Annotated in this window: 59 protein-coding genes (1 of these 59 running past the window's edge); 51 read left to right on the forward strand and 8 right to left on the reverse strand. The window is 40.0% G+C overall.

Annotated features, from left to right (window positions below; translation table 11 throughout):
• Positions 1-185: 185 nt before the first annotated feature.
• The 3 genes from flgN to flgA form a co-directional block, all read right to left on the reverse strand.
• Positions 186-617, reverse strand: coding sequence for a flagellar protein FlgN (gene flgN, locus H5087_RS12835; protein ID WP_182672290.1), 432 nt, complete (start codon positions 615-617; stop codon positions 186-188).
• Positions 610-930 carry a flagellar biosynthesis anti-sigma factor FlgM gene (flgM, locus tag H5087_RS12840; RefSeq protein WP_002959436.1) on the reverse strand — a complete coding sequence of 107 codons (321 nt, stop codon included), beginning with the start codon at positions 928-930 and terminating at the stop codon, positions 610-612. The genes flgN and flgM overlap by 8 nt, the downstream gene beginning before the upstream one ends.
• Positions 931-1,006: 76 nt before the next feature.
• Positions 1,007-1,714, reverse strand: coding sequence for a flagellar basal body P-ring formation chaperone FlgA (flgA, locus tag H5087_RS12845; RefSeq protein ID WP_007581857.1), 708 nt, complete (start codon positions 1,712-1,714; stop codon positions 1,007-1,009).
• Positions 1,715-1,854: 140 nt separating this feature from the next.
• On the opposite strand from flgA, the gene H5087_RS12850 reads away from it, so the two are divergent.
• The 17 genes from H5087_RS12850 (at position 1,855) to fliD (ending at position 20,149) form a co-directional block, all read left to right on the forward strand.
• Entirely contained in the window at positions 1,855-2,787 is a 933-nt protein-coding gene (locus H5087_RS12850; protein ID WP_002959434.1) for a chemotaxis protein CheV, read from the forward strand.
• Between the two features lie 20 nt (positions 2,788-2,807).
• Positions 2,808-3,638 carry a protein-glutamate O-methyltransferase CheR gene (locus tag H5087_RS12855; RefSeq protein WP_039484688.1) on the forward strand — a complete coding sequence of 277 codons (831 nt, stop codon included), beginning with the start codon at positions 2,808-2,810 and terminating at the stop codon, positions 3,636-3,638.
• A 145-nt stretch (positions 3,639-3,783) separates the two neighbouring features.
• Positions 3,784-4,191, forward strand: a complete 408-nt coding sequence (gene flgB, locus H5087_RS12860; RefSeq protein ID WP_182672291.1) for a flagellar basal body rod protein FlgB — start codon at positions 3,784-3,786, stop codon at positions 4,189-4,191.
• Positions 4,192-4,196: 5 nt separating this feature from the next.
• Positions 4,197-4,628: a flagellar basal body rod protein FlgC gene (flgC, locus tag H5087_RS12865; RefSeq protein WP_002959429.1), complete on the forward strand. Its 432-nt coding sequence runs from the start codon at positions 4,197-4,199 to the stop codon at positions 4,626-4,628.
• Between the two features lie 13 nt (positions 4,629-4,641).
• The gene (locus H5087_RS12870) at positions 4,642-5,322 is read left to right on the forward strand and encodes a flagellar hook assembly protein FlgD (protein WP_002959427.1); all 681 of its coding nucleotides are present in this window, start codon (positions 4,642-4,644) and stop codon (positions 5,320-5,322) included.
• Between the two features lie 60 nt (positions 5,323-5,382).
• On the forward strand, positions 5,383-6,750 hold the full coding sequence (gene flgE, locus H5087_RS12875) for a flagellar hook protein FlgE (RefSeq protein WP_182672292.1): 1,368 nt from the start codon (positions 5,383-5,385) through the stop codon (positions 6,748-6,750).
• Positions 6,751-6,907: 157 nt separating this feature from the next.
• Positions 6,908-7,651, forward strand: coding sequence for a flagellar basal body rod protein FlgF (locus H5087_RS12880; protein ID WP_024589964.1), 744 nt, complete (start codon positions 6,908-6,910; stop codon positions 7,649-7,651).
• A 21-nt stretch (positions 7,652-7,672) separates the two neighbouring features.
• Positions 7,673-8,461, forward strand: coding sequence for a flagellar basal-body rod protein FlgG (gene flgG, locus H5087_RS12885; RefSeq protein ID WP_002959420.1), 789 nt, complete (start codon positions 7,673-7,675; stop codon positions 8,459-8,461).
• A gap of 16 nt (positions 8,462-8,477) precedes the next feature.
• A complete protein-coding gene (gene flgH / locus H5087_RS12890) occupies positions 8,478-9,161 on the forward strand; it encodes a flagellar basal body L-ring protein FlgH (RefSeq protein WP_002959418.1) in 684 nt (227 codons plus the stop codon).
• An 11-nt stretch (positions 9,162-9,172) separates the two neighbouring features.
• The gene (locus tag H5087_RS12895) at positions 9,173-10,267 is read left to right on the forward strand and encodes a flagellar basal body P-ring protein FlgI (RefSeq protein WP_182672293.1); all 1,095 of its coding nucleotides are present in this window, start codon (positions 9,173-9,175) and stop codon (positions 10,265-10,267) included.
• A gap of 166 nt (positions 10,268-10,433) precedes the next feature.
• The gene (gene flgJ / locus H5087_RS12900; RefSeq protein ID WP_182672294.1) at positions 10,434-11,450 is read left to right on the forward strand and encodes a flagellar assembly peptidoglycan hydrolase FlgJ; all 1,017 of its coding nucleotides are present in this window, start codon (positions 10,434-10,436) and stop codon (positions 11,448-11,450) included.
• A 1-nt stretch (position 11,451) separates the two neighbouring features.
• The gene (flgK, locus tag H5087_RS12905) at positions 11,452-13,452 is read left to right on the forward strand and encodes a flagellar hook-associated protein FlgK (RefSeq protein ID WP_182672295.1); all 2,001 of its coding nucleotides are present in this window, start codon (positions 11,452-11,454) and stop codon (positions 13,450-13,452) included.
• A 2-nt stretch (positions 13,453-13,454) separates the two neighbouring features.
• The gene (gene flgL / locus H5087_RS12910) at positions 13,455-14,708 is read left to right on the forward strand and encodes a flagellar hook-associated protein FlgL (RefSeq protein WP_182672296.1); all 1,254 of its coding nucleotides are present in this window, start codon (positions 13,455-13,457) and stop codon (positions 14,706-14,708) included.
• Positions 14,709-14,983: 275 nt separating this feature from the next.
• The gene (locus H5087_RS12915; RefSeq protein ID WP_182672297.1) at positions 14,984-16,378 is read left to right on the forward strand and encodes a flagellin; all 1,395 of its coding nucleotides are present in this window, start codon (positions 14,984-14,986) and stop codon (positions 16,376-16,378) included.
• 305 nt (positions 16,379-16,683) lie between these two features.
• Positions 16,684-18,075 carry a flagellin gene (locus H5087_RS12920; protein WP_182672338.1) on the forward strand — a complete coding sequence of 464 codons (1,392 nt, stop codon included), beginning with the start codon at positions 16,684-16,686 and terminating at the stop codon, positions 18,073-18,075.
• A 155-nt stretch (positions 18,076-18,230) separates the two neighbouring features.
• Positions 18,231-18,656: a flagellar protein FlaG gene (locus tag H5087_RS12925; protein ID WP_182672298.1), complete on the forward strand. Its 426-nt coding sequence runs from the start codon at positions 18,231-18,233 to the stop codon at positions 18,654-18,656.
• Positions 18,657-18,715: 59 nt separating this feature from the next.
• Complete coding sequence (gene fliD / locus H5087_RS12930) at positions 18,716-20,149, forward strand: flagellar filament capping protein FliD (RefSeq protein WP_182672299.1); 1,434 nt, start codon at positions 18,716-18,718, stop codon at positions 20,147-20,149.
• 96 nt (positions 20,150-20,245) lie between these two features.
• Here fliD and H5087_RS12935 read toward each other — a convergent pair whose 3' ends face one another.
• Positions 20,246-20,560: a hypothetical protein gene (locus H5087_RS12935; RefSeq protein WP_182672300.1), complete on the reverse strand. Its 315-nt coding sequence runs from the start codon at positions 20,558-20,560 to the stop codon at positions 20,246-20,248.
• A gap of 8 nt (positions 20,561-20,568) precedes the next feature.
• Positions 20,569-20,970 (reverse strand): flagellar export chaperone FliS, encoded by a 402-nt coding sequence (gene fliS / locus H5087_RS12940; protein WP_024592736.1) that lies wholly within the window; start codon positions 20,968-20,970, stop codon positions 20,569-20,571.
• A gap of 422 nt (positions 20,971-21,392) precedes the next feature.
• On the opposite strand from fliS, the gene H5087_RS12945 reads away from it, so the two are divergent.
• On the forward strand, positions 21,393-22,829 hold the full coding sequence (locus tag H5087_RS12945) for a sigma-54-dependent Fis family transcriptional regulator (RefSeq protein ID WP_182672301.1): 1,437 nt from the start codon (positions 21,393-21,395) through the stop codon (positions 22,827-22,829).
• A gap of 307 nt (positions 22,830-23,136) precedes the next feature.
• Here the strand turns inward: H5087_RS12945 and H5087_RS12950 are convergent, their stop codons facing one another.
• Positions 23,137-23,730 carry a DNA-3-methyladenine glycosylase I gene (locus H5087_RS12950; protein WP_182672302.1) on the reverse strand — a complete coding sequence of 198 codons (594 nt, stop codon included), beginning with the start codon at positions 23,728-23,730 and terminating at the stop codon, positions 23,137-23,139.
• A gap of 132 nt (positions 23,731-23,862) precedes the next feature.
• Here H5087_RS12950 and H5087_RS12955 point away from each other — a divergent pair, with 132 nt between their 5' ends.
• The 31 genes from H5087_RS12955 to H5087_RS13105 all read left to right on the forward strand — a co-directional run bounded on the left by H5087_RS12955 (position 23,863) and on the right by H5087_RS13105 (position 54,070).
• On the forward strand, positions 23,863-24,975 hold the full coding sequence (locus tag H5087_RS12955) for a PAS domain-containing sensor histidine kinase (RefSeq protein ID WP_002959347.1): 1,113 nt from the start codon (positions 23,863-23,865) through the stop codon (positions 24,973-24,975).
• A complete protein-coding gene (locus tag H5087_RS12960; protein WP_182672303.1) occupies positions 24,972-26,438 on the forward strand; it encodes a sigma-54 dependent transcriptional regulator in 1,467 nt (488 codons plus the stop codon). The genes H5087_RS12955 and H5087_RS12960 overlap by 4 nt, the downstream gene beginning before the upstream one ends.
• 156 nt (positions 26,439-26,594) lie before the next feature.
• Positions 26,595-26,927 carry a flagellar hook-basal body complex protein FliE gene (gene fliE / locus H5087_RS12965; protein ID WP_039484631.1) on the forward strand — a complete coding sequence of 111 codons (333 nt, stop codon included), beginning with the start codon at positions 26,595-26,597 and terminating at the stop codon, positions 26,925-26,927.
• Positions 26,928-26,947: 20 nt separating this feature from the next.
• Complete coding sequence (gene fliF, locus H5087_RS12970) at positions 26,948-28,663, forward strand: flagellar basal-body MS-ring/collar protein FliF (protein WP_039484629.1); 1,716 nt, start codon at positions 26,948-26,950, stop codon at positions 28,661-28,663.
• On the forward strand, positions 28,656-29,696 hold the full coding sequence (gene fliG / locus H5087_RS12975; RefSeq protein WP_007581881.1) for a flagellar motor switch protein FliG: 1,041 nt from the start codon (positions 28,656-28,658) through the stop codon (positions 29,694-29,696). Before fliF ends, fliG begins: the two co-directional genes overlap by 8 nt.
• Before the next feature lie 3 nt (positions 29,697-29,699).
• Positions 29,700-30,506 (forward strand): flagellar assembly protein FliH, encoded by an 807-nt coding sequence (gene fliH / locus H5087_RS12980; RefSeq protein ID WP_002959339.1) that lies wholly within the window; start codon positions 29,700-29,702, stop codon positions 30,504-30,506.
• 18 nt (positions 30,507-30,524) lie between these two features.
• Positions 30,525-31,859, forward strand: a complete 1,335-nt coding sequence (gene fliI / locus H5087_RS12985; RefSeq protein WP_002959338.1) for a flagellar protein export ATPase FliI — start codon at positions 30,525-30,527, stop codon at positions 31,857-31,859.
• Positions 31,859-32,305, forward strand: coding sequence for a flagellar export protein FliJ (gene fliJ / locus H5087_RS12990; RefSeq protein WP_182672304.1), 447 nt, complete (start codon positions 31,859-31,861; stop codon positions 32,303-32,305). The genes fliI and fliJ overlap by 1 nt, the downstream gene beginning before the upstream one ends.
• An 89-nt stretch (positions 32,306-32,394) precedes the next feature.
• Complete coding sequence (locus tag H5087_RS12995) at positions 32,395-34,425, forward strand: flagellar hook-length control protein FliK (RefSeq protein ID WP_182672305.1); 2,031 nt, start codon at positions 32,395-32,397, stop codon at positions 34,423-34,425.
• 57 nt (positions 34,426-34,482) lie between these two features.
• Entirely contained in the window at positions 34,483-35,007 is a 525-nt protein-coding gene (gene fliL / locus H5087_RS13000) for a flagellar basal body-associated protein FliL (RefSeq protein WP_182672306.1), read from the forward strand.
• Between the two features lie 9 nt (positions 35,008-35,016).
• Positions 35,017-36,108 carry a flagellar motor switch protein FliM gene (gene fliM / locus H5087_RS13005; RefSeq protein WP_002959334.1) on the forward strand — a complete coding sequence of 364 codons (1,092 nt, stop codon included), beginning with the start codon at positions 35,017-35,019 and terminating at the stop codon, positions 36,106-36,108.
• Between the two features lie 20 nt (positions 36,109-36,128).
• Positions 36,129-36,527 carry a flagellar motor switch protein FliN gene (gene fliN / locus H5087_RS13010; protein ID WP_002959332.1) on the forward strand — a complete coding sequence of 133 codons (399 nt, stop codon included), beginning with the start codon at positions 36,129-36,131 and terminating at the stop codon, positions 36,525-36,527.
• A complete protein-coding gene (fliO, locus tag H5087_RS13015; RefSeq protein WP_182672307.1) occupies positions 36,524-36,907 on the forward strand; it encodes a flagellar biosynthetic protein FliO in 384 nt (127 codons plus the stop codon). Before fliN ends, fliO begins: the two co-directional genes overlap by 4 nt.
• A gap of 4 nt (positions 36,908-36,911) precedes the next feature.
• Entirely contained in the window at positions 36,912-37,652 is a 741-nt protein-coding gene (gene fliP, locus H5087_RS13020; RefSeq protein WP_182672308.1) for a flagellar type III secretion system pore protein FliP, read from the forward strand.
• Positions 37,653-37,692: 40 nt separating this feature from the next.
• The gene (gene fliQ / locus H5087_RS13025) at positions 37,693-37,962 is read left to right on the forward strand and encodes a flagellar biosynthesis protein FliQ (protein ID WP_002959325.1); all 270 of its coding nucleotides are present in this window, start codon (positions 37,693-37,695) and stop codon (positions 37,960-37,962) included.
• 2 nt (positions 37,963-37,964) lie between these two features.
• Positions 37,965-38,744, forward strand: a complete 780-nt coding sequence (gene fliR, locus H5087_RS13030) for a flagellar biosynthetic protein FliR (RefSeq protein WP_024596364.1) — start codon at positions 37,965-37,967, stop codon at positions 38,742-38,744.
• A gap of 9 nt (positions 38,745-38,753) precedes the next feature.
• Positions 38,754-39,884: a flagellar biosynthesis protein FlhB gene (gene flhB / locus H5087_RS13035; RefSeq protein WP_024596365.1), complete on the forward strand. Its 1,131-nt coding sequence runs from the start codon at positions 38,754-38,756 to the stop codon at positions 39,882-39,884.
• A gap of 72 nt (positions 39,885-39,956) precedes the next feature.
• Positions 39,957-42,068: a flagellar biosynthesis protein FlhA gene (gene flhA / locus H5087_RS13040; RefSeq protein WP_039484610.1), complete on the forward strand. Its 2,112-nt coding sequence runs from the start codon at positions 39,957-39,959 to the stop codon at positions 42,066-42,068.
• 21 nt (positions 42,069-42,089) lie between these two features.
• On the forward strand, positions 42,090-43,571 hold the full coding sequence (flhF, locus tag H5087_RS13045; protein ID WP_182672309.1) for a flagellar biosynthesis protein FlhF: 1,482 nt from the start codon (positions 42,090-42,092) through the stop codon (positions 43,569-43,571).
• Positions 43,564-44,424 carry a MinD/ParA family protein gene (locus tag H5087_RS13050; RefSeq protein WP_002959312.1) on the forward strand — a complete coding sequence of 287 codons (861 nt, stop codon included), beginning with the start codon at positions 43,564-43,566 and terminating at the stop codon, positions 44,422-44,424. The genes flhF and H5087_RS13050 overlap by 8 nt, the downstream gene beginning before the upstream one ends.
• Positions 44,425-44,450: 26 nt before the next feature.
• On the forward strand, positions 44,451-45,161 hold the full coding sequence (locus tag H5087_RS13055) for an RNA polymerase sigma factor FliA (RefSeq protein WP_002959310.1): 711 nt from the start codon (positions 44,451-44,453) through the stop codon (positions 45,159-45,161).
• 40 nt (positions 45,162-45,201) lie between these two features.
• Positions 45,202-45,585, forward strand: coding sequence for a chemotaxis response regulator CheY (gene cheY, locus H5087_RS13060; RefSeq protein WP_004588308.1), 384 nt, complete (start codon positions 45,202-45,204; stop codon positions 45,583-45,585).
• A gap of 17 nt (positions 45,586-45,602) precedes the next feature.
• Positions 45,603-46,376, forward strand: coding sequence for a protein phosphatase CheZ (locus H5087_RS13065; protein ID WP_149602298.1), 774 nt, complete (start codon positions 45,603-45,605; stop codon positions 46,374-46,376).
• 15 nt (positions 46,377-46,391) lie between these two features.
• On the forward strand, positions 46,392-48,611 hold the full coding sequence (locus tag H5087_RS13070; protein WP_182672310.1) for a chemotaxis protein CheA: 2,220 nt from the start codon (positions 46,392-46,394) through the stop codon (positions 48,609-48,611).
• A gap of 58 nt (positions 48,612-48,669) precedes the next feature.
• On the forward strand, positions 48,670-49,833 hold the full coding sequence (locus H5087_RS13075; protein WP_182672311.1) for a chemotaxis response regulator protein-glutamate methylesterase: 1,164 nt from the start codon (positions 48,670-48,672) through the stop codon (positions 49,831-49,833).
• Entirely contained in the window at positions 49,826-50,590 is a 765-nt protein-coding gene (locus H5087_RS13080; RefSeq protein WP_024606204.1) for a flagellar motor protein, read from the forward strand. Before H5087_RS13075 ends, H5087_RS13080 begins: the two co-directional genes overlap by 8 nt.
• Before the next feature lies 1 nt (position 50,591).
• Positions 50,592-51,551, forward strand: a complete 960-nt coding sequence (locus tag H5087_RS13085) for a flagellar motor protein MotB (RefSeq protein WP_024595392.1) — start codon at positions 50,592-50,594, stop codon at positions 51,549-51,551.
• 12 nt (positions 51,552-51,563) lie between these two features.
• Entirely contained in the window at positions 51,564-52,334 is a 771-nt protein-coding gene (locus H5087_RS13090; protein ID WP_182672312.1) for a ParA family protein, read from the forward strand.
• Positions 52,335-52,337: 3 nt separating this feature from the next.
• On the forward strand, positions 52,338-53,129 hold the full coding sequence (locus H5087_RS13095) for a chemotaxis protein CheW (protein WP_024595393.1): 792 nt from the start codon (positions 52,338-52,340) through the stop codon (positions 53,127-53,129).
• Between the two features lie 24 nt (positions 53,130-53,153).
• On the forward strand, positions 53,154-53,651 hold the full coding sequence (locus tag H5087_RS13100) for a chemotaxis protein CheW (RefSeq protein WP_002959294.1): 498 nt from the start codon (positions 53,154-53,156) through the stop codon (positions 53,649-53,651).
• A gap of 17 nt (positions 53,652-53,668) precedes the next feature.
• On the forward strand, positions 53,669-54,070 hold the full coding sequence (locus tag H5087_RS13105; protein WP_024595394.1) for a DUF2802 domain-containing protein: 402 nt from the start codon (positions 53,669-53,671) through the stop codon (positions 54,068-54,070).
• Between the two features lie 29 nt (positions 54,071-54,099).
• Here H5087_RS13105 and H5087_RS13110 read toward each other — a convergent pair whose 3' ends face one another.
• A complete protein-coding gene (locus H5087_RS13110) occupies positions 54,100-54,408 on the reverse strand; it encodes an EscU/YscU/HrcU family type III secretion system export apparatus switch protein (protein ID WP_182672313.1) in 309 nt (102 codons plus the stop codon).
• Between the two features lie 2 nt (positions 54,409-54,410).
• The gene (locus tag H5087_RS13115) at positions 54,411-56,861 is read right to left on the reverse strand and encodes a flagellar hook-length control protein FliK (RefSeq protein ID WP_182672314.1); all 2,451 of its coding nucleotides are present in this window, start codon (positions 56,859-56,861) and stop codon (positions 54,411-54,413) included.
• 103 nt (positions 56,862-56,964) lie between these two features.
• Here H5087_RS13115 and ccmA point away from each other — a divergent pair, with 103 nt between their 5' ends.
• Positions 56,965-57,585 (forward strand): cytochrome c biogenesis heme-transporting ATPase CcmA, encoded by a 621-nt coding sequence (ccmA, locus tag H5087_RS13120; RefSeq protein WP_182672315.1) that lies wholly within the window; start codon positions 56,965-56,967, stop codon positions 57,583-57,585.
• Positions 57,585-57,671: the start of a heme exporter protein CcmB gene (gene ccmB, locus H5087_RS13125; protein ID WP_002959286.1), read on the forward strand. Its footprint extends 600 nt past the window's final position; only the first 87 of its 687 coding nucleotides appear in the window; its start codon is at positions 57,585-57,587; its stop codon lies beyond the right edge, outside the window. Before ccmA ends, ccmB begins: the two co-directional genes overlap by 1 nt.

Raw genomic sequence — 57,671 nt, forward strand, 5'->3', positions numbered from 1 at the left:
TACAGCGTGAACAACTTGTAATTTAAAGCCTAATGAATAATCTCGTTGTGTTCGTTTGAGCGGTGTATTATTTGACTTGGTCATAATAAATCCTAAATGTGTAAACACATTTCAGGACGAGACAAGGACATTAAAAAAGCCTTATTGATAAATCAATAAGGCTTTTTTAATGTAAAATTTTGGGCTTACGCTTTTAGATTACGAACCAGTTTACTCTCGGTATTTACAGATTTACCGGCTTGGTCGTAGGTCATTGACGTTGGTGCGCCAATTAATATCTCTTTTAATTGTTTAACACTAAGTTGCGCTTGACGGGCAGCATGAGCATTAACATTATTTTGTTTTTGGCATTGTGCAAGTTGAGTTTTAACTTGGCTTATTAGCTCAGATATTTCAGGATTTTGTGTATCGTTACTGGCAATTAACTTACTTAGCTCTTTATCTAGAGTGCTTAGCTTAGTTAAAAAAGACATTTTTTGTTGGGCAATTTCTTTTAAACCAGCACCTCGTCGTGAGGCAATAGCAGTAAGCTCATCGTTTAATAGCGTGTGTAAAGAGTCTAAACAACTTACTTGTTGGTTTAGCTTTACGCTAATTAAACTATTATGATCAGCCATACACGTTAAACTCAAAATCAGCTAAGTTTTTAGCAAGCTTTTCACTGTCCACTTGGTATTTACCTTCAGTTATTGCTTTTTTTAGCTCAGCAACTTTATCGCTGTCAAAGCCAGGCGATTGCTGTGCTTTATCTTGAAGCGTTTTTAATTGCTGCGCTTGCGGCGTTAAACTTACAGAATCACTTGCAGCTTTAGGCGAAGGGGCCTGAGCAGCTTGTGTATTTGCGTTATCTTTTTTTAAATCAACTTGTTGCTGCTTTGCATTTGTTAACGCATTAGCTTGTTGATTACTGCCATTAACTTGATTAACCATAATAATAAACCCGTATATTACCCAACTTATGCCATGTTATCGGCATATACGTAGGATACTTTAGTATAAATCTAAATTAAATATTCACCTGAACAGACTCTACACCATCTACTCGCGCATTTAAAACTTTACCTGATTTTTTGTTTTTTATTTGTATCTGTTCGCCCAAAGTACCGTCTTCTAAAGCAATACCTGTGGTTTTAATTCTAAGACCCCTCAGGTTTGCGTAAATATTAACAGAGTCACCTTTACACACCATGCAAATTTGGTTTAGTAATACTGGCATACCACTTCTAATATTTCGTTTACTTCTACTACCTATTAGCATTGTGGGATCATCTAAGTACTGTATTCGTACAAAGTGAGTTGGTTTCATTTCAATACTTAAATGCGATTTAGTTATTACTTCACCGCGGGTTAAATTAGCAGTGGCAACAACAACTGGGGCCATTTCAACAACTCTTACATGAACGTATTGAGCCCACGTTTGAGCATCATTGCACTTGGCTTGTAAGGTTACTTGGCGGTTAAATGGTGGCTCATCGGATGTTGATAATTCAAGCTCTGTATTACAGACACGATCAGGAATGCGACTGTCTAAAGGCAGAGCACTTAATTGAGTATTAGTATTTTGTAATGTACCAATTTGCTTAGCTATGTAAGCAACGGCCATGTCTTGTAATAAATCTTTACTAAACACTTTAGCTTGCAAAGGGAATACAAAGCACAAGCTAGTAACAAAATAAAAAACACTGTATCTTCTGATTTTTTTTAACAAACTCATAATGTTTCGACTATGCTTATGGTTTCAAACAGGGTATAAATATTTTGCGTCAAAAAGTAGACGCACCCGCGATGTTATGTAGCTTTATAAATAGAAAGCAATTATCGTTCCGTATTATTTGTTTTCTTTAGGAGATTTGAATGGCAGGCATTTTAGACTCAGTAAACCAACGCACACAGTTGGTTGGGCAGAACCGCCTAGAATTACTTTTATTTAAGCTCAGAGGGCGTCAGCGTTTTGGTATTAATGTATTTAAAGTGAGAGAAGTGCTGCAATGCCCTCCACTAACAAGCATGCCAAAATCTAATCCGTATATTCGCGGTGTTGCACACATTCGTGGTCAAACCATTTCGGTTATTGATTTATCAATGGCTGTAGGTGGGCGCCCAATCGACAACATTAAAGACAGCTTTATAATCATTGCTGAATACAATCGCTCTGTGCAAGGGTTTTTAGTGGGCGGAGTTGAACGTATTGTAAATATGAATTGGGAAAAAATAATGCCACCGCCATCAGGCGCCGGACGTTATTCATATTTAACAGCAGTGACCGAAATCGAAAATGAATTAGTCGAGATTCTCGATGTAGAAAAAATTCTCAACGAAATTTGCCCAGTAAACACAGAAGTAAGTGCTGAAGTTGCACAAAGTGGCGATATTCAAAGAGATTTAGGCGAACGTATCGTATTTATTGCAGATGACTCTGCTGTTGCGCGTAATCAAGTTAAACGTGCCCTAGAGCCGTTAGGCGTGCAAACAGAGCTTGCCAAAAATGGTAAGGAAGCTTTAATTAGATTAAAAGAAATAGCAGAGCTTGATTGTAAAAACGATATTACTGAGCGAGTAGCGTTACTTATCTCTGACGTTGAAATGCCAGAAATGGACGGCTATACCTTAACAGCTGAAATAAAAGCAGATCCCAAACTTGCACCTTTGCATGTTATTTTGCATACCTCTTTGAGTGGTGTTTTTAACCAAGCGATGATTGAAAAAGTAGGGGCAGATGACTTTATTGCTAAATTTAACCCAGATGAATTAGCAACAGCGGTTAAAAAGTGGGTTCATTGTGATTAACAAAAATAGGTGCTACTAACTTGAATAATAAAGATTTGCAGCAAAGTGAATACGACCAGTTTCGTTCGTTTTTAGAGCAGCAATGCGGCATTGTTTTAGGTGAAAATAAACAGTATTTAGTTAAAAGCCGACTTGCTCCGTTAATGACTCGATTTAATGTGGGATCTTTATCGGAATTGGTTAGTAAAACTCTCGGGCCTCACGAGCGGCAATTAAGAGCCGCTGTTGTTGATGCAATGACCACCAACGAAACTTTGTGGTTTAGAGATCAATACCCATTTGAGTTGCTCCAAAACAAGCTTTTCCCTGAATTTAAAGATTTAAGAAGACCTTTAAAAATTTGGTCTGCTGCCAGTTCGTCAGGCCAAGAACCTTATTCAATAGCTATGTCGGTTGCTGAATTTAGTGCTAAGCAACCAGGTGTGCTTCGTATGGGGGCACAAATTATTGGTACCGACATATCTAATACCATGCTTGATATGTGTAAAAATGCAGAGTATGACGCGCTGGCACTTGCCAGAGGGTTATCTGCAGAGCGTCGTAAAAAGTTTTTTAAAGACAGCGGCAACGGTATGGCACAAGTAAACGATACAATAAAAAAACAAGTTAGTTTTAGGCATTTAAATCTGCTTGATTCTTACGCGTTAATGGGTAAATTTGATATTATTTTTTGCCGAAATGTACTAATTTACTTTGCGCCTGAAATAAAAGCTAAAATTATTAACCAGTTTGCACAAGCGTTAAATCCAAACGGTTACCTATTTTTAGGCGCGTCAGAGTCCCTAACTGGCCTAAGTACTGAGTTTGATATGGTTAGGTGCAACCCTGGTATTATTTACCAAAAGAAGTAATTAAGCTAACTCCCTTCCCTAAAACGACGCACCTAGCGTCGTTTTTCTTTTTAGATACATAGCCTTATAAAAATATAGCAAGCCCTAATATTAATGGCTTATTTTTTGCTTTATTAATGGGTAAGTCAATTTTTTGGAGAAGGTTATGGCTATCAGTTTTGATAAAGCATTAGGTGTGCATCCGCAAGCCATGTTGATCCGTTCACAGCGAGCAGAATTAATTGCAACTAATATAGCTAACGCTGATACGCCTGGCTATAAAGCAAAAGATATTGATTTTGCCTCTGCATTAAAAGCGGCAAGGTCAACCCAGCAAAGCGGCAATACTATGGTAAGAACTAATGATAAACACATTGGTGGAGGTACTCATAGTATGGGCAATTCAGAATCATTTCGTTTGCCAAATCAATCAGATACAGGTGATGGTAACTCGGTTGATATACAAGTGGAACGAAACTTGTATACACAGAATGCTATGGAGTATCAGGCCAGCTTGCAATTTTTAAGCGGCAAATTTAAAGGCCTGAATAAAGCTCTCGGTAGTCAAGGATAAAAATTATGAGTTTATATAATGTTTTCGATATTGCAGGTTCGGGTATGAGCGCACAAAACGTTCGCTTAAATACTACAGCTAGTAATATTTCTAATGCTAATACCATTAGTTCATCTCAAGACAAAACGTACCGAGCGCGCCAACCTGTATTTGCGGCTGAGCTAACAAAGGCTTCAGCATCAGTAAGTAACCAGCAGGGCTCCGCAGTTGGTGTTAAAGTTTTGGGCATTGTTGAAAGCGATGCACCATTACAAATTGAATATAACCCAAACCATCCAAGTGCGGATGAAAATGGCTATATCTATAAACCCAACGTTAATGTTGTAGAGGAGATGGCAAATATGATTTCTGCCTCTCGTTCTTACCAAACAAACGTGCAAGTTGCTGATGCAGCTAAGCAAATGCTAAGTAAAACACTGTTGCTAGGGCAGCGGTAACCGAGGGTAGGTTATGAGTAACGATATTAGTACATCTTCATCCTATTTAGACTCTATACGCTGGCAAGAGCAACAAGTTGCTACCAGTGATAATGAGAGTGATGCGTTAACACAAGAAGACTTTTTCTCTTTGTTAACTCAGCAATTATCGTATCAGGATCCCAGTAACCCTGCGGATAATGACCAAATGATTGCTCAAATGACTAGCTTTACGATGGCGCAAGGGATTACAGATTTAAATACTAATTTTGAATCTTTAGCCTCTTCAATGACATCTAATTCAGCACTGCAAGCATCTACACTTGTAGGCAAACAAGCTTTACTAGAGTCAAACACCCTGGATTTAAATGAAACAGGTGATGCCAGAGGCTCTGCAGTGGCAGAAGAAGCCGTTGATAACTTAAAAATTAAAGTTACTGATGCATCAGGTCAGCTAGTAAGAACTATTGATATGGGCTCTCAGCCAGCAGGTGCGGTACGTTTTGCGTGGGATGGCAAAAATGAAGCTGGTGAGCGTTTACCTGAAGGTGAATACTCAGTAACCGCCGAAGGAAGTACTGATGGTGAATTTTCAAGCTTACCCATTGCTACGTTCAAGAACATTGAAAGCGTTAATATTAATGGCTCAAGTGGCATTATTATTAACACTAAAGAAGGTGCGGTTAGGCTGACAGACGTCGCAGAAATCGCGTAATAAATTTTAATTATACTTCGCCTGTCAGCAGGCTAAATATTAACAGGTTAGAGGTGAATTATGAGCTTCAATATTGCATTAACTGGCTTAGCTGCCGCACAAAAAGATTTAGACGTAACTGCAAATAACATTGCAAACGTTAATACTACAGGTTTTAAAGAGTCACGCGCTGAGTTTGCCGATGTTTACGCATCGTCAGTATTTAGCTCTGGTAAGACTAAAAATGGTGACGGTGTGCAAACAACCATGGTTGCGCAGCAGTTTCATCAAGGCTCACTACAATTTACAAATAACTCACTTGATTTAGCAATCACTGGTGAAGGTTATTTTGCGATGACAGACGATTTATCTTCGCAAGATTTAACATATACACGTGCAGGTGCATTTAAGCTTAACCAAGATAACTTTATGGTTGACGCAAAAGGTAACTTTTTACAAGCATTCCCTGTTGATTCATCTACAGGTGATACAACGTCGGTAAGTTTGAGCACAACAAACCCAATTCAAATCCCTGATTCGTCTGGTTCACCTCGCGCAACAGAAAATGTATTTTTGTCGTTTAACTTAGATGCAACAGCAGATGCTCCGGGTATTGCTTTTGACCCAACATCTAGTGGTACTTATAACTCATCTACGTCAACAACGGTATATGATTCACTAGGTGAACCACATATTTTACAGTACTTTTTTGCTAAAGAAGATGATGCCGCAGCAGGTGGTACAGATAACAGTTGGGAAGTATACGCAACACTCGATGGCAAAGTAGTTGATGCCACAACTGGTGGAGAACAAACCGCGCCTTATACACCACTTACCACCCTTGGTTTTAACTCAAGTGGTTTACCATCAACAACAGGTGGTGTGGCAAATACAAATACAACTACTTTTGATGAAATACTACTACCAGCGGGTTCTGGTACTGGTTTATCAACATTACTAGACAATGGTGCAACTTTCCCTGGTACTGGTATTGAGCTTAACTGGCGCGATGAAAATAACACAGCTGGACGTATCCCAACTCAGTATTCAAGTGGTTTTGAAGTAAAAGCACTCGATCAAGATGGCTCAACAGTAGGCCGTTTAGCCGGAATTGATATAGGAACAGACGGTAAAATTGTCGCTTCTTACAGTAATGGTGACTCAACATTCCTAGGCCAAGTGGCTATGGTACGTTTCCCAAATTCACAAGGATTATCACAAGTGGGTGATACAAGCTGGAAGCAAAGTATTGATTCAGGTGAACCTGTAGCGGGTGAAGCCGGTTCGGGTACGTTTGGTGGAATTAACTCATCAGCGCTTGAGCAATCAAATACTAACCTTACAAACGAGCTTGTAGACTTAATTACTGCACAGCGTAATTACCAAGCAAACTCACGTGCGCTTGAAGTTAACTCAACTATTCAGCAAAGTATTTTGCAGATTCGATAAGCTAAACCCCATTAAATATATTAGGCTGCATTTTTGCAGCCTTTTTTATAAGTCCTCTTTGTAAGCCCTTCTAAATACCTCTCAATGTTGCGTCAAATTTAATCTGGCACCTATTTTGCATTTATAAGTTCAGAGATTTTTTATGTGAGTCGATACTATGGACAAAATGGTCTACATTGCGGCCTCTGGCGCTAAGCAAAGCCTACAAGGGCTTGCGCTTAAAGCCAATAATTTGGCGAATGCAAATACAACAGGTTTTAAAGCTGACTTTGCGCAAGCACGTTCTATGCAAGCGTTTGGCGAAGGTTTGCCTACACGTGTATTTTCAATGCAAGAGCGTCCGGGTTCAAATATGGTATCGGGTGGCATTGTTCAAACCGGGCGAGACTTAGATATCGCAATGAGCGATAACGCATGGCTTGCTGTGCAAGATGCCTCCGGTAATGAAGCTTACACAAAAGTGGGTACGTTAAACATTACTGCTCAAGGCATGCTCGTAACCAGCCACGGTCGTCAAGTTATTGGCGAAGGGGGACCTGTTATTTTACCCGTTCCAGTCGAAAAAATAGGGTTTAGCCAAGATGGCGCTATTCAAGTTCGACCGCAAGGCGCTCCTGCTAACTTTTTAGAAGAAATCGACACGCTTAGAGTGGTAGAAGCAAATAGCTCACAGCTCGAAAAAGGTAACGACGGTTTATTTAGACCAAAAGCAAATGTAACAGTAGATACCTCTGCCAATGTAAAAGTTTTAAGTGGTTCGCTTGAAATGTCGAATGTGAATCCGGTTCACGAAATGGTCGACATGATAAGCCACCAGCGCCAATTTGAATTACAAGTGAAATTAATGAAAACAGCTGAAGAAATTGACGAGCGTCAAGATCAGTTATTACGCATAGTTTAACTTTAAAGTGAGGACACGATTATGAATCCAGCATTGTGGATCAGTAAAACGGGGCTAGACGCTCAACAAACCGATATATCGGTTATCTCAAATAATTTAGCGAATGCGAGTACCGTAGGTTACAAAAAAAGCCGCGCTATATTTGAAGATTTACTTTATCAAAATATTAATCAACCGGGTGGTCGTTCATCGCAAGATACCGAAATGCCGTCGGGCTTAATGTTAGGTGCGGGTGCTAAAGTTGTAGCTAACCAAAAAGAGTTTACGCAAGGCAACATGTTGACCACCGAAAACTCACTAGATTGGATGATTTCTGGCGAAGGTTTTTTTGAAGTACTGCAACCAGATGGCAATATTGCTTACTCGCGCAATGGTCAGTTTACTACTGATGGCGATGGACGAATTGTGACATCGGGCGCAGGTTATGTGATTCAGCCAGAAATGAATGTACCAGATGACGCGCAATCAATTACGGTTTCGCAAGACGGCGAAGTATCTGTACGTGTTGCAGGCCAAGCCGATAACGTTGTCATTGGTCAGCTGACTATTAGTGACTTTATTAATCCATCGGGTCTTGAGCCAATTGGTCAAAACCTTTATACCGAAACGGCTGTAAGTGGTGCGCCTGTACAAGGTAATCCTGGTGTTGAAGGGTTAGGTAGCATTATTCAAGGCTCACTCGAAACATCTAACGTAAATGTGACTGAAGAGCTGGTAAATCTAATAGAAACTCAGCGTATTTACGAAATGAACTCAAAAGTAATTTCGGCCGTTGACGAAATGATGAGTTATATCAATCAACAGCTTTAATAGAATAGGGGGAATTATGCGTAATATTATTTTATTTGCAGCGGGCACATTATTTTTAAGTGGCTGTATGTCTACGCAAAATAGTGAGGTAGTGCAGGACGACCCTTACTACGCACCTATGTACCCCGAGCCTATTTTAGAGCCGCTGGTAGCCACAGGTTCATTGTTTAATACTCATACATCAAACGACTTATATTCTGATAAAAAAGCGCTACGTACTGGCGATATAATTACGGTTAAATTGCAAGAGTCTACTCAAGCAACAAAAGCCGCTAAAACAGAAACAGACAAAGAAACTGACGCAAGCTTAGATCCCGTTATTGGATTAGGTGGTCTACCTGTAAATATAGGTGGCGATAGTATTCAGTTTGGTATTGGTAGTGATTCGTCGTTTACGGGCGATTCAAAATCAAACCAGTCAAACAGCTTAGTAGGCGATATTTCGGTAAATGTTATGCGTGTTTTACCTAACGGTAATTTAGTTATACGCGGCGAAAAGTGGCTAACGCTTAATACCGGCGAAGAGTTTATTCGTTTAGAAGGGCTAGTACGCCCTCAAGACGTAAGCGCCGATAATACGGTTGAATCAAACCGCATTGCTAATGCACGTATTCAATACTCAGGTAAAGGGCAAACGCAAGAGGCGCAAAGTCCTGGTTGGCTTACACGTTTCTTTAGCAGTTCGCTGTTTCCATTTTAGAGGGTAACAACATGAATAGCCTTAAAGCTTTATGTTTAGTTGTGTTATTAGGTTGGCAGTTTACTGCCAATGCTGAGCGCATAAAAGATGTGTCTATGGTTGAAGGCGTACGCTCTAACCAATTAGTCGGTTATGGCTTAGTGGTTGGTTTACCGGGCACCGGCGAGCAAAACTCATACACACAACAAAGTTTTAGAGGCATGTTGAACAGCTTTGGTATTACGCTACCTTCAACTCAAAGTCCTAAAATTAAAAATGTTGCCGCTGTTGCTGTACATGCAGAATTACCTGCATTTAGAAAGCCCGGGCAAACAATAGATATTACGGTTTCTTCTATTGGTAGTGCTGGCAGCTTACGTGGAGGTACTTTACTACAAACTTTTTTAAAAGGTGTAGATGGTAACGTGTATGCAATTGCACAAGGTAGTTTAATTGTCGGTGGCTTAGGCGCACAAGGCCTTGATGGCAGTAGAGTTGTAATTAACACCCCTACAGTTGGCCGTATACCAAATGGCGCTACAGTTGAACGCACAGTAGAAAGCCCATTTATGCAAGGCGATTACATTACTTTTAATTTAAACCGCCCAGACTTTACAACGGCGAAACGCCTAGAAAAAACAATTAATGACTTAGTTGGCCCAAATAGCGCACAAGCAATTGATTCTGTTTCTATTCGTGTTATAGCACCGCGCGATGCATCCCAGCGTGTATCGTACTTATCAACACTCGAAAACTTAGAATTTAAACCCGCTGACATGGCCGCTAAAATTATAGTTAACTCGCGCACTGGTACAATTGTTATTGGCAAGAACGTTAAGCTTCAGCCTGCGGCTATAACTCATGGTGGCTTAACAGTAACAATTGCAGAACAACAAAACGTGTCACAACCAAATCCGCTAGCAAACGGTGATACAGTTGTCACGCAGCAAAGTATTATTGATGTAAACCAAGATGACTCGCGCGCCTTTGTATTTAACCCTGGTGTAAGCCTTGACGATTTAGTTCGCGCAATTAACGAAGTTGGCGCAGCGCCTGGTGACTTAATGGCTATTTTAGAAGCACTAAAAGAAGCCGGCGCAATTAACGGACAGTTAGTTGTTATTTAAATAACCCAAGCCAATAAATAACGTATTACTTAAGCCCTATATTTTTGAAATTAGGGCTTTTTATTTACAGCAACTTAAGTTTATTATTTTTATCTTCCTCGTTTTATCGGTAGTGGCTCAATTTTTGCATTTTTAACTGCATTATTCATTTTGTGTCAAAAAGCCGATGGAAACTAATCACCTCGATAAACAAAACTTTTTTGATTTAGGCAACTTAGATTCACTTCGTAAAGAAGCCTTAACGAGTGGCGATGCATCAACTGATGCCTCTAAAGCTGCGCTCAAAAAAGCGGCCGCACAATTTGAAGCTATTTTTACGCAAATGTTGCTCAAAGGAATGCGCAAAGCTAACGAAGCATTTGAAGACAAAGACAGCCCATTTAATTCAAGTGGCGTAAAGTTTTTTGAAGAAATGCACGATCAGCAACTTTCAACAGAGCTTTCATCAAATGGCTCGTTAGGCCTTGCCGATTTAATAGTTCAGCAGTTATCGCCTGAGTCTAAAAACTTTATGCCAGGCTCGGTGCTTAGAACAACCAACGATATTTTTAGCGATACGCAAGTCGGTTCCGCTCTTCCTCATGAGCAAAAAAATAAGCAACCCGATCTTATCGTTAAGAGTACTAAAGCCGATATTGCTGAGCCTAAAGTCGATACTGCAGAGTCTAAAGCTGATAGCCCAACATTTAAAAATGCAGAAGAGTTTGTAAGTTCAGTGTGGGAACACGCTAAAACTGCAGCGCAAAAAATTGGTTTAAATCCTGCGGTAATGGTTGCACAAGCGGCACTTGAAACCGGTTGGGGTAAGCACATTATTAATAAAAGTGACGGTGGCAGTTCAAATAACTTATTTAATATTAAGTCAGATAAAAGCTGGGAAGGCGATAAAGCAAGCAAAATAACGCTTGAGTTTGAGCAAGGTACACCCGTTAAAAAACAAGCCAGCTTTAGAGCCTACGATTCAATTAAAGACAGCGTGAACGACTTCGTTGATTTTTTAACGCAAAACCCACGCTACAAAGAAGCATTACAAAATACAGCTAAACCAAACGACTTTTTAGATTCATTACAAAAAGCAGGTTATGCAACCGATCCAAATTATGCCAACAAAATAAAACAAGTGCTCAATAGCAGTCAGCTAAAAGACATTGCGGCAAACGTGATCCGCCAAGGAGTAGAGTAACATGTCGTTTAATTTATTAAATATTGCCAGTTCTGGGGTTAGAGCAAGCTCGGAGCTACTGCAAACGACAAGTAAGAATATCGCCAATGTAAATACCGAAGGCTATGTGCGTGAGCGTACAGAGTTTACTACTATGGTTGACAACCAAGTAGGGCGAGGCGAAACATACCGATTACTAAACGAGTTTGCTCAGTCACAGCTAAATCGTGATACCTCTAATAAATCGTTTTTCGATCAGTTTATTACTGAGGCTAATCGAGTTGATACTATTTTTTCTGAAGAGTCGAATAATCTTTCGACTGGTATTAACTCTTTATTTAATAACGTGCAAGAAGCGCTAAATCAGCCCTCATCTACTGTTGCTCGCTCATTAGTAATGACAGATGCGCAAAGCTTAATTGATCAAATGGATAGGCTTTCGGGCATCGTGCTTGATCAAAAAAGTATAGTCAATGAGCAGCTCGAAATATTTTCAGATGAAGCAAACTCACTCATTCAGAGTATTAGCACGCTAAATCAAAATATTGCAGCCGTTAATGGCACTAATAACGCCGCAGATGCCAGCTCTACCTATAACGAACGCGATAAAGCAATACGCGACTTATCAGAGCTAATAGACATTGAAACGCTTGATGGTCCAAATGGCGAAAAACTCGTTTTTATGGGCACAGGCGAAGCAGTTGTTATGCAAAATGGCGCATTTAACTTATTTTCGATGACAGGGGATCCTGATCCTAATTTTAAAGAATTCACGCTTGACGTTAATGGTGGCAAAGCTGTGCCGCTTGAAGTTGATGTAAGTAAGCTTAAAGGCAAAATTGGCGGTTTACTTGCTTTTAGAGATGACATATTAGTCCCTGCGCAAAACCAAATTGGCCAAATGGGCTTAGCGATAGCCGATGCATTTAACGAACAAAACAAACTCGGTATGGATGCAACAGGTCAGCTAGGGGGTAATATTTTTAATATTCCTACCGTTGGCGCTTATGCGTATCAAGCTAACACAGGTACTGCCGGTATGACTGCAACGGTAGAGCCAGGTAAGGGCAGTGAACTTCCTGCCAGTGACTTTATTATTACTTATACAGCTAATCCCAACGAAGTAAGTATTCAGCCTATAGATAACAAAGGCGACCCGTTAGGTCAGCCTTCACTTGCTGATATATCGACAGGTGTTATTGATTCATCGACTACTACCGGAGAATCATTTGGTCTTCAAGTAAATGTATCTGGGGCTGGTGTTGAGGGTGATCAATTTCAAATAAAGCTTAATTCAGATGCTGCTTCAAGTATTACACTTGCAACAGGGCGCGCAGAAGATTTAGCACTAGCATCGCCAATCCGTACTGCTAACGATTTAAATAATATAGGTACCGCTACTATTTCAGCGGGAGAAGTAACAAGTGTTACCTCCGGTGGATTTACTTCAACACCAAGCTTAACAAACGGTGAAATAACGCTTGTTAAAACAGGTAATGCTAACGAATATCAAATTACTGATAATAGCGGAACGAATACTTTTACTATTACGCCTCCTGCAAAAGGAATGTTATCGCAAGCGGGTGCCCCATTCGATACTTACGGATTCGATTTTGATATAGAAGGTACACCAGCAACAGGCGATACCTTTACACTTGAGTTTAATGAAGGCGGCTTTGACGATAACCGTAATGGTTTAAAATTAGCTGATTTACAAAATGGTGAGTTAGTCCGTTTAAATGTAGAAACAACAGCAACGGCCGACAACCATAAAACGTTCAACCAAGCTTATTCAGGATTAGTGAGTGATGTAGGTGTTGTAACTGGTCAAGCAATCACAAGTGGCGCTGCATTTGACGCTCTAGCACAGCAATCTGAGGCATGGTACGAGTCGTTATCTGGAGTAAATCTTGATGAAGAGGCCGCAAATTTACTGCGTTTTCAACAATCATATTCAGCATCAGCACAAGTTTTAGCAGCAGCTCAAGAAATTTTTGACACCTTATTAAATGCGGCGAGGTAATTATGCGTTTATCAAATAATTTAATGTACCAAAACAACATAAATAAAATACTCGACAACCAACAAGGTGTTGCAAATGCTCAAGAGCGAGTAACAACAGGTGAAAAGTATTTGACCACCTCAGAAGCGCCAGCTGCTATTTCGCAAGCTATGCTGTATTCAAATAAAATACAAACGAATGAGCAATACACTAAAAATATCGATCAGCTAAATGGCCGCCTAGAAACAGAAGAAAGCGTATTACAAAGCATAAATAGTAATATTCAACAAGCGCAAGAGCTCACTATTCAGGCTGGTAATGGTGTTTATACTAAGGACGATTTAAAGACGTTTGCATCAGAACTTAGTGGCATTCAACAAACGCTAGTTAACTTAATGAACACCCGATCAGAAGACGGAAAATTCATATTTTCAGGATATCAAGACAGCACGCAGCCATATCAGTTTGATTCTGCAGCGGGTGAGTACACCTATAATGGCGACCAAGGCCAGCACCAAATAACTATAGCTGAAGGTGTATCAATTAAGGCGAGTGATAACGGCTTTGATACGTTTGAAAAAACTAACGCGCGATTAAATGTAGAATCTAACACGGCAAGTGTTTCAGGCTCTATTACAGCGGCAAGTGTATATGTTGACGGCCAAGCTGAGTTTGATAAGTTTCATCAAGCAAATTACAACGCAGACCCAACAGCTCCAGCAACTGCAAATACATATAGTGTATTAGTAAGCCCTGGTGCTACAGCAACAGACCCACAAACCTACGAAATATACCGAGACGGCGCAGCACTAACCCCTGCAGTAACAGGTGAAGTTACTGATGAGCCTATCGATTTTGCAGGTATGAAAATTGAATTTGAAGGCACAGCACCAGGTCAACTCGATTTTAGCCTTGAAAAACCAGGCAAAGAAAACGTACTTAATACGTTGCAAGCACTTATTACCGGCCTTAACGATGGCACACTTGAAGGTGATGACTTTCAGCAAGTACTTGCTGATGGCTTAGTGCAATTACAAAACGCCAGTGAGCAAGTCGTGTTTACCCAAGCAAGTTTAGGCGGGCGTATGAACGCGCTTGAAAGAGTAAGTGATTCAAACTTAGCACTCGATATTCAAAATAAAAGTAATCGCTCTAACTTAGTTGAAGTTGATATGGCAGAAGCTATTAGCGAACTGACTAAGCAAGAAACGGCACTGCAAGCATCGCAAGCAACTTTTGGCCGTTTAACTAACCTTTCATTATTCGATTACTTATAAGCAGAAATACCTTGCCGCTTTACCTACTTTAAAGCGGCAATACTTTGCGGCAAAAATTGGCTACAAACCGCGGCAAAAAAATGTCACTCCCTTCTAAACCACTTCACTATTTATTTATAATTTAATAAGCGTCATATTTATCAATAAAAACAGCATCTTAAAAATAAATTAAAGTTGGCACAGTAAATGCTTTTCTTATTATAAGAAATTATCGAACAGTGGTTCCTGTTAAATCGTGTTGAACCACACTCTGTTTAAACCTAGGAGATGGTAAAATGGCATTAACAGTAAATACTAATGTGTCGTCACTGAACGCACAACGTAACCTTAATAAATCAGGTGAAGGCTTAGCTACTTCGATGGAGCGTTTATCATCAGGTATGCGTATCAATAGCGCAAAAGATGATGCCGCAGGTCTACAAATTTCAAACAGATTAACATCGCAAATAAATGGCCTAGCCGTTGCTCAACGAAATGCTAATGATGGTATTTCAATGGCTCAAACAGCTGAAGGTGCTATGCAAGAGTCAACGAGTATTTTACAGCGTATGCGTGAGTTAGCACTGCAGTCTGCCAATGGCTCTAATTCTGATTCCGATAGAGCTGCCCTACAAAAAGAAGTAACTGCATTACAAACTGAGTTGACACGTATAGCAGATACAACTTCATTTGGCGGTCAACAGCTACTTGATGGGTCTTATGGCACGAAAAAATTCCAAGTTGGTGCTAATGCTAATGAAACTATTTCAATGACTCTAGGTAATGTTGGAGCTGACTCGATAGGTTCTAACGAAGTTAAAGGTGCATCAGTCGGTTATGGTGTATCAGCAAACTCTACTTTAGCTGCTAGCCTTGGAACAAATGTTGCTGGGGGGACCCTTAAGGCTGTAGGCTTTTCGAATACCTTAACTATTGGTGCAGCATCAACTCCAACCACAACAGCTGAACAAATCAACTCTTCTGGTTGGAGTGTTGAAGCTGAAGCATCTGTCACAACTACGCTGTCAGCTTTTGATACTGCTTCGGGCGGTGTATTAACTATAGGCGATAACGACTTTGATTTAGCTGCATTTAACGGTGATATTGATAAGTTAGCGGAAGCAATGAATAAAGTTGGTATTGAAGCAATTGTCGATAGTAGTTCTCAACTTACATTTACTGCAAAAGATGTGGATGGAGCTGAGCTTGCTGCATTTGCTACGGGTACCGCCGTACTTGGTACTGGTACTGCAGCAGGTGTTCAAAGTGTTACTTCTCAATTAAGGTTAACATCTGGAGAGGACTTTGTACTAACTGGCACTAATGTTGATGATATTTTAAACCTAGCAGCTACAGGTGGGTCATCTACCCTTACTGCGGTAAGCGATGTTAAAATTGGTACGCAGTCAGGTGCTCAAGACGCAATAGCAGCCATTGACGGGGCAATTAACTTTATTGACAGTCAGAGGGCGGATTTAGGTGCTATTCAGAATCGATTTGGCCACACAATAAGTAACTTGGCTAACGTTGCTGAAAATGTATCTTCTTCCAGAAGTCGAATTCAAGATACTGATTTCGCAACCGAAACAGCACAAATGACAAAAAATCAAATCCTACAACAAGCTGGTACAACAATCTTGTCTCAAGCAAATCAGATACCACAGGCTGCAATTAGCTTATTAGGTGGTTAATTATTAGTATAACTAATAACAGGCTTTATAAACGCACTTCAAATTAAGTGCGTTTTTTGTTTTTAGGTTATTTAAATCAACTAAAAGCATAATATTCAAACTGTATTTTAAACTCATTTAAAATAACTAATCTTTTAAAACAGTCGGTTAGCTTTTTTAAGTAAATAAAATAATTTATTTCTAAAATACTTCTAAAGATAACTTATCTCCTGCCGTTAACTTAATCAGTACGGAGCTGAGCATACATTTGTGACAGCTCTTGGTTAAATTAAAATAGCAACATTACGAAAGTAATCAGGAGTTTTATTATGATTTCAGTAAACACAAATGTATCTTCATTAAATGCTCAACGTAACTTGTCTCAATCAGGTTCAGACCTTGCAACATCAATGGAACGTTTATCATCAGGCATGCGTATTAACAGCGCAAAAGATGATGCGGCAGGTCTGCAAATTTCAAACCGTTTAACATCACAAGTAAATGGTTTGGCTGTAGCGCAACGTAATGCTAACGACGGTATTTCAATGGCACAGACTGCTGAAGGTGCTATGCAAGAGTCGACTAGTATTTTACAACGTATGCGTGAATTAGCATTGCAATCAGCGAATGGTTCAAACTCAGATTCAGATCGTTCAGCTCTTCAAAAAGAAGTATCTGCATTACAAACAGAACTTACACGAATCGCGGACACAACATCATTCGGTGGTCAACAGCTTTTAGACGGCGATTTTGGAACTAAGAAGTTTCAAATTGGTTCTAATGCTAATGAGACTATATCAATGACTCTTGGTAATGTAGGTGCTGACTCTATAGGTTCTAACGAAGTTAAAGGTGCTTCTGCTGGTTATGGTGTCGCGGCTGACTCTACTTTAGCTGCTAGCCTTACAGCAAATGTTGCTGCCGGAACGTTACAGGCAGTAGGTTTTTCAAACACTTTAACTGTTGGAGCAGCAGCTACTACAACGACAACAGCTGAACAAATAAATTCCGCAGGGTGGGGCATTGAAGCAGAGGCATCTGTAACAACTACTTTGACCTCATTTGATACATCATCGGGTGGTGTGTTGAGTATAGGCGACAACGATTTTGACTTAGCGGCTTTTAATGGTGATATTGACAAGCTAGCAGAAGAAATGAATAAGGTAGGTATTGAGGCAACAGTAGATAGTACTTCGTCACTTACATTTACAGCTAAAAATGTAGATGGTGCTGAACTAGCCGCATTTGCTACGGGTACAGCTCAACTTGGTGGTGGTACTGCTGCAGGTGTTCAAAGTGTTACTTCTGAATTGAAGTTGACATCAGGAGAGGATTTTGTATTAACAGGTACTAACGTTGATGATATTTTGAATCTAGCTGCTACTGGCGGTTCATCTTCACTTTCTGCGATAAGTGATGTTAAAATAGGCACTCAACAAGGGGCTCAAGATGCATTGGCAGCTATTGATGGCGCTATTGCTGCAATAGATAGTCAAAGAGCTGATTTGGGTGCGTTACAGAATCGTTTTGACCACACTATTAGTAACCTTTCTAACATTTCGGAAAACGTATCTGCATCACGAAGCCGTATTCAAGACACCGACTTTGCAACTGAAACAGCTGAAATGACGAAAAACCAAATCTTGCAACAAGCAGGTACGTCAATTTTATCGCAAGCGAACCAGTTGCCACAAACAGCACTTAGCTTACTAGGTTAATAAGTTAAAGGTAATAGCTTAATGGTTAGCTAACTAATACATAAAGTCAGTATTAGTATTTTAAAAAAGGAGGTGGCTTTAGCTACCTCCTTTTGTGGTTTAAGAATATAAACTAAGCTATTGTTGGTTTAATTAAGTACAAATAGGAATCTGTTATGAATACAATTACTTCAAACGCAGAAATTACAACATTACCGACTCCCATTGCTGGTGATGATAAGCAAACAGGGCAAGCTGCTCACTCTTTGACTGAGCGAGCGGTTGATGATGTAAAGCAAACGGAAGTGCTCAATCAACAAAAGTTACAACAAAAACAGTACAAAAATAATAATCAAGATGAAAAAGATCAGCCCTTAGAGCGCGAACAGCTAGAACAAATGGCGCAACAATTGCAGGATTTTATGGGTGAAATGAACCGAAGCTTGCAATTTAAAGTGGATGAAGATTCAGGACGTGATGTCATTAAAGTGCTCGATAAAAACAGCGGCGAAGTAATTAAACAATATCCTTCTGAGGAAGTATTAAGCCTAGTTTCTAAACTGTCTGAATCTGCCGGTATTTTGATCGACCAAACAGTTTAGTAAGTGATTAATATTGCTATTTTAAGTTAGTTTATTTTTAAGTATTCAAGAGGTGAAGCATGGCTATTTCGTTTACAGGGTTAGGTTCTGGGTTAGCAGTTTCGGATATTGTTGATGCACTCGTTAATGCTGAACAAGCACCTGCTGAATCTCGCTTAAATACTACTGAAAGTAAATTAACTACGGATATTTCAGCTGTTGGGGCATTAAAATCTGCACTTGAAAAAGTACAAACCTCAATGGAAGCATTGGGCGATAGTGATAACTACCAAAAGCGAACTGCATCTGGCAATGATGATTTTATATCTATTAGCTCAGATAAAGATGCTCAGCCAGGCAGCTACAATGTAAAAGTAGACGCATTAGCACAGGCTCATAAGTTATCTTCCCCTGCATTTGCCGCTGACGAGGCAATTGGTGCTGGCGTAATTACAATTGGCTCTGGTGCAAATAGTTTCTCTACTGTTTTATCGGCTACAAATACGTTAGAAGATTTACGAGACCAAATTAATAACGGCCCTTTTACTGGCAGTGATAGTAATGATTCTGTTGTTGCGACTATAATAACCAGTGATACCGGTCAGCATTTAGTACTTACAAGTAAAGAAACTGGCGAAGACAACGCAATAACAATTACCGTACAAGACGATGACGGTAATAATACTGATACAGGCGGGTTATCTCGATTGGCTTATGATGTATCAGACGCAGACCCTGCTAATCATACAACTAACCTGACTGAAGTAAATGCTGCACAAAATGCACAAATAACGATTGATGGCACGTTGACAGTATCAAGCAATACTAATGAATTTAGTAACGTGATTGATGGCGTGGATATTACTGCTAAAAAGTTGCATGCCACTGACGACGACTTAAGTGATATATCGGTTACCGAAAACAACACTAATATTAAAACAGGTTTAAATGGGTTTATTGCTAGTTACAATGAATTGTTAGAGCTGAGCAATAATTTAGGTGCATCAGGTGAAGGCGGTGTTGGAGTAATGGCTGGTGACTCATTACTTCGTGGTGTTATGTCAAAGCTTCGAAGTGAAATAACGGAATCAGTTGATTTAGGCGATGGTAATTCGTTATCACTTTCGCAATTAGGTGTCGAAACAGATCGCTACGGTGTTTTAACGCTAAATACAGAAACACTCGATGAGCAAATAGATGCAGATGTAAATTTAGTGCAGCAGTTTTTTGTAGGTGATGACGATGATGGTTTTGCGCAGTCTTTTGATGAGCTAATGAGCTTTTATACAGATTCCGATGGTATTATTCAAAACCGAATTGATAGTAAAACAAATCAACTCGATGACATAGATGATCAGCGCGTGAGCCTTGCTAGTAAAATGGAATCACTATCCTCTCGATTATACGCTCAGTATAATGCGATGGATTTACTTGTCGCGAGCCTCAATAACACCAGCAGTTATGTTCAAGCTCAATTAGAGAATATGCCAGGCGTAGTACGAGATAACTCTTAGTAGATAAGTATGATACTAAATTAATAGCTAAATTAAGAAAACACAAAAAAACCGTTATTTAAAACGGTTTTTTTGTGTTTTCTATTTGAGTAGATTTTAGCGACTTGCTTTATAAGCTTTAATCGCCTTACCTGATTTTTTATGTTTAATAATAGCTTTAGATGATTCGTTTTTTGCACCATTCGCTTTTACTAAAATAGTATTGATACGAAGCTGAATTAATTCTAATTCCTCCGCACTTGGGCCGTCGCTGCTTTCGCACCATTGCTTTAGTTCAACATTTAAAGTGTCTAAAAGAGGCTGAGCTTCATCTGCATTATCATCATTTACTAAGACTTCAATTTTACTAAGCAACGTTTGTATGAGCTCAGAGCTGTTTATTAGTTGCTCTGAAGATGTTGGCGAGTCCATAATTGAAATTAAACCGCAGGGCTGCGTTGATCTAGCGGGATGTTATCCCAACCTTCTTTAATTTCTTTAACAATACTTGATACTTCCACAATTGCTTCAATATCGTTGTTTATGTTCGCTTGCGTTAAACGGCGTTGGCAGTAATCGTAAAGTGCCAATAAATTGTTCGAAATACTAGGGTCTTGCTCTACTTCTAAATTAAGTGCGTCTTGCAGTGCACCAAATAATAAAACACAGGCTGAAATGTTTTCACCTTTTTTTTGTATTTCTTTGCGCTCAATAAACCCTTTTGTTGCTGCTAAGCGACCGATAATATTACTGAATATAAGGTTTATTTGTTCGTAAGGGGCCATTTCGGCAATGCTGCTAGCACGAACTTGACCGTATTTTTTTACTGAGACATGAGCCATGGGATGATCCTAAAATTTAAAACAATAAAATTATGTGAAAGTTGATGTAAAAACTTACATAAAAATTTAATAAAGCTTTTATACTTTTACAAGAACAAAGCAATATTAATGCCAAGCATTTTCACTTATTTATATATCGGCATTAGTAACTTCAACTTAAATTTATAATTGAGTTTATTTACTAACAATAGCATTTTTATAGCCGAGTAAATTAATTTTTAGAGCTAAGTTATAGCTAGGTAATAACTAAGTTAAAACTATAACCCATACTTAATGATTAACTATTAAGTATGATTGACTTAACTAGCCCGCCTGTTTTTTGGCGTTTATGTCAAAAAACTGCCGCTATCACTTGCATCCATGCTGAACTGGCTTACAATTTAACTAATTATACAAATTAGTGAAAGTACGGCTCGCTAAATATGATCTTGATTTTAGATAATAATAACAACCGCGCAATAGGATTAAATGCTTCACTTGGCTTTATTGGTGAAGCTGTACAACTATTAAGCGAAGACTGCTTTGAACAAGAATGCAAAAAATATCAGCAGCAAGAATGCATGATTATTTTAGGAGCGTTGCAATCACTTGACCACGAAAGCTTAATTAAACGCTATCCAACATTACCGTTTTTATTAATTGGCGAAACGCTAAAACCACTATTAAGTATAGCTAATGTGGTGGGGCTTATTTGCGAGCCATTTAATCACGAAGTGACAACGCAGTTACTTCACGATTGCCAGCAGTATCAGCGCATGTTGCCAAATGAGCATAAGCATTCTAAACCACATAAAACTTTTGACGGACTTGTTGGTGAAACAGAGGCCGTAAAAGATGTTCGCTTTTTAATTGAACAAGTGGCAAAAACCGATGCTAATGTTTTAATTTTAGGCGAGTCAGGCACAGGTAAAGAAGTGGTTGCCCGTAATGTACACCTGCTTTCAAAGCGCATTAATGGACCGTTTGTACCTGTAAACTGTGGTGCTATTCCGGCAGAGCTGCTCGAAAGTGAACTATTTGGCCACGAAAAAGGCGCGTTTACTGGTGCTATATCGGCTCGTAAAGGGCGCTTTGAACTAGCTCAAGGCGGGACGCTATTTTTAGATGAAATAGGCGATATGCCACTGCAAATGCAAGTTAAGTTGCTGCGAGTATTGCAAGAACGCAGCTACGAACGTGTTGGTGGTACAAAGGCAATCCAAGCTGATGTACGCGTTATTGCGGCCACGCATCGTAATCTTGAAACAATGATTGAAGAGGGTAGTTTTAGGGAAGATTTATATTACCGTTTAAATGTATTCCCTATCGAAAACCCATCGCTGAGTGAACGAGCTGATGATATTCCGCTGCTTTTAAAAGAGTTAATGCGCCGTGTTAACGACCAGACTGGTTCTACCGCTAAGTTTACAGAGCGCGCAGTTGAGAGCTTAAAAGAACATGCTTGGCCTGGTAATATTCGTGAGCTTGCTAATTTGGTGGAGCGTATGGTTATTATGTTCCCTGACAAAGTGGTTGATATTCCTGATTTACCTAACAAATATCGTTACATTGAAGTTGAAGCCTACGAGCCAGAATACCCTGAAGAGTTAATGGAAAAAGATGCCTTTAACGACATATTTAGCACCGGTTTTAGCGATTACGAAAGTGAGCCTGACGCTGAGTTTAGCCAAACGGGTAGTGGGCTATTGCCTGATGATGGTATTGAACTTAAAGATTATTTAGCAGAACTTGAAATAGGCTTAATAACCCAAGCGTTAGAGCGCTATGATTACGTTGTAGCGCGTGCTGCGGAGATATTAGGGGTTCGCAGAACAACACTCGTTGAGAAAATGAAAAAGTATAATCTTTCAAGAGATTAGAAATACGAAAATGGTGAAATACTTTTCGTTATTTATTATTCATTTGTGATCAATCACTTTACGGGCTTTGCCCGTCACGCAAGCAAGCTTGGCGTCTACAAGATAAACACAAACTTAAACCTCGGCGGTAGACGCTGAGCTTGCTCGTGTGAAAAGCGAAGCTTTTAATCACTTAAATAAAACGTTATTTCACAAAGAGAAAAACGAAGGTAAATGAGAAACCATAGTCAACTTACGCTTTACTTCTCTAAAGCGCAGCGTCTCTTAACCTCTTTGTGAACTAATCACTTTTATGGTTATAAATCACTTACTCACTAAAAGTCTTAATAATTTCTTCTTTTCTAAAACAATCATTACTGTGATCGTTAACCATACCGCAGGCCTGCATATGAGCGTAAACCGTTGTAGGGCCTAAAAACTTAAAACCCCGTTTTTTTAAATCTTTAGCAAATGCTGTTGATGCCTCTGTAATTGCTGGGTAGTCCTCAGCGTTATTTAAATTACTTATAATCGGTTTATTATCGACAAACTGCCATTGGTAGTTACTAAAACTTCCAAATTCTTTTTGTATTTCTACAAAGCACTTTGCGTTGTTAACAGTTGCCGCAATTTTTAAGCGATTGCGCACAACCCCTTCATCAAGCATTAGTCTCTCAACGTCATCTTGTGTGAATTGTGCCACTTTATCTACATCAAAATTAGCAAATGCTTTTTTGTAACCGCTACGCTTTTTTAAAATTGTGTACCAGCTTAAGCCGGCTTGCGCTGATTCAAGAGTGATAAATTCAAACAGCTTTGTATCATCATAAAGAGGGACGCCCCATTCTTCATCATGGTAAATAACGTAGTCGGGTTTAGTGGTGTCGAGCCACGGGCAACGGCACTTTTTTTGCTCACTCATTATTATTCCTTTTTGTGTGCGTCATTTTTATGTCGCTCAAATTATTGATGTAACTTAATGATAAGTATGTAAATAAATTTTGGTATAAATCGTGCATTTAGACATGTATCTACATCAATTCGAGATTTGATTATGGCCCTTGCTAGCGTGCTAAAACCACAGTTTTTTTCTGCAAATCAGTATAACCCATGTTTACTTCAAGAGGAGTACATTGGTGAATTAAGCGATCTGCGCAAGCAAGCAAGTTGGCTTTCGCATTTGGTTGATACCATGCCAGCAGGCGTGGTTGTACTTGATGGCAAAGGGTTGATTGCAAAAGCGAATCAAATAGCGATTGATATGCTTGGCGAGCCACTTGAAGGCGAACGCTGGTTTAATGTTATTCAGCGCTCTTTTAGGCCACATCAAGATGATGGCCATGAAGTGTCATTAAAGGACGGGCGTCTAATAAAGCTTGATATTACCGCTTTAGCACCAGAGCCTGGGCAACTTATTTTGATGACGGATTTAACCGAAACCCGCCGCTTACAAAAACGTGTTGCACATATGCAGCGATTAAGCGCGCTGGGCAAAATGGTTGCATCATTAGCGCATCAAGTACGCACACCGCTGTCAGCCGCTATGCTGTACGCTGCTAATTTAGGATCAAAGCGCTTACCCGAAGCATCTCGTGATAATTTTCAAACAAAGTTAATGTCGCGTTTAAAAGATTTAGAAACTCAAGTAAACGACATGCTGTTATTTGCTAAAAGTGGCGATCAGCAAGTTGTTGAGCAAGTTTCAATGCAGCAGCTTTTAACCGAAGTTAAAGCAGGTGCTGATGCGATGGTCGCACTTAATGAAAGTGAACTGGATGTAAGCTTACCAGAGCCAGATATACAAATAGTTGGTAATAAAACGGCATTGGCCAGTGCTATTCAAAATCTAGTGCACAATAGTATTCAAGTTATTGGCAGCGGCGCAAAAGTAAAAATTAGCGCACAAAGAGATTTAAAAGATTTAGATATGGTTCGTATTAGTGTGAGTGACAATGGCCCAGGTGTTGATTTAAGCCAAAGCGATAAAATTTTTGAACCATTTTTTACTACAAAAAGTCAGGGCACAGGTTTAGGGCTTGCTGTAGTGAGTTCGGTGGCTAGTGCGCACCAAGGCCGTGTTGATGTGACTAATAATACGCAGGGTGGTGCCTGCTTTAGCTTGTTACTGCCTATTAAGGCAACATCTAAATTAGAGGGGTCATTATGAGTAACACTATTTTAGTTGTCGAAGATGACGCAGGGCTTCGTGAAGCCTTAATAGATACCCTTGAAATGTCGGGTATTGAATGTGTTGCAGCGAGCAGTGCTGAGCAAGCAATGTTACTGCTTAAAAAAGATCAATTTTCGCTTGTTGTAAGCGACGTGCAAATGGGCGCAATGAGTGGGCTGGATTTACTACGCAGTATTAAATTAAACCACCCTGATTTACCTGTATTGATGATGACGGCCTATGCCACAATTGACGATGCGGTAGAGGCCATGCGCCTAGGTGCAATTGACTACATGGCAAAACCATTTGCACCTGAAGTGCTGTTAAATATGGTGAGCCGTTATTTGCCTGAAAAAGCAAAAGAAACCGACGGCCCCGTTGTTGCTGATCCAACTAGTATTCAATTATTGGAGCTTGCAAGTAAAGTAGCACGCTCTGATGCAAGTGTAATGGTACTTGGTCCAAGTGGTTCAGGTAAGGAAGTACTTGCGCGTTATATTCATGATAAGTCGAGCCGATGTAATGAGCCATTTGTAGCGATTAACTGCGCGGCTATTCCTGAAAATATGCTCGAAGCCACGTTATTTGGTTACGAAAAAGGGGCTTTTACGGGGGCGATTCAAGCATGTCCGGGTAAGTTTGAGCAAGCACAAGGCGGTACTATTTTACTTGATGAAATTACTGAAATGGATTTAGGGCTACAAGCTAAACTTTTACGCGTACTGCAAGAACGTGAAGTAGAGCGTTTAGGGGGGCGTAAAACAATTCAGCTCGATGTACGTATTTTGGCAACCAGTAATCGTGATTTAAAAGAAGCTGTGGTAGATAATCAGTTTAGAGAAGATTTATATTACAGGCTTAATGTTTTTCCACTTATGTGGCGACCATTGTGCCAACGCCCTGGCGATATTATTGTATTGGCTAAGCATTTAATTGAACGCCATATAAGTAAAAGCAAAGAGCCCATGGCATATTTAGATAAAGCTGCTGAGCAAAAGTTACTGGCTCACGCGTGGCCTGGTAATGTACGTGAGCTTGATAACGTTATACAGCGTGCGCTTATACTGCGAAGTGGCGATACAATAAACGAGCATGCTATTTTTATCGAAAACTTAGTATCTAATAACTTTGTTATGGAGCCTTCATTGGTACCGGCGCAAACCGTATCGCAAACAGAAGTGACTCACGCAGATAAAGGCGTTGATAAAAGCACGTTAAGCTCTGCATATTATGATGAAAAATCGCATGCTGAGGATGAGCCTAAACAAGGTTTGCTAGCGGCAGATACCGGTAGCTATAAAGATGAGCTTAAAGACAAAGAGCATCGCATTATTTTAGAAACCCTTGCTCGTTGCCAAGGTAAGCGTAAAGACGTTGCTGAAACGTTGGGTATAAGCCCGCGCACTTTACGTTATAAACTAGCGCAAATGCGCGATTTAGGTATTTCACTTCCTGCATAACCTCCTATAAACCCTAAGTTTGCGCTGCGAACTTAGGGTTGTCAAAACTCTGACTCACACAAATTAAAGTTAACCCATTGTATTTTAATGATTAATTATTTGGCATGCTTTGTGCTTTATTACTTATAAGAGTTCACTGCGTGTCAGAGATAAATTATGAAAATTCAAAACAGTGCTGTATTTCAAGAAATGCAATCAATGGCTTTAGAAGCCGGCCGTAATAATCAAACTAATAAACTGCCAACTCAGGTGCAGTCTACTTCTACAGCACAATTTGGCGACATGCTAAGTGATGCAATAAATTCAGTGCACGGATTACAACAAGATGCCGCGCAAAAAGTAACAGCAGTTGAGATGGGGGATCGAAGTGTATCCCTTGCTGAGGCGATGATTGCTTCTCAAAAATCGTCAGTTGCTTTTGAGGCTACAGTACAGGTTCGTAATAAACTTGTTGAAGCTTATAAAGAAATCATGAACATGCCTGTTTAATTAGGTAGTGGAGAATTATTGTGGCGCAATCTAACCAATCTACAGACCTAGCACTTGCTGGTGGCGGTATTGACCAAAGTGGTGGTGATGATCAACAAGAACAAAAGTCAGGCTACTTAAGTGCTTTAAATGGTGTTGATGTATTGCGCCAAGTAACATTGGTTATAGCATTGGCTATTTGTTTAGCTATCGCGATTTTTATTATTATTTGGGCTCGTCAGCCAGATATGCGCCCGTTAGGCAAAATGCAAACAGAAGAGCTTATTCAAACATTAGACTTTTTAGATGCGCAAAAAATTGAATACCAACTAGATGGCAATGTTGTATCGGTTGATGAAAGCGAATACCAAAACATTAAATTGCTAATGACCCGCGAAGGGTTAGAGCAAGGCCCTGCATCTGGCTCTGACATAATTATGCAAGATATGGGCTTTGGTGTAAGCCAACGCTTGGAGCGCGAACGCCTTAAACATGGCCGCGAGCAACAACTTGCCCGCACCATTGAAGAGCTAAATAACATTACTCGCGCCAAAGTATTGTTAGCCATCCCTAAAGAAAACGTATTTGCCCGCAGAGAGAAAAAACCATCCGCTACTGTTGTATTAACACTTAAACGTGGCCGCTCACTTGACCGTGAAGAAGTAGACTCTGTTGTTGATATGATTGCTTCTGCAGTACAAGGCTTAGAGCCTGCACGTGTTACGGTTACTGACCAAAATGGTCGATTATTAAATTCAGGTTCGCAAAGCTCATTAGCAGCACGCTCTCGTAAAGAATACGATTTAGAACGTAAGCGCGAACAAGAGTATCTTGAAAAAATAGACAGTATTTTAATACCGGTTGTTGGGCTTGCAAACTATACAGCTCAAGTTGATCTGAGCATGGACTTTAGCTCAGTTGAGGAAACTCAAAAGCGTTATAACCCAGACCTACCAGCGGTTAGAAGCGAAACCACATTTGAAGAAAATAACATTGGTGGTTTAGCTGTTGGTATTCCTGGTGCGCTTACAAATCAACCACCGCTAAACTCAAACATCCCTGAAGTTGCAGGACAAGGCGGCGCAGGTACTGCTACGTCACCAACACGTAGCCACAAAGAAGCAACACGTAATTATGAACTCGATACAACAATTTCTCACAAGCGCCAGCAAAGTGGTGTAATACGCAGAATAAGTGTGTCAGTTGCTGTTGACTACGTCCCTAAAGTGGGAGAAAACGGCGAAACAACTATGGCCCCGCGCTCGGTAGAGGCATTGTCAAATATTCGTCGCTTACTACAAGGTGGTGTAGGTTTTGATATGCAACGTGGTGATGCACTTGAAGTAGTAACAGTGCCGTTTGTACGTGAAGCAACAAATTTAGCAATAGAAGTGCCACTGTGGGAACAAGACTGGTTTATGAAAATAGCCCGCCTTGTACTAGGCGCCTTAGTTATCATTGTATTGATAATGGCAGTAGTAAAACCAATGCTTAAGCGCTTAATTTACCCAGACGATACACTAGAAGAATACGACGAAGATGCATTAAGTTCAGGCGTAGATATTGGCGACAATACACTTGATATGCTAAATAAAGACTTTGATTCTGCTTCGGTTGGTTTCTCAAGTGATGGTACACTGCAGTTGCCGGATTTACATGGCGACGAAGATTTACTCAAAGCAATTCGTGCCCTTGTAGCTAACGAACCAGAACTATCATCACAAGTAGTGAAAGCGTGGTTAACAGAAGATGACTGATCAAGAACAAAAACAACTCCCGCCAGCCTTTGATGTTGATAAGCTAGATGGGGTAGATAAAGCCGCTATATTACTTTTGAGTTTATCAGAAGAAGATGCCGCGCAAATCCTTAAACACTTAGAACCTAAACAGGTGCAAAAAGTGGGTATGGCAATGGCTGGGCTACAGGATTTATCTCAAGCTAAAATTAGCGCTGTACACAACTTGTTTATAGAACAAATTCAAAGCTTTAGTACCATTGGTTTTCAGTCAGAAGACTTTATTAAAAAAGCGCTTACAGCAGCACTTGGTGAAGACAAAGCCGCTAGTCTTATTGACCAAATTGTTATGGGCTCAGGTGCTAAAGGCTTGGATTCATTAAAATGGATGGACTCTAAGCAGGTAGCAAACATTATTCGTAATGAGCATCCGCAAATTCAAACCATTGTATTATCGTATTTAGAGCCAGAACAGTCAGCTGAGATTATTGCTCAGTTCCCTGAAAAAGTGCGTTTAGATTTAACAATGCGTATTGCAAACCTTGAAGAAGTTCAGCCAGCAGCACTGCAAGAGCTAAACGAAATTATGGAAAAACAATTTGCCGGCCAAGCAGGTGCACAAGCTGCTAAAATGGGTGGCTTAAAAGCAGCTGCAGATATAATGAACTACCTAGATACCAATGTAGAAGGGCAGTTAATGGACTCTATTCGTGAGCATGACGAAGAGATGTCGCAGCAAATTCAAGACTTAATGTTTGTGTTTGAAAACTTAATGGATGTTGAAGACCGTGGTATTCAAGCAATCCTACGAGAAGTACAACAAGACGTATTAATGAAAGCAATTAAAGGCACCGACGATGCCCTTAAAGATAAAATACTGGGCAATATGTCTAAGCGTGCAGCCGAAATGCTTGCTGATGATTTAGAAGCTATGGCACCTGTTCGTATAAGTGAAGTAGAAGCAGCGCAAAAAGAGATTTTATCAACAGCGCGTCGTTTATCTGACTCAGGTGAAATTCAGCTGGGCGGCGGCGGTGGCGAGGAGTTTTTGTAAACCATGAGCAAACTCAAAGGGCGCACACTTCGGGCTGATGAAGCAGATGAATTATTAAAAAACTGGGCTATTCCAGATGTAGCACCAGATGAGAGCAGCTTTGGCAATCGCTCTACAGCTTACGGTACACCGCTTAGTGATCTGTATAAAAAAGAATTAGCTGAAGAAATGCCAATTGATGAGCCACAAGAACCAGAATTGCCTGCGCTTACTATGGTTGAGCTTGAACGCATTAGGCAAGATGCCTACGAAGAAGGCCTCAAGCAAGGTCATGAGCAAGGCTACATAGACGGTTTTGAAAAAGGCGTTGGCGAAGGCAAAGAGGCTGGCTACAAAGAAGGCTTAGAGCAAGGTAAAACAAAAGGCCTTGATGACGTAAAACCATTAATTGAAGAGCAGTTAACAAGTTTAAAAACTATTTTAGAGGGACTTACTGCACCGCTAGATAAAGTAGATGAACAAGCTGAAAAGCAATTAGTACAACTTGCTAGTATGTTAGCGGAAGCTGTTATTTATCAAGAAGTAAAAACATCGCCAGATGTGATCTTACATACGTTAAAGCAAAGTATAGATTCTCTTAATGCCGAGCAAGAAAAAGTACGAATTCATTTAAACCCCGAAGATTTAGAGCTCATAAAAGAGAGTTACGGTGAACAAACCATTATTGATAATAACTGGCAATTAATGGCAGAGCCCACTCTTGAGCGCGGTGGCTGTGAAGTTAAAACAGCGCAATCATCACTCGATATGACCCTTAAAACACGTGTCAAAGAAACGTTGGATAGTTTTTTGCATAATAGTGGTATCTAACTATTTTATCGGCGTGTTATGTCAACTCAACGTGCACCTTTAAGCGAACGCTTATCTCAATATCAACAACATATTAAAACCCCAGCGCCTGCTGTGGCAGGTATTTTAACGCGTGTTGTTGGCCTTACCCTTGAGGCTAGAGGTTTACGTGCTCCCGTTGGTAGCCAATGTAAAATAGAAACTATGAACGGCTTTGTAGACGCCGAAATAGTCGGTTTTAACGATCAAACTTTGTATTTAATGCCTAATGATCATATCTCTGGTGTACTTCCAGGTGCGCGTGTAATTCCTCAAGTTAATAACTTAGGTTTACCTGTAGGGATGAGTTTACTAGGGCGCGTGGTTGATGGCTTAGGGCGACCGCTAGATGGCCTAGGTAAAATTAATGCTGAGCATCATTTAAAGTTTGCACAAAATACTATAAACCCGCTTTCAAGAAGACCAATCACTAAGCCTATGGATGTAGGTGTGCGTGCTATTAACTCGGTTATTACAGTAGGGCAAGGCCAGCGCATGGGCTTGTTTGCAGGCTCCGGTGTGGGTAAATCAGTACTTCTCGGTATGATGACCCGAGGTAGCGAAGCCGATGTCATTGTTGTTGGCTTAGTGGGGGAGCGTGGCCGCGAAGTAAAAGAATTTATTGAAGAAATACTTGGTGTAGAAGGGCGCAAACGTTCAGTTGTTGTCGCAGCGCCCGCTGATTCATCACCGCTTATGCGTTTAAAAGGCTGTGAGAGCGCCGTAACTATTGCAGAGTATTTTAGAGATCAGGGTTTAAACGTATTATTGTTACTCGATTCGGTAACGCGTTATGCAATGGCGCAACGTGAAATTGCACTTGCTGTAGGCGAGCCGCCTGCTACAAAGGGTTATCCGCCTTCGGTGTTTGCTAAATTACCTGCGCTGGTGGAACGTGCTGGTAATGGCGGTGAAGGACAGGGTTCAATTACCGCCTTTTTTACGGTGTTGAGTGAAGGCGATGATATGCAAGACCCTATTGCTGATGCAGCGCGAGCTATTTTAGATGGCCACATTGTATTATCGCGTGATTTAGCCGACAGCGGGCACTATCCCGCTATAGATATAGAAAAATCGATTTCGCGTGTTATGCCTCAAGTCGTTTCTGAACCACACATGCAACAAGCCCGTGTACTTAAGCAAGTTTATTCAATGTATCAACAAAACAAAGATATGATTACTTTAGGTGCTTATCAAAAAGGGACCGATCAAATGCTCGACCAAGCCATAAATATGATGCCAAGAGTAAATGCATTTTTACAACAAGGTATGCGAGATGTCATTAGTTACGATGATGGTCTGCAAGGTCTTGCTCAGTTACTAGGACAAGCATAATGGCTAAAAATAAACTCGATTTATTGCTCAAAATTGAAAATGATAAAGAAGAAAGTTTGCGCATGAGTTACTTACAAGCCAATCAAAATTTGCAAGCAAATCAACAAAAGCTGCAAGGTTTAAATAACTTTAGACTTGAATATTCTCAACAGTTACACCTAAAAGGTAAGTCGGGTTTATCTAGTGCAGGGTTTGGTCAGTACCATGCTTTTATAGCTAAAATTGAAGAGGCAATTCGCCAACAAGCAAGTACAGTAAATACAGCTAAGCAAGTTGTTACTCAACGTAAAACGCTATGGCTTAAGCAGCAAATTAAAGCTAAAGCAGTTGCCAAATTAATCGAGAATCAAAAACTCAAAGCAAATGCGTTAATGGCTAAAAACGAGCAAAAAATGTTAGATGAGTTTTCAGCTAATCAGTTTTTTCAACGTCGGAAAGCTTTGTAATTCAGGCACGTTAATTGCTTTGTTACTTAGTGGTATTTAACTTTTGGCGGTATGCGGTGGCATATTGCCGTAATGGTATTAGGTGATTTATGGCGATGAATAACATTTCGTTTTTAGTTTCTTCTGAAAAAGATTCACTGTTAGCTTTTAAAGACAATAGCTTAGCTAATGGCGAAGGAAATTTAGGCGAGGAATTTTTAAGCCAGCTAAACGAAGCACATAACTCTATGAGGCCTTTGCTTAAGGGCAATAAAAATCCCGATGCCGAAAACTCGATTGCCATACCTAAGCATAAACAGCCAGAAGAAAATGAAAATCTGAGCGTAAAGCTAGATGAAATAACAACAGACGAAGTTACTTTTGTATCTGTTGAGATGCTTGATCAAATTAATTCAGCACAAGCAATGAGCACCTCGATTAATAAGCCGTTCGATGCAACTAACAGTTTAGAATCAGAAAATGCAGAGTTAGAAACCACCTCAGTAATTTTATCTGCTAATACAAGTGATGAAGTAACGACTGAAGAAGCGAATATAGCCAGTGTAGTGCAAAATCCAATTGCCACTAATGTAGACTCTAAAACGGCTAAATTAATTGATTCAAAAAGCGATAACTTAAGCTCACGACCTTTGAACTCTTTACCATTAAATGAAGGCAAGCATCGAAAAAGTGATGTTGCTGAAGCTATTGAAGGGCCATTAAATTCTATAAATAAAAAGCCCGATGACAGCCCTGGCTCTACATTAGAAAAACCTGAATTTGCATCAATGGGTTCTAAAGAGCAGCTAGGACAAAATAAGTCTGCTGATAAAAATAATATAGTTTTGCCAACACCCGCCGACAAAGCGAGCGTTACTCAGTCTCCTTTAGCCACAACTGAAGGTGATAATAATGCAGCAATAAATACGTTAATGACTAAAGATGCGAGCTTAATTAAAGCTAATAGCGTTATTGCTAGTTTAACGCTTGAGCAGCGCTCACAACTTAACGCGCAAGTTAAGGTATTAGAGAATACTGATTCAACAAATAGCGCAACTAGTAACACTTCAAATCTTAAGCAAATGCTTGCACAATTTATTACTGATAACGAAAAAGCGCAAAGCACGGTAACAAAACACTCTTTTAGCGCAGAAATAAATTCACTTAATACAGCTGAAAAACAAAGTTTATTAACGCAATTAAACGCATATATTAAAACAGAGCAGCCTAAAGGCGAGCAGTTGTCAGTGCTTAAGCAAACAGTTAATGAGTTAAAAGCTTCTATTGAAATAGGGCTTGCTGATACCGCTAAATCAGACTCAAAAATGTTTGTGGCCTCAGAGACTACTAATGCAGTAAATGCAGTATATGATCCACAAAAGTTAAGCTTAAAGGCATCTACAAACGAAGGCGCGGATATTAATAAAGCTGTAGCAACCTCAGCTAAACGTGATGATTTATTAAAATCACTTGAAGAGTTACAAAAAGATGGGCTTAGAAAAACAACGGCAGAACAAACGCCTGCACGCGTAGCACAAGTATTTACGCAAATTACAGCCGCTTTAAATACTCAGCAAACGAGCACATTAAGCCAATACGACTCATTAAGTTACGAGCAGAGCTTACTTGATACCCAAATAATACAAACTCAACAATTACAAAGTACATCACAAGTTAAGCAAGTAAGTATTGATCCAGGTGTAATGCAGGCAATTAATATTGTTAAAAGTGATGCAGCTAAATTACTGCAAGACCGCGTTAGCTCAATGTTGAGCATTAATAATAAAGAAGCAGAAATTCGCCTCGATCCTCCAGAAATGGGTAGCATGCAAATACGTATTCGTAGCGATGCAGAACAAGCACATATAAATTTTGTTGTACAAAACCAGCAAGCCAAAGAAGCACTTGAGCAATCAATGCCGCGCTTACGTGAAATGTTAGCGCAACAAGGACTAGAGCTTGGTGAAAGCACAATTTCTTATGGGCAATCTGGTGGTGAAACAGCTGAGCAAAGTGAGAGTGGAGCCCAAGGTAATTTGGCTAATAATAAGTCAGTTAATGATGAAAACGACGAGCAAGCAAATAACACTGCACAAAGTTCTCGACAACAAACTTCATCATCAATAGATTACTATGCCTAAGTACTGCTATTATAATAGTTAAAACAAGCAAGTACCTTTGCGATTAAAGGAATCATGATGGCTGAAGAAGCAAGTTTAGAAATCGAAGAAACCGGTAAAAGTAAAAAGAAACTAATAATAATCATAGTAGCTGTACTACTTATCGCAGGTGGTGCTGCGGGTTACTTTTTTATGTCAGGTTCGGATGCGCCAGTTGAAACCTTAGATGAAGAGACTGCGATGTCAACAGATGCAGTTGAGCCTACTGATTCAGCTGAAATTGGTAGTGCTTTATATGTTGCTATGCCACGCCCATTTGTATTTAACGTGCCTGGCTCAAGTCGCGATAGAATTGTACAAATTAAAGTACAATTATTAGTACGTGGCGAAGTAAATGAAGAAACAGCCAAAAAACATATTCCACTAATAGAAGGGACGCTATTAAGCGTGTTTTCTACTACAACAGCTGATGAATTAAGTACGAGCTCTGGTAAAGAAACACTTCGTTTTTCTGCACTTGAAAAGGTACAAAAAGCCTTAATGGATGTTGAAGGCAGTAAAGTAATTGAGCGGGTATTGTTTACCGGCTTTGTGATGCAATAAGGGGTTAGCGTGAGCGATTTATTATCCCAAGACGAAATTGATGCGCTATTACATGGCGTTGATGACGTTGAAGAGGAAGATATACACGAAGGTGAAGATGGCGGGGGAAGTACGCTTCAGTACGATTTTTCTTCGCAAGATCGGATCGTACGTGGTCGTATGCCGACGCTGGAAATTGTTAACGAACGCTTTGCTCGTCATATGCGAATTAGCCTATTTAATATGATGCGTCGCACCGCAGAGGTGTCTATTAACGGCGTGCAAATGATTAAGTTTGGCGAGTATATTCATACTTTATTTGTCCCAACCAGCTTAAATATGGTCCGTTTTAGGCCTTTAAAAGGCACAGGCCTGATTACCATGGAAGCACGACTTGTGTTTATTTTGGTAGATAACTTTTTTGGTGGTGACGGGCGTTATCATGCAAAAATAGAGGGCCGAGAATTTACCCCAACAGAGCGCCGGATTGTACAAATGCTCCTTAAAATAATCTTTGAAGATTATAAAGAAGCATGGGCACCGGTTATGGATGTATCGTTTGAATATCTCGATTCAGAAGTAAACCCAGCTATGGCGAATATTGTAAGTCCAACAGAGGTTGTGGTTATTAGCTCTTTTCATATTGAGCTTGATGGCGGTGGCGGCGATTTTCATATTGCACTTCCGTATTCGATGCTTGAGCCAATCCGAGAGCTTTTAGATGCGGGTGTTCAATCTGATACAGAGGATACCGACTTACGTTGGAGCAAAGCACTTCGCGATGAAATAATGGATGTTGAGGTTGATATGTCGACTCAGTTACTTGAAGTTGATTTGACCTTAAAGCAAATTATGGAATTAAAAGCAGGTGATATTATTCCGGTTGAAATGCCTGAGCATATAACCGTATTTGTTGAGGAACTCCCTACATTTAGAGCCAAGATGGGTCGCTCTCGCGATAATGTTGCGCTTCAAATTAGTGAAAAAATTAAACGACCTGATTCAGTTAAATCTGAGCTGCATGTATTTACCAAAGGCGGCAAGAAAATTGACTCAGATGCAGAATTAGCAGAACTAGAAGATGATTTACACCTCTCTGACGGTGTAGACTTAGACTGGTAATTGATTAAAAGGTTAAAAGTATGAGCGATGATCAAGACACAATGGATGAATGGGCAGCAGCATTAGCAGAAGCCGAAGGTCCAGATGATAGTGGCGAAGCACATGTTGCAGAGCTTGATGAGTTAAGTGATTCAAAACACGAAATGAGTGGTGATGAAAAACGAAAACTCGACACTATTTTAGATATTCCCGTTACTATTTCAATGGAAGTAGGGCGCTCTAAAATCAACATTCGTAACTTACTGCAACTTAATCAAGGCTCTGTTGTTGAGCTTGACCGTGTTGCGGGTGAGCCGCTAGACGTGCTAGTTAATGGTACTTTAATCGCTCATGGTGAAGTAGTTGTAGTAAACGACAAATTTGGTATTCGCTTAACTGACGTGATAAGCCAAGTAGAGCGGATCAAAAAATTACGATGAGCTTATTAGTTGCTTTAACGAGTACCGTTTTTTCAAAAGCAGATGTGGCAACACCAACTGGGGATATACTCTCTATGGTGCTGTCGCTTGTAATGGTGCTAGTACTGATTATTGTACTGGCATTTTTTGTTAAAAAGCTTAACCCTAATTTAGCAAATAGTGATGAGTTTAAAGTAGTTAGAAGTTTACCTTTAGGTTCTCGCGAGCGTTTAATGGTTGTTGAGATAGATAATGCTCAGCATTTGCTTGGTGTAACTCCCCACAGTATTAATTATTTACACAAGTTAGAAACCCCATTAAGTGAAAAAGAACTGCCTGAACTCGCTAAACGATTTGGTAAACTTTTAAACCCGCAATCAAAACAAAATAAAAAGAATTAAACCTATGACAAAGTGGCTGCTTATTATTTTTGCCATAGTGTTTGTACCAAATGTAAGTGCAGAAGGAATTGATGCCCTTACCATTACAACAAACGCTGATGGCACACAAGATTACTCAGTAACGTTACAAGTTTTAGCAATTATGACGGCGCTGAGTTTTATACCGGCCGCCATAATTATGATGACCTCTTTTACACGAATTATTGTTGTACTCGCCATTTTGCGCCAAGCAATTGGCTTACAGCAAACACCGTCAAACCAAGTGTTATTAGGTATGTCACTTTTTTTAAGTATTTTTATAATGGCGCCTATTTATCAGCAGGTAAACGAGCGAGCTATAGAGCCTTACTTAAATGAGCAGGTTACATCAGTAGAGGCTTTAGAGCTTGCTAAAGAGCCAATGAAAGCATTTATGCTTTCACAGGTGCGTTTAAAAGATTTAGAAACGTTTGCTAAAATTGCTGGTTACGATCAGTTAAATTCGCCACAAGATACGCCATTAATAGTGTTAATACCGGCCTTTGTAACCAGCGAACTGCAAACGGCATTTATAATTGGGTTTATGTTTTTTATCCCATTTTTAATTGTTGATTTAGTGGTCGCTTCGGTCTTAATGGCGATGGGTATGATGATGCTTTCTCCCATGATAGTGTCCTTACCGTTTAAAATTATGCTGTTTGTACTTGTTGATGGTTGGAGCTTAGTGATGGGGACTCTAGCTAAAAGCTTTGGTTTAGGGACTTAGTATGCAAAGCATTAACATGACCCAACGATAGGAGTACAACATGGAACCGGAAATTTTTGTTGATATTCTGAGTGACGCGCTGTTTTTAGTTATTAAATTGGTGTCTGCAATTGTAGTCCCAGGCCTAATTATTGGTTTAGTGGTTGCTGTATTTCAGGCGGCAACATCAATCAATGAACAAACGTTGAGCTTTTTACCTCGTTTATTAATTACCATTAGTGCGCTAATTGTAGGTGGGCACTGGCTTACTCAAGAACTGATGGATTTTTTTACTCGCCTAGTATTGCTTATTCCTGAAATTGCAGGTTAAACGTGGAATACCCCTTTGCAGTTGTTATTCAATGGTTGAGCGATTTTTTGCTGCCCCTGGTACGCATTAGCTCAATGATTATGATTATGGCTGGTTTAGGTGCTAAAAATGTCCCTACGCGTATAAAAATGGGGTTATCAGTTGTTGTAACTTTTCTTGTCGTTCCTGTTCTGCCGCCCGCTACATTCACTAATTTATTTTCGTTTGAGATGATTTTAGTCGTTATTCAACAAATGCTGATTGGTGTTGCTATTGGTTTTGCATCTATACTTTTATTAAATACTTTTGTGTTAGCAGGGCAAATACTTGCGATGCAAACCGGTTTAGGTTTTGCTTCGGTTATTGACCCCTCTAATGGCGCAAGCGTCCCAGCGGTTGGCCAGTTTTTCCTTATTTTGGCCACCTTGCTATTTTTTGCTTTTAACGGTCATTTAATGATGATTCAAATGGTGGTGCATAGCTTTCAAGTGCTACCCATTGATGGCACATGGTGGTCTGTAGATCATTACTGGGACATAGTGACTTGGGGCGGCTGGATGTTTACTACAGCACTTGTGCTCTCACTTGCACCGCTTACCGCAATGCTCGTTATTAATATGTCGTTTGGGATTATGACACGTGCAGCGCCGCAATTAAATATTTTCTCTATTGGTTTTCCGTTTACCTTGGTAGCTGGACTTATTATTATTTGGGCAACACTAGGTAACTTTGTTACTCAGTTTGAGTTTCAATGGTTAAAAATGGTTGAGCTAATGTGTACTTTAGTTGGTTGCTCACCTTAGGAGAAAGTCATGTCTGAAGACTCAGGACAAGAAAAAACAGAAGAACCCACATCCAAAAAGCTTGAAGAATCTAAAAAGAAAGGCCAAATAGCACGCTCAAAAGAGTTAGGTACCATGTTTGTACTTATTTTTTCGGCTATATCGCTTTTGATGTATGGTCCTGAAATTGGTAAAGGTTTATACAATGTAATGGGCCGAACCCTTAGCTTAAACCGCAACGAAGCCTTTGATACCACTAAAATGTTTGCCGTGTGGGGAGAGGTTGCAGACGCGTTGATGTTTCCTATGGCTATGTTTGTGTTAATTATCGTTTTGGCTGCATTTATTGGTAATACGTTACTCGGTGGTTTTAACTTTAGCTGGGAAGCTGCTGCACCTAAAGCAAGTAAAATGTCGCCAATGAAGGGCTTTAAGCGGATGTTTGGCCCACAAGCGGCTATTGAGCTTGTAAAGTCACTTTTAAAATTTGGTTTAGTTGCAAGTTTTGCTGTGTTTTTAATTAATACTTATTTTGATGAAATACTGCATTTAAGTTTAGAAAGTGCACCGGGTAATATTATTCATGCCTTAGAGATTTTAGGGTGGATGTTTTTAGGCCTTTCGTGCACTTTAATTGTTATTGCCGCCATTGATGCGCCATTTCAAAGTTACAACCATAACAAACAACTTAAAATGACAATGCAAGAAATTAAAGATGAGTATAAAAATTCTGAAGGTGACCCACAAATAAAAGCGCGCATTAGGCAAACACAAAGGCAAATGTCGCAAAACCGCATGATGCAAGATGTTCCTGACGCTGATGTTATTGTTACCAACCCAACTCACTACTCTGTAGCATTAAAATACGACACGGAGCGCGCAGGTGCGCCTATAGTGCTTGCTAAAGGCATTGATGAAATGGCGATGCAAATCCGAAAAGTAGCAATAGGGAATGAAGTACCTATATTAGAATCCCCCATGTTGACCAGAGCGCTTTATCATACGGCTGAAGTAGGAGAGCAAATACCCGATCAGCTATTTACCGCAGTAGCGCAAGTTTTAGCGTATGTATTTCAGCTTAAGCGCTTTAATAAAGGGCGCGGAAAACGTCCAACTAAACTCAATAAAAAGCTGCCAATCCCCGATGCCTACAAGTATTAAACCGTTAACTGAGTAACTTGGAATAGTTATTGCAAATTCTACGTAGTGTCAATTTTTTGAAATTGTAGAATTATGAGTTTTAAAGCGGTATTACAACAACTTAACAGAGACAAAAAAGACTATGCCAAAGGGGTAGGTACACCTTTGCTTGTGCTTGCTGCCTTGGGAATGGTGATTTTACCACTACCGCCATTTTTACTCGATATCCTTTTCTCGTTTAATATTGCTCTAGCATTAGTGGTTTTACTTGTAACTGTTTACACGATGAAGCCAGTTGAATTTGGTATTTTCCCCTCTGTATTACTAATCGCTACAATTATGCGCTTAGCACTTAACGTTGCCAGTACTCGAGTTGTATTACTTGAAGGCCATAATGGTGGTGATTCTGCCGGTAAAGTAATTGAAGCGTTTGGCTCAGTTGTTATTGGTGGTAACTACGCTGTTGGTTTGGTTGTATTTTTAATCCTGATCATTATTAACTTTGTAGTAATTACTAAAGGTGCTGGTCGTATTTCTGAGGTATCTGCGCGTTTCACCCTTGATGCAATGCCGGGTAAACAAATGGCAATTGACGCCGATTTGAACGCAGGCTTTATCAGCGCAGAACAAGCGCGTGACCGCCGTGAGGAAGTAACTCGCGAAGCTGATTTTTACGGCTCAATGGATGGTGCGAGTAAATTTGTAAAAGGTGATGCGATTGCAGGTATTGTTATACTAATCATCAATATTGTTGGTGGTTTATTTGTAGGTATGATCCAGCACAATTTGAGTTTTGGCAATGCAATGGAAGTATATACATTACTTACCATTGGCGATGGCTTAGTTGCTCAACTCCCTTCTTTACTGCTTTCAATTGGTACCGCGATTGTTGTAACACGCCAAAATGAGTCGCTCAATATGGGGGACCAATTTAAGAAACAACTAGGCAACGAAAAGTCACTCTTTATTGCATCTGGTATTTTGATCATCATGGGCTTAGTGCCTGGTATGCCGCATATTGCTTTTTTAAGTTTAGGTGCGTTACTGGGTTACTTAGCTTACTACACACAGCAAAGTAAATTAAAAGCTGCTGCGGCAGAAGCTGAAGAGGCCGCTAATGGCGGAAGCGTTGCAACGGGTGTTGCTAATAAACAAGAACAAAAAGAACTAGGCTGGGATGATGTTCAGCAGGTTGATGTAATTGGCTTAGAAGTCGGTTATAGATTAATTCCGTTAGTAGACCAATCACAAGGTGGTGAGCTACTTAATCGTATTAAGGGGGTGCGTAAAAAGCTTTCTCAAGAGCTTGGTTTTTTAGTACCGCCGGTACATATACGCGACAATTTAGAGCTTGACCCTAACGCTTACAGAATAACATTAATGGGGGTTTCAACCGGTGAAAGCGAGCTTAAGCATGGCGACGAGCTAGCGATTAACCCAGGACAAGTATTTGGTCCAATTAAAGGGGTTGAAACAAAAGATCCTGCGTTTGGCCTTGATGCCGTATGGATCAAGCCTGATCAAAAAGATGAAGCACAATCACTAGGTTATACCGTTGTAGATTCAGCCACGGTAGTTGCCACTCATATTAGCCAGTTATTAACTAACAGTGCAGCGTTATTACTAGGGCATGAAGAAGTTCAAAACCTACTTGATATGCTTGCTAAAAGCCATCCTCGCTTAGTGGAAGGACTAGTACCTGATGTATTGCCATTAACTGCTATTGTAAAAGTACTACAAAATTTATTAAATGAAGGCGTGGCTATTCGCGACATGCGCTCAATTGTTCAAACCCTTGTTGAGTATGGCCCACGTAGTCAAGACCCTGATGTATTAACGGCTGCAGTGCGTATTTCACTGCGTAGATTAATTGTTCAAGATGCGGTGGGAATGTCATCAGAAATCCCTGTCATAACCTTGGCGCCTGAGTTGGAACAGATGTTGCATCAGTCATTACAAAATGCAGGCGATGAAGGTGCCGGTATTGAGCCAGGACTTGCAGAGCGACTTCAAGTGTCATTGACACAAGCGCATCAAAATCAAGAAATGGCCGGCGAACCTTCTATATTGCTAACGTCAGGAATGTTACGCACTGTGTTATCTCGTTTTGTTAAGTACACCATTCCAGGATTGAGAGTGATGTCTTATCAAGAGGTACCAGATGAAAGACAGATCAAAATTGTAAGCTCGGTAGGCCAACAATAAGATTTTAACAGGGGTTGAATCATGAAAATTAAACGTTTTTTTGCTAAAGATATGCGCACAGCACTTAAAGAAGTTAAAGATGAGTTAGGTGTTGATGCGGTTATTATGTCAAATAAAAAACTGGCTAACGGTGTAGAAATTGTAGCGGCAGTTGATTATGACAAAGCAGCCCCTAAAGTAGCAGCGCAACCACAACGCCCTGCAGAGCCGCGTACTCAGGCGCCACAACAAAGCATCCATAATTTTGTAAAACCAGAGCCACAGCGTGCCAAGCCTGAGCCTCAAGCAAAAGTTGCTGACAGCCTACAAGCATTATTAGAGCGTCAATCACCGCGTCCTCGTTCTCCTGAGCTTGCATCAATGTTTTCACAATCGGGTATTGATACTACTGATAACTATCAAGAACCTAATATGGGGCAGCGTACTAAAAATATGTTTGCTCCTGAAGCTTCTGCGCCAGTTCGTCCACAAACTCAAGCGGATAGCTTAGGTTTTGATGATTTAGACCGCGACTTTGATGATTTAGATAGCCCAGTAACCACTCGCCAACAAGCACCTAATAATGAAAGCGAAGAAATGACAACAATGCGTGAAGAAATGAACGCAATTCGTCAATTACTTGAGCACCAAGTATCAGGCTTGATGCAGCAAGATATGGCGCGTCGCGATCCAACACGCGCTTGTATGGTTGACCGTTTAGTCGGTATGGGTATCGATAAAGAAGTAGCACAGCAAATGGCATGTTTTGTACCTGATGATGTGTCTCGTAAGCAAGGTTGGAAAGCATTGTTAACTATGGTCGAAGATCAAATGCAAACAACCAATAATGAAATACTTCGCCAAGGTGGTGTATATGCGTTAGTGGGTCCAACAGGTGTGGGTAAAACAACGACTGTTGCTAAGCTTGCAGCTCTAGGCGCACAAAAATATGGTGCCGATAAAGTGGCGTTAATAACCACTGATACATACAGAATTGGTGCTTATGAACAACTTGCAACATATGGTCGTATTATTGGTTGTGGTGTTAAGCAAGTTAAAGATGCTAATGAATTAGCTGAAGTTTTATATCATTTACGAAATAAACGTCTAGTATTAATTGACACAGCAGGTATGAGCCAGCGAGATTTACGTTTAACTGAGCAATTAAACACGTTAATGCGTAACCAACGTGTAGATATTCGCAGCTACTTAGTACTTAGCGCGACAGCACAAATTAATGTATTGCAAGAAACTGTACGTCACTTTAAAAAAGTACAGTTAAGTGGCTGTATTTTCACTAAGTTAGACGAATCATTAAGTTTGGGTGAGATTATTAGTATTGCGATTCAAAATCGCCTTCCAATAGGGTATCTTACTAATGGTCAACGAGTGCCAGAGGATATTCGTGTTGCAAATGCTGAGAAACTAGTTAAAAAGGCTGAGCAATTATATTTAAAAAGAACAAAAGAACAACATTCAAGGCACCAAGCAGTGGCGCCAAGCACAGTAGGGATGTATGATTAACACAGTATTAGATCAAGCAAGCGGCCTGCGCAAAATGAGTCAAAACAATAACAACGGCGTAAAAGTTATCGCTGTAACCGGTGGTAAAGGTGGAGTAGGGAAAACAAATGTTTCTCTAAATACAGCTATTGCGCTTGGGCAGCAAGGTAATCGAGTATTAGTGCTGGATGCTGACTTGGGTTTAGCAAACTGTGATGTGATGCTTGGTTTACGTGTAGAGCGTAACTTGTCACATGTCTTATCTGGTGAATGTGAGCTTGATGAAATTTTAGTTGAAGGCCCTGCAGGAATTAAAATTGTACCCGCTACATCGGGTTCGCAAAGTATGGTTGAATTATCACCATCTGAGCATGCTGGGCTAATTCGTGCGTTTAGCGAATTGAATACCGAATTTGATATTTTAATTGTAGATACAGCTGCTGGTATTTCAGACATGGTACTGAGCTTCTCGCGTGCAGCGCAAGATGTAATGGTTGTTGTATGCGATGAGCCGACATCAATAACCGACGCTTACGCACTTATTAAAGTATTAAGTCGTGAGCACGGCGTTTATAAATTTAAAATTGTTGCCAATATGGTGCGCAGTATGCGTGAAGGCACTGAATTGTTTGCAAAGCTATCTAAAGTTACCGACCGCTTTTTAGATGTATCAATGGAGCTAGTAGCAACGGTTCCTTATGATGAAAATATGCGCAAAGCAACACGTCGTCAAAAAGTAATAGTAGAGCTCTTTCCAAATTCGCCAGCCGCTCTTGCGTTTAAAACGCTGGCAACAAAAGCAGTTAAATGGCCAATACCCAACCAACCATCTGGGCATTTAGAGTTTTTCATTGAGAAACTAGTAAACGGTTAATTATGACAACACTGGTGAATAGAGCTATGGGATATCAATCAACACAAAATTTAAATGTGATTGTTGAGAAGCATGCATCACTTGTTAAAAAAGTGGCATGTCATCTAATTGCTCGATTACCACCTAGCGTTCAACTTGATGATTTAATTCAATCAGGAATGATAGGCTTAATAGAAGCTTCGAAAAACTTTGATGCAACAAAAGGCGCAAGCTTTGAAACTTTTGCAGGTATTCGTATTCGCGGTGCTATGCTTGATGAAATGCGCCGTGGTGATTGGGCTCCTCGTTCAGTTCACCGTAAAAACAGGCAAGTTGCAGAAGCAATTACTGAGCTCGAAAGTAGTCTGAACCGCGAACCAACGGACATAGAAGTTGCTGAAAAACTTGAAATTTCGCTCAATGAGTACCATCATATTTTAAATGATGCGAATACGAGTAAAATATTAGGCATTGAAGACCTTGGTGTAGATGAGGATGTTATTACTCCTGTAGGCCAAGATTTAGCACAAGATAAACCTTTTAATAATGTTAAAAATGATAGGTTTAATGAGTCTTTGCTAAGTGCAATTAAGTCATTACCAGAGCGTGATGCAATGGTGCTTTCTTTGTACTACAACGATGAAATGAATTTAAAAGAAATAGGACATATACTCGATGTAAGTGAATCGCGTGTAAGTCAGATACATGGTCAGGCGATGATTAAGCTTAAAGCTAAAATCAATGACTGGATAAATTAGTAGTAAGTAAACAAAGGTTAATACCTCACTGGGGGATGTTTTGGATAAAAACATGAAAATTCTTGTAGTTGATGATTTTTCAACGATGAGACGCATTATAAAAAACCTGTTACGTGACTTAGGTTTCACTAACGTTCAAGAAGCTGATGATGGGTCTACAGCTTTGCCTATGTTGCAAAATCAAGTGTTTGATTTTGTAGTTACGGATTGGAATATGCCTGGAATGCAGGGTATTGATCTTTTAAGAGCAATACGTGCAGACGAGAAGTTAAAACATATCCCTGTATTAATGGTAACGGCAGAAGCTAAAAAAGAACAAATAATAGCTGCGGCGCAAGCTGGCGTGAATGGTTATATTGTTAAGCCATTTACGGCTGGAACATTAAAAACTAAATTAGAAAAAGTATTTGAACGCTTAGGCTAATGATGGGGGAGAGGCTTATGCCAGCACCAGCTGCGCCTCAAATAACGTTAGAACAAGCTCGTCAGCTCGTTGTTTTTTTAGAAAATGATGAGCAAGACAAAGCAAATCAGTTGATTTTAGAGGCTGCTTCTAAAGAGCAATCTGAATTATTTGCTGAAGTTGGAAAGTTGACTCGTCAACTGCACGAAGCCCTTAAAAGTTTTGAGCTTGATACTCGCTTAACTGATATAACGACAGATGCGATTCCAGATGCTAAAAAGCGGCTTAATTATGTTATAGAAATGACAGAAAATGCGGCTAATAAAACAATGGATGCAGTGGAAGCGAGTCTTCCTATAGCCCAACAGTTAGCGGACGAAATATCTCATATCAAACCGACATGGGATCGTTTAATGAGCCGCGAGATTGAGCTTGGTGAGTTTAAGCAACTTTGCCATAGCATCGATAAGTTTATGAACAACTCTCATCATAAGACTGATGAGCTTCAAAGCTTAATGACAAATGTACTAATGGCTCAAGACTATCAAGACTTAACAGGTCAAGTTATTCGCCGTGTTATTGAACTTGTTAGGGAAGTAGAAGAAAGTTTACTGCATCTTTTAACTGCGTTTGCTGAACAAGACGACACTAACAGCACCGCGAATAAAGTAGAACAACAAAAAATAAAAGAACCAGTTGCCACACAAACTTTAGCAGGTCCTGAAGGCCCTATTATTGATAAAGAATCGCGTAATGATGTTGTATCTGATCAAGATGAAGTTGATGATCTTTTATCAAGTTTGGGCTTCTAAGAGGAGAGTAACTGCATGTTTGAAGTCGATGAAGATATTTTACAAGACTTTCTTGTAGAGGCTGGAGAAATCCTAGAGCTTTTATCTGAACAGTTAGTTGAGCTGGAAAATAATCCAGAAGATACCGAGTTACTAAACGCTATATTTAGAGGTTTTCACACTGTAAAAGGTGGTGCAGGCTTTTTAGCTATGACAGAACTTGTTGATGCTTGTCACGGTGCTGAAAACGTATTTGATTTACTACGTCAAGGCGTGCGAACAGTCAACTCAGAGTTAATGGATGTTATTTTACAAGCACTAGACACCATTAATGAGATGTTTGCGACTATCCAAAACAGAGACAAGCCTGAACCTGCAGATCCTGAATTACTTCATACTCTTCATATCTTAGGTCTACCTCCAACAGAAGCCGAAGCCACTGAAGCCTCTTCACAAACAGAGGTTGAACAACCTCATAATGAAGTGGTGGATACACCGGTAGCTGATGATGAAGATCCGTTTGCATTTGATGAACTATTTAGCGGAGCGCCTTCGGTTAGCGATGCTGAAATAGATGAAATAACTGAAGACGAATTTGAAAGCTTACTTGATGAGCTACACGGTAAAGGACAAGGTCCTGCAGTTGAAAAACCAGTAGCAAGTAGTAGTGATTTTAGTGGTGATATTACTGATGATGAATTTGACAGCTTATTAGACGAGTTACATGGTGTTGGCAGTTTTGGTGAAGTTACGAGCAAACCTGAACAAAATGATGCCAATAAAACACCTGTAGAACCAGCTACACCAGCGGCAAATACAGTTAATTCATCAGATGATGAAATTAGTGATGACGAATTTGAAGCGCTTCTTGATGAACTTCATGGTAAAGGCACTGCTCCTAAATCGATAGAAAGTGCGCCAGCTGCAAAACAACCTGAACTTGTTTCACCGCCAGTTAAACAAGTGAGTGAACCAGTAAAAAAAGCTGCGCCAGCTAAAGCTCCTACTCCAAAACCAGTTGAAAAAGCGCCAGAGAAGCCAGCAGCTAAAGCACCACCAGCAGCAGCTCCAAAAAAATCAGCGCCACCAGCTGCAGAAACCACCGTTCGCGTAGATACAAAACGACTCGATCAAATTATGAATATGGTTGGTGAGTTAGTTCTTGTACGAAATCGTTTGGTTAGTTTAGCGACTAACTCAGACAGTGAAGCGATGGGTAAAGCAATCTCTAACTTAGATGTAGTGACTGCGGATATTCAAGGTGCGGTTATGCAAACGCGAATGCAACCAATTAAGAAAGTATTTGGTCGCTTCCCTCGCGTTGTACGCGACTTAGCACGTAGCTTAAATAAAGATATTGATTTAAAGCTTATTGGTGAAGAAACCGATCTAGATAAAAACTTAGTTGAAGCACTTGCCGATCCGCTTGTGCATTTAGTTAGAAACTCAGTTGACCATGGTATTGAAATGCCCGCTGTCCGTGAAGCTGCAGGTAAGTCTAGAACAGGTAATGTTACTTTATCAGCGTCTCAAGAGGGCGACCATATTTTGCTAACCATCAAAGATGATGGTGCAGGTATGGATGCTGAAAAACTGAAAAAAATTGCAATTAGTAAAGGCGTACTCGATCATGACCAGGCGAGTCGACTTTCTGACACCGAAGCATATAACCTGATTTTTGCACCTGGCTTTTCTACAAAAGAAGAAATATCTGATATTTCAGGCCGTGGTGTAGGGATGGACGTAGTTAAAACTAAGATCACGCAACTTAATGGCTCAGTAAGCATTCAGTCTGAACTTGGTGTCGGTACTATTTTAGAAATAAAAGTACCACTTACCTTGGCTATATTACCGACATTAATGGTCATTGTTGGCGCACAAACATTTGCGTTACCACTGGCTGGTGTTAGTGAGATATTCAATTTGGATTTAACGAAGACGAATGTAGTTGATGGGCAATTAACAATTATTGTGCGTAAAAAGGCGATACCGTTATTTTACCTTGAGCATTGGTTAGTAAAAGGCTCAGATCGTTCTCAGCGAAAATCTAAAGGTCACGTCGTTATTGTACAAATTGGTACGCAACAAATTGGTTTTGTTGTTGATTCATTAATTGGCCAAGAAGAAGTAGTGATTAAGCCGCTTGATGCGTTACTTCAAGGAACGCCAGGTATGGCAGGCGCTACAATAACTTCGGATGGCGGCATTGCACTGATTTTAGACGTTCCAAACATGTTAAAACATTACGCAGGCTAATAATAAAGTAGGTATATATTTAATATATACCTACGCATAAATTTAATAAGAGAGCTAAATGGCCGTTAAAGTTTTAGTTGTTGATGATTCAAGCTTTTTTCGCCGTAGAGTAAGCGAAATCCTTGAGCAAGATAGCGATATACAAGTTATAGGCTTTGCTGTTAATGGCAGAGAGGCTGTTGAGAAAGCAGCTCAATTGCGTCCTGACATGATCACCATGGATGTCGAAATGCCAGTGCTTGATGGTATTAGCGCAGTTAAAGAGATAATGGCGAGTAACCCAACTCCTATCTTAATGTTTTCATCACTTACACGTGATGGTGCAACAGCAACGTTTGATGCGTTAGATGCTGGCGCAATGGATTTTTTACCGAAAAAATTTGAAGATATTGCGCGCAATAATGAAGATGCAATTAAGCTTTTGCAAAGTAAAGTAAAAGATATAGGGCGAAGACGTTTACCGCGAACATTTAGAGCGGCAACACCAGCTAAACCAGTCATTTCAACTAAACCAACAAGTTCACTTTCGCAAAGAGCAAGCACGTCAACAACTCAAATCAAGCAGCCTGATAGAAGCTTTCAAAGAGCTGCGCCTGCTGCATCGACAAGTTCAAATGTTGCCTCAATGCGAGCAAGTGGAAAACAATATCAACTTTTAGCTATTGGTACTTCTACAGGTGGTCCTGTTGCTCTGCAAACTATATTGACTCAATTGCCTGCTAATTTTCCTCACCCTATTTTACTTATTCAGCACATGCCCGCTGCATTTACACCTGCGTTTGCAGCGCGCTTAAACGGTTTGTGCCAAATAAAAGTGAAAGAAGCACAACAAGGCGATCGCTTACAACCAGGAACTGCTTATTTAGCGCCTGGCGGACAGCAGATGATGGTAGAGGGGCGTGGAGCAAATAGAACGCTGCGCGTATTTGAAGATCATAGCGAGAGAATAAGTTATAAACCAAGCGTAGATGTAACGTTTGCTAGTGCAGCTAAAACGTACCAAGGTGATGTACTTGCTATTGTTTTAACAGGCATGGGCGCTGATGGTCGTGATGGTGCAAGAATGTTAAAACAAACGGGGGCAACTATTTGGGCACAGGATGAGAAAAGCTGTGTCGTTTATGGAATGCCCCAAGCAATTGCTAATGCGGGGCTTTCAAGTGAAAGCTTAGCATTGAGCGATGTTGCAGCACGTATAATGAGAGAGGTAGGTTGTGGATAAACTCTCAATATTTGGACTATTGGTAGCACTTAGTGCAATAGGTTTAGGTTATTCTTTAGAAGGCGGTGTTGTTTCAGCTTTATTTAATGGCCCTGCGCTTATTATTGTACTTGGTGGCACGCTTGGCGCTGTTATGTTGCAAACCTCTGCTAGCACATTCAAAAAAATGCTAAATATGAGCTCGTGGGTTTTTGTTGCACCACAATACGATATTGAAGACGCAATAGAGCAAGTTAAACGATGGTCTCATAAAGCACGTCAAGAAGGTTACTTAGCGCTTGAGAATGAAGCCTTAGCTCACCCAGATGCGTATGCAGCAAAAGGTTTAAGCTTACTTGTCGATGGCTGCTCAGAGCAAAAACTACGTGACACGCTTGAAATTGATTTACTGCTAGAGCGCGATCGTTTGCTTGAAGCCGCGCGTGTTTATGAAGCAATGGGGGGTTACAGCCCTACCATTGGTATTTTAGGTGCGGTGCTGGGCTTAATACAGGCAATGTCGTTTATTACCGATCCACAAATGCTTGGCGCCGGCGTTGCTACGGCATTTATTGCGACCATTTATGGTGTTGGTTTAGCTAATTTATTGTTTTTACCTATGGCAAATAAGTTAAAACAGCGTGTAGAGCAAAAAATGCTTTACCATGAAATGCTTGCTGAAGGCGTTATTGCAATAAGCATAGGTGAAAGCCCAGTAAATATAGAATTAAAGCTTGAAGCCTATCGTGTAGAGCGCCCTAATTTAGTGGACGAATAACATGTTACGCCGACGACTTCGTCACTCTGCTGCTAAAAGTCAACATACCGAACGTTGGCTTGTATCGTATGCCGATTACATGACTATTATGTTTGCTTTTTTTGTGGTTCTGTATGCGATAGCGATTAATAAAGAAGAACAATTCCAAATATTGTCAGATTCCCTTGAACAGGTTTTTGATAAGTCAGCTCGCCAATACTCCCAGCAAGGTGAAGGTGTCAACGGTAATGGAATATTGACAGATAGAGTGACACCTGAACAAGAAGTTCTTTATGGCGAAAGTATATTAAAAGAAGAGCAAGGTCCTGAGCTACTCGACGGCCAAAGTGATACAAGCAACATCCAGCAAAAGTATTTAGGCAAACCTCTTGATAGTTTATTAATTAAATTACAGTCAGCGCTTATTGATGAAATCCGTGATGGAGAAGCCAGTTTAGAGCTTAACCAAGATTGGCTGATTATAGAGCTAAGCTCAGGTATGTTATTTTCAAGTGGTAGTTCAGTTGCACACTCTCGAGCAAAACAGGTCGTCAAGATTGTTAAAGATATTATTGCACCAGTAGATAACTATGTAAGAGTACGAGGTTATACTGATGATGAAAGTATTCGCAATGAAATATTTCGCTCAAATTGGGAACTGTCGGTAGCTAGAGCCACGTCAATTTTAGTAGAGCTGGAAGCATTAGGCATTAATTCAGCTAGAATGGCGATAGAAGGTTATGGCCAATATTCACCTTTTGCAAGTAACGATACAGAACAAGGGCGCGCAGAAAATCGTAAAGTTGTTATCGCACTTTCTAAGTATGGATTACCGCCAAAACAAGAGGTTAAAAGTGACGGGCAAGCTGATGAGCCTGCAGTGATTGAACCTGAAATTGAACTTCCTTCAGATGACGATACAATAAAAATAATTCGTTTGCCTCATGGTGGTATTCGCATAACAACGCGCAATGAACAGTAATTAGGATGTAATGTGAAGATTTGGACTGTCGCTAATCAAAAAGGAGGGGTTGGTAAAACAACAACCGCAGTGAGCCTTGCCGGTATTTTGGCATTACAAGGTAAACGTGTGTTGCTTATAGATACAGACCCTCATGCGTCACTCACTTATTACTTTGGCATTGACTCAGAGGATTTAGAAGTCAGTGTGTACGATATCTTTGCCCGTGGTACAAGTATGCAAAGTGAAGAGATACTCCAAGCTTTGTGTCCATCAACACTTCAAAACCTGGATATTTTACCTGCGACTATGGCAATAGCTACGCTTGACCGAAGTATGGGTAATAAAACAGGGATGGGGTTAATACTAAAAAAAGCGCTTGCAAAAATTAGCGAACATTACGATTATGCCATTTTAGATTGCCCTCCAGTTTTAGGGGTGTTAATGGTCAATGCGCTTGCAGCAGGTGAGCGAATTTTAGTGCCAGTGCAAACGGAGTTTTTAGCACTCAAAGGGCTTGATAGAATGATGCGTACTATGGATTTGATGCAATCCTCTCAAGCAAAAGATTATCAATATACTATAATTCCTACCATGTACGACAAACGTACCAAAGCATCGTTAGAAGCATACAAAACATTGCAAAGTACATATGGTGATAAAGTTTGGCCAGGTGTGATACCGGTGGATACCAAATTTAGAGATGCAAGCTTTGCACAAAAAGTACCTGTAGAGTATTGTCCTCGCTCGCGCGGTGTATACGCATATAAAGCACTGCTAGAATATTTAATTGAACAAGGTTAATGAATGAGTAAGCAATTGTTTGCTAATGAAAAAGTAATGAAACAATACCTCGGGGCTTTGTTATGTGAAGATGAGCCTGTAGATAACCTTGAGCCAGTTGCAAAATTACTTGAGCAAATCCCAGATGATTCACAACAGCATATTCATTCAAAACCTAAAGAACAATTAAAAGCAGCAGAGAGTACATTTGATAATGACTTGCTCAATGTTGAAATTGAGCCAATAGCTGAGCCAGCGTTTGAAACTGAAAAAGTTAATGAAGTGGTTGACGAGGAAGTAATAGCACCTGCAATTACTACTATAGAAAAGCCAGAGCTGGAGATTGTAACTACTAGCCAATCAGACTATTTTGATGGTGAATTTCAGGCACTGTTTTTTGAAGTTGCTGGCTTGACCTTGGCTGTGCCATTAAAAGCACTTGGTGGAATACATCAATTAGGTGAAGTAAATCATTTGTTTGGTAAGCCGAAATGGTTTAAAGGCGTTATGCTCAACAGAGAAGAAAAGCTCAATGTTGTTGATACTGCGCGTTGGGTTATGCCAGAAAAATATGATGATAAATTAGAGGCATCTTTAGATTATCAATATTTGATTACACTAGGTGATAGCCAGTGGGGTTTATTAGCTGAAAAGTTGATAAATAACATTACATTGAGTAAAGAAGATGTAAAATGGCGTACAAATAAAAGCAAGCGCCCATGGCTTGCTGGCGTTATAAAAGAAAAAATGTGTGCTTTGATAGACGTAGATAATTTAAATATATTATTAGAGAAAGGCTTAGATAGCCGTCAGTAGTAATGACCATTACGGGGTAATAGCATGAATCAAGATAAATTACTGTCAGCAAATAAAAACGCGGATAATAACGATGAAATTTTACAGTGGGTTACGTTTAAGCTAGAGGAAGAAACCTACGGCGTAAATGTAATGCAAGTACAAGAAATACTTCGTTATACAGAGATAGCTCCTGTACCAGGTGCACCTTCATATGTGATTGGTATTATTAACTTGCGCGGCAACGTTGTTACCGTTATTGATACTCGCGCACGTTTTGGTTTGCTAGCTGCTGATGCAACTGACAACTCTCGCATCTTAATTATTGAAGCAGAAGAGCAAGTTATTGGTATTTTAGCCGACAGCGTATCGGAAGTGGTTTACTTGCGCAGCTCTGAAATCGACAGTGCGCCAAATGTTGGTACTGAAGAAAGCGCTAAGTTTATTCAAGGTGTTTGTAACCGCGATAATGAATTACTGATTTTGGTTGATTTAAATAAGTTACTCAGTGATGACGAATGGGATGAGTTAAGCGATATATAAGCTTTACCAAATAAATTATGGTGTTACTTAGTATAGCTATATCAGCGTTAGCGGTAGGACTTATATCGCTGGCGTTAATTATTGCATTAAAAAATAAACACGCGAATGAAATTAATGCTGTATCGCAGCAGCTTAAAGATAGCTCTGAGCAGACTCATATTTTGCGCAGTGAAATTTCGGAGATTAGAACCGGGCTCTTAAGTATTGGTAAGCGAGTGCTTGAAGTTGAACAACAAAACCAAGATTTAATGCAACAGCAAGCGGCGCAAAAATACGATGACCCTGATGCTAAAATTTACTCTCGTGCTGTAAAAATGGTTGAGTTAGGTGCAGACCTTGATGAAGTAATACGCGAGTGCGAACTACCACGAGCAGAAGCCGAATTGCTATTTTCATTACATAAACAAAAAGGTGCTTAGCGCCTTTTTTTATGTGCGGATAAACTGGCTCAAGCCTTAATATTTAACTTACCTTGAAAATCCTGCCAACCTGGCGGAAATTGACCCCTTAATACATACGAAAACGCAATAAGCTCTGCAATAACATAATAAAGCTCTTTAGGAATTTCTTCTCCTAACTCTAAATGCGACAACGTTTTAGCAAGTGCTGCATCTTCGTGGATCATAATTCCTTTTAGTTTAGCCGCTGCAATTATTTCATCAGCTAATTCACCAAACCCCTTAACACTTACTGTGGGTGTGTTACCAGCTTCGTACAAAAGCCCAATGGCTGATTTATTAATCGATGTTTCACTCATAGCTAAACCTTAATATTAATAATTGCGTGAGATTTATAGAATGCCTGATTGTTGGCATCGCCTCGCTTTAAGTTTAGCTCGCCAACTTGTAAGCCATGTTTAGCTAGTTTTGATCTCAAATTATCTAAGTGGGGGTGAGCAATTGCACTTACTTCTTGGCTCGAGGCTAATAGCTGACAATCGAGTGCTTTATCCATTAACTCTGCAGTAATTTGTAGCTGCCCAAGTTGGGCATAATCAAAGTTTAATCTGACAAACCATACATTTTTATCTTCTAATTTACCGGCGCTTGGCTTTTTATACTGTCCAAGTGTTATTTCTGTTTGGGCTGCTTCTGGAGGTAATCTCATCGGTAATAAAAATTGTGCAAGCGGGTTTGTGTCTGGCTGTTGATTTGGTGTTGAGACACTTACTTGGGTAAGTGTGTTTTTAACGTGTACGATTTCGCTGGCCAAAGCTTGTACTTGAACTTGTTGAAGCTGTTCAAGCATTTTTGCTCCCGTGTTACACATTTTAAAAGTAGGTATAAGTACTTGTAAGAGAGCATCTAAACCAGTTTGATTATTAAAACTGATAGGCGTTACTGATTGGCTAATCAGAGGCGCAGCTAAAATACTCACAGCCACCTGTTCAAGCCCTTTAGTGAAACTACTTTGCAGCATATCACCCGCTAGTTGAGTGGGCTGTAAAGTAGCAAGTATCTCACGCTGTATGGTTGCAGGGTTTATGTTATTACTAGAAACCATACGGTTAAATGCTTGATTAATTAAGCGAGTTAAATCAGGGGTGTCTTTTGTTGCCTTATTTGTAATATCAGTAATTTGACTGCTTAAAAGCTGTTTATTGTAAGCCAGCCTATCTGTAGGGGTTGTGGCATCAGGAAGCTTTAATAATGTACTTAATAGTTTTGCTTCTATTGGTTGTAGCATTTGACTACGAGAGGGCGCATTAGATAACGGCTCAGTTAACAAGGTAATGCTTTTAGTGTTCACTGTGCTAGTGTTGTTTTGATTATTATCGTTTATTGCAAGCTGTGCTGAGGAGGTGGTAAGTCCCTTAGTGACTACTTCATTGGTAGGGTTAAGCAAGGTGTTCGATTTACTGTTTTCACTAGTAATAAGGGAGCTTAATTGGCTTACTTTTAAATCACTTGGCTTAGCGCTCGCCACTTCACCTGGAGTAGAGTTATTTGTTATTGGCGTGTACGTTGCTGTGTTTGTAGGTGTTTGCCAAACACTAACACTTCCTTTTACTAGTTGCGTTAATTGTACAATAGGCGGGAGCCTTGAAAAATGCTCTGGCAAAATATTACTCGTATTGTTATTTAACGCAGTACTTACACTTTGAGTAATGTTAACTCTATTTAGCGGTGATTCACTCAGTTGTATAGCTAAAGACGTTTTTTGTTGCGCGGGCGAAGTTGATAGCTGCGTTAGCTCAGATTTACTTGTTGTAGCAAAAGGTTTATTTTCAAAATATTTAACCGCATCATTAATTCGCGTTTTTAAATCACTAAAACTATTTTGTAGCCACGATTTTATTGGGCTATTTAGGGTTAATAATGGATTTACTTTAATATTACTCGCAGAAACGGCTACTTCAGGTGCATTGCTTTTTTGCGCTAAAAGTAACTCGTTAAATGGTTTAGAGAATGAGTTGTTAAGCGTTACTTTTATATTGTTTGTATCGGTTTTAATAAATAATTTATCTGCCTGGTTTACTAAATTTACTTTAATAGGTGTATTAGGTAGTTCGGCAAGTTGTTGATTGGTAATAGGTGTTGTAAATGAACCTGACTTTTGAGGATGAGTTAAAATAGCCAGTTTTGGTGTTACTTGAAGCTGCGCACTGGGTAATAAGGCCGCGAGTAAATTAGTAAGTTTAGTTTGGCTAAGTGGTTGCGAGTGAACCGTATCAGCAAAGCGGTTAATAATATTAATCTGTGCGCCTTTATTAGTCGTACTAACAACTACTTTTAAAGGCTGTTCTGTTGTAAGTAACTGGGCTACGTCTTTATTTATGGCAATACTTGCGTTGAGTTTATCAATAACTAACTTGGGAGAAGGGGATACAGCAACTTGTACATCCATTGGTTGGCTTTGTACCTCAGTGCCCGTGCTTACATAATTTAACAAGCGCTGCAATTGTACTGGCTGATTTAAAGTAAGGGTTGTACTGTTTGGCGAGATGTTGAGCTGCTTACCATCAGGGCTGATTTGTATGTTAGCACTGACTATTTTTTGCAGGTTTTGTGGTGCGCTTGTAGTGCCAAGCCTTAATGTTTGCCAATGCTTATCAATAAATACATCAAGCGTAATCGAGTCTTTCGAAAATTGGATGTTTTTAGCCGCAAGTACCTCACTAGGTAACTGTGGTAACTCATTGGTCTGGCTGTGAGCAGATTGATTGATAACCAATGAGTTAGATAATGTTATTTGCGTTGGTGTATTCATTATTTTAAATCAAGTTTTTGTTAATCGATTATAAAGCAATATTCGTATTACCCTATCATTATGGTAGACTAACGCCTAATTTTTGGCAGAGAGAATCGTCATCTTGTTACACATTAAGTCCGTCACCTGCATCAAGCAAGATCGTTGTTTGTTTGCGGATCTTAATTTTAGCCTTAATAGCGGTCAAATCATGCAATTAGCGGGTCCTAATGGGGCTGGTAAAACATCGCTATTGCGTATTATTGCTGGCTATTCTGTGCCTGATGAAGGGTCTGTTCTGTTCCAAGATCAACCTATATCTAAGTACTATGAAGAGTATGCCAGAGAGCTGCTTTTTATAGGGCATAAAACAGGTGTAAGTACTCAGCTTAGTGCAGTTGAAAATGTTCGCCACTGGTTACAAATTAATGGCTACATAAATGAGCCTGATTTATATCCTATTTTAGCGCAACTTGGCCTTGTTGGACTTGAAGATGTACCCGTTAGAATGCTATCTGCTGGACAACAAAGACGTGTAGCGCTTGTTAGGCTTTGGTTAAGTGATGCTAAATTATGGGTACTTGATGAGCCATTTACCGCGCTTGATAAAAGCGGTGTCGCCTTTTTACAGCAGCGATTTACTGAACACTTACAAAGCGGTGGTGCTATTTTATTAACGACTCACCAAGACTTAACGACCCACTTTAGTAACTTACAAACAGTTACACTGGAGTATCGCCACTAATGACTCGTCAACACTCTTATTGGTTGCTATTTAGTGCGGTATTTACCAAAGATGTAAAACTTGCGTTTCGCCAGCGCGCCGAAATT

Origin of the sequence: Pseudoalteromonas sp. SR43-7 (assembly GCF_014163785.1) — a bacterium.
Lineage (GTDB): Bacteria > Pseudomonadota > Gammaproteobacteria > Enterobacterales > Alteromonadaceae > Pseudoalteromonas > Pseudoalteromonas distincta.

Bases quoted from the DNA above. Each gene is read 5' to 3' on its own strand.
- H5087_RS13095 (WP_024595393.1), top strand. From the start codon at position 52,338: ATGAGTAAGCAATTGTTTGCTAATGAAAAAGTAATGAAACAATACCTC.
- H5087_RS12925 (WP_182672298.1), top strand. From the start codon at position 18,231: ATGAATACAATTACTTCAAACGCAGAAATTACAACATTACCGACTCCC.
- H5087_RS13070 (WP_182672310.1), top strand. From the start codon at position 46,392: ATGTTTGAAGTCGATGAAGATATTTTACAAGACTTTCTTGTAGAGGCT.
- fliS (WP_024592736.1), bottom strand. From the start codon at position 20,970: ATGGCTCATGTCTCAGTAAAAAAATACGGTCAAGTTCGTGCTAGCAGC.
- flhF (WP_182672309.1), top strand. From the start codon at position 42,090: ATGAAAATTAAACGTTTTTTTGCTAAAGATATGCGCACAGCACTTAAA.
- flgM (WP_002959436.1), bottom strand. From the start codon at position 930: ATGGTTAATCAAGTTAATGGCAGTAATCAACAAGCTAATGCGTTAACA.
- H5087_RS13055 (WP_002959310.1), top strand. From the start codon at position 44,451: ATGGGATATCAATCAACACAAAATTTAAATGTGATTGTTGAGAAGCAT.
- H5087_RS12880 (WP_024589964.1), top strand. From the start codon at position 6,908: ATGGACAAAATGGTCTACATTGCGGCCTCTGGCGCTAAGCAAAGCCTA.
- H5087_RS13115 (WP_182672314.1), bottom strand. From the start codon at position 56,861: ATGAATACACCAACGCAAATAACATTATCTAACTCATTGGTTATCAAT.
- fliL (WP_182672306.1), top strand. From the start codon at position 34,483: ATGGCTGAAGAAGCAAGTTTAGAAATCGAAGAAACCGGTAAAAGTAAA.
- H5087_RS12850 (WP_002959434.1), top strand. From the start codon at position 1,855: ATGGCAGGCATTTTAGACTCAGTAAACCAACGCACACAGTTGGTTGGG.
- H5087_RS12955 (WP_002959347.1), top strand. From the start codon at position 23,863: ATGGCCCTTGCTAGCGTGCTAAAACCACAGTTTTTTTCTGCAAATCAG.
- fliE (WP_039484631.1), top strand. From the start codon at position 26,595: ATGAAAATTCAAAACAGTGCTGTATTTCAAGAAATGCAATCAATGGCT.
- fliH (WP_002959339.1), top strand. From the start codon at position 29,700: ATGAGCAAACTCAAAGGGCGCACACTTCGGGCTGATGAAGCAGATGAA.
- H5087_RS12915 (WP_182672297.1), top strand. From the start codon at position 14,984: ATGGCATTAACAGTAAATACTAATGTGTCGTCACTGAACGCACAACGT.
- fliQ (WP_002959325.1), top strand. From the start codon at position 37,693: ATGGAACCGGAAATTTTTGTTGATATTCTGAGTGACGCGCTGTTTTTA.
- fliP (WP_182672308.1), top strand. From the start codon at position 36,912: ATGACAAAGTGGCTGCTTATTATTTTTGCCATAGTGTTTGTACCAAAT.
- H5087_RS13050 (WP_002959312.1), top strand. From the start codon at position 43,564: ATGATTAACACAGTATTAGATCAAGCAAGCGGCCTGCGCAAAATGAGT.
- H5087_RS12950 (WP_182672302.1), bottom strand. From the start codon at position 23,730: ATGAGTGAGCAAAAAAAGTGCCGTTGCCCGTGGCTCGACACCACTAAA.
- flgB (WP_182672291.1), top strand. From the start codon at position 3,784: ATGGCTATCAGTTTTGATAAAGCATTAGGTGTGCATCCGCAAGCCATG.
- H5087_RS12895 (WP_182672293.1), top strand. From the start codon at position 9,173: ATGAATAGCCTTAAAGCTTTATGTTTAGTTGTGTTATTAGGTTGGCAG.
- H5087_RS12945 (WP_182672301.1), top strand. From the start codon at position 21,393: ATGATCTTGATTTTAGATAATAATAACAACCGCGCAATAGGATTAAAT.
- H5087_RS12960 (WP_182672303.1), top strand. From the start codon at position 24,972: ATGAGTAACACTATTTTAGTTGTCGAAGATGACGCAGGGCTTCGTGAA.
- flgL (WP_182672296.1), top strand. From the start codon at position 13,455: ATGCGTTTATCAAATAATTTAATGTACCAAAACAACATAAATAAAATA.
- flgG (WP_002959420.1), top strand. From the start codon at position 7,673: ATGAATCCAGCATTGTGGATCAGTAAAACGGGGCTAGACGCTCAACAA.
- flgJ (WP_182672294.1), top strand. From the start codon at position 10,434: ATGGAAACTAATCACCTCGATAAACAAAACTTTTTTGATTTAGGCAAC.
- flgN (WP_182672290.1), bottom strand. From the start codon at position 617: ATGGCTGATCATAATAGTTTAATTAGCGTAAAGCTAAACCAACAAGTA.
- H5087_RS13110 (WP_182672313.1), bottom strand. From the start codon at position 54,408: ATGAGTGAAACATCGATTAATAAATCAGCCATTGGGCTTTTGTACGAA.
- flhA (WP_039484610.1), top strand. From the start codon at position 39,957: ATGAGTTTTAAAGCGGTATTACAACAACTTAACAGAGACAAAAAAGAC.
- H5087_RS12935 (WP_182672300.1), bottom strand. From the start codon at position 20,560: ATGGACTCGCCAACATCTTCAGAGCAACTAATAAACAGCTCTGAGCTC.
- flgC (WP_002959429.1), top strand. From the start codon at position 4,197: ATGAGTTTATATAATGTTTTCGATATTGCAGGTTCGGGTATGAGCGCA.
- H5087_RS13085 (WP_024595392.1), top strand. From the start codon at position 50,592: ATGTTACGCCGACGACTTCGTCACTCTGCTGCTAAAAGTCAACATACC.
- H5087_RS12870 (WP_002959427.1), top strand. From the start codon at position 4,642: ATGAGTAACGATATTAGTACATCTTCATCCTATTTAGACTCTATACGC.
- fliG (WP_007581881.1), top strand. From the start codon at position 28,656: ATGACTGATCAAGAACAAAAACAACTCCCGCCAGCCTTTGATGTTGAT.
- H5087_RS13075 (WP_182672311.1), top strand. From the start codon at position 48,670: ATGGCCGTTAAAGTTTTAGTTGTTGATGATTCAAGCTTTTTTCGCCGT.
- fliJ (WP_182672304.1), top strand. From the start codon at position 31,859: ATGGCTAAAAATAAACTCGATTTATTGCTCAAAATTGAAAATGATAAA.
- fliD (WP_182672299.1), top strand. From the start codon at position 18,716: ATGGCTATTTCGTTTACAGGGTTAGGTTCTGGGTTAGCAGTTTCGGAT.
- fliI (WP_002959338.1), top strand. From the start codon at position 30,525: ATGTCAACTCAACGTGCACCTTTAAGCGAACGCTTATCTCAATATCAA.
- fliO (WP_182672307.1), top strand. From the start codon at position 36,524: ATGAGCTTATTAGTTGCTTTAACGAGTACCGTTTTTTCAAAAGCAGAT.
- H5087_RS13105 (WP_024595394.1), top strand. From the start codon at position 53,669: ATGGTGTTACTTAGTATAGCTATATCAGCGTTAGCGGTAGGACTTATA.
- H5087_RS12995 (WP_182672305.1), top strand. From the start codon at position 32,395: ATGGCGATGAATAACATTTCGTTTTTAGTTTCTTCTGAAAAAGATTCA.
- flgH (WP_002959418.1), top strand. From the start codon at position 8,478: ATGCGTAATATTATTTTATTTGCAGCGGGCACATTATTTTTAAGTGGC.
- fliN (WP_002959332.1), top strand. From the start codon at position 36,129: ATGAGCGATGATCAAGACACAATGGATGAATGGGCAGCAGCATTAGCA.
- flgK (WP_182672295.1), top strand. From the start codon at position 11,452: ATGTCGTTTAATTTATTAAATATTGCCAGTTCTGGGGTTAGAGCAAGC.
- H5087_RS13100 (WP_002959294.1), top strand. From the start codon at position 53,154: ATGAATCAAGATAAATTACTGTCAGCAAATAAAAACGCGGATAATAAC.
- H5087_RS13065 (WP_149602298.1), top strand. From the start codon at position 45,603: ATGCCAGCACCAGCTGCGCCTCAAATAACGTTAGAACAAGCTCGTCAG.
- flhB (WP_024596365.1), top strand. From the start codon at position 38,754: ATGTCTGAAGACTCAGGACAAGAAAAAACAGAAGAACCCACATCCAAA.
- flgA (WP_007581857.1), bottom strand. From the start codon at position 1,714: ATGAGTTTGTTAAAAAAAATCAGAAGATACAGTGTTTTTTATTTTGTT.
- flgE (WP_182672292.1), top strand. From the start codon at position 5,383: ATGAGCTTCAATATTGCATTAACTGGCTTAGCTGCCGCACAAAAAGAT.